The sequence below is a fragment of the Chromohalobacter nigrandesensis genome (assembly GCF_023061285.1).
In the GTDB taxonomy this organism is placed as follows: Bacteria; Pseudomonadota; Gammaproteobacteria; order Pseudomonadales; family Halomonadaceae; genus Chromohalobacter; species Chromohalobacter nigrandesensis.
Map to the genome: position 1 here is coordinate 111,551 of NZ_JAKGAM010000001.1, position 57,671 is coordinate 169,221.

The 57,671-nt window shown below is 59.4% G+C and carries 47 protein-coding genes (2 of these 47 running past the window's edge); 10 read left to right on the forward strand and 37 right to left on the reverse strand.

Annotation, left to right across the window (positions count from 1 at the left end):
- From xylB to L1073_RS00610, 3 genes are all read left to right on the forward strand, one after another.
- Positions 1–645 carry the 3' portion of a D-xylose 1-dehydrogenase gene (xylB, locus tag L1073_RS00600; RefSeq protein ID WP_246896255.1) on the forward strand. The gene continues 93 nt to the left of window position 1, outside the view, so the window shows 645 of its 738 coding nt (coding positions 94–738); the start codon falls outside the window, past its left edge; it ends in the stop codon at positions 643–645.
- A 44-nt stretch (positions 646–689) separates the two neighbouring features.
- Positions 690–2,096 carry a sugar porter family MFS transporter gene (locus L1073_RS00605; RefSeq protein ID WP_246896257.1) on the forward strand — a complete coding sequence of 469 codons (1,407 nt, stop codon included), beginning with the start codon at positions 690–692 and terminating at the stop codon, positions 2,094–2,096.
- Between the two features lie 79 nt (positions 2,097–2,175).
- Complete coding sequence (locus L1073_RS00610) at positions 2,176–3,066, forward strand: SMP-30/gluconolactonase/LRE family protein (protein ID WP_246896258.1); 891 nt, start codon at positions 2,176–2,178, stop codon at positions 3,064–3,066.
- A gap of 77 nt (positions 3,067–3,143) precedes the next feature.
- On the opposite strand, the gene L1073_RS00615 is transcribed toward L1073_RS00610, so the two are convergent.
- The 16 genes from L1073_RS00615 to L1073_RS00690 form a co-directional block, all read right to left on the reverse strand.
- Positions 3,144–5,258 carry a methyl-accepting chemotaxis protein gene (locus tag L1073_RS00615; protein WP_246896259.1) on the reverse strand — a complete coding sequence of 705 codons (2,115 nt, stop codon included), beginning with the start codon at positions 5,256–5,258 and terminating at the stop codon, positions 3,144–3,146.
- A gap of 4 nt (positions 5,259–5,262) precedes the next feature.
- A complete protein-coding gene (locus tag L1073_RS00620) occupies positions 5,263–6,453 on the reverse strand; it encodes an ABC transporter substrate-binding protein (RefSeq protein ID WP_246896260.1) in 1,191 nt (396 codons plus the stop codon).
- Between the two features lie 126 nt (positions 6,454–6,579).
- On the reverse strand, positions 6,580–7,824 hold the full coding sequence (locus L1073_RS00625) for an NAD(P)/FAD-dependent oxidoreductase (RefSeq protein ID WP_246896261.1): 1,245 nt from the start codon (positions 7,822–7,824) through the stop codon (positions 6,580–6,582).
- 36 nt (positions 7,825–7,860) lie between these two features.
- Positions 7,861–9,870 (reverse strand): sensor domain-containing diguanylate cyclase, encoded by a 2,010-nt coding sequence (locus L1073_RS00630; protein WP_246896263.1) that lies wholly within the window; start codon positions 9,868–9,870, stop codon positions 7,861–7,863.
- A gap of 269 nt (positions 9,871–10,139) precedes the next feature.
- Positions 10,140–11,261 (reverse strand): UDP-glucose 4-epimerase GalE, encoded by a 1,122-nt coding sequence (galE, locus tag L1073_RS00635; protein WP_246896264.1) that lies wholly within the window; start codon positions 11,259–11,261, stop codon positions 10,140–10,142.
- Complete coding sequence (locus L1073_RS00640) at positions 11,261–12,406, reverse strand: glycosyltransferase family 4 protein (protein ID WP_246896266.1); 1,146 nt, start codon at positions 12,404–12,406, stop codon at positions 11,261–11,263. The genes galE and L1073_RS00640 overlap by 1 nt, the downstream gene beginning before the upstream one ends.
- 188 nt (positions 12,407–12,594) lie before the next feature.
- A complete protein-coding gene (locus tag L1073_RS00645) occupies positions 12,595–13,629 on the reverse strand; it encodes a polysaccharide deacetylase family protein (protein ID WP_246896267.1) in 1,035 nt (344 codons plus the stop codon).
- The gene (locus tag L1073_RS00650) at positions 13,626–14,774 is read right to left on the reverse strand and encodes a glycosyltransferase family 4 protein (protein ID WP_246896269.1); all 1,149 of its coding nucleotides are present in this window, start codon (positions 14,772–14,774) and stop codon (positions 13,626–13,628) included. Before L1073_RS00650 ends, L1073_RS00645 begins: the two co-directional genes overlap by 4 nt.
- A 91-nt stretch (positions 14,775–14,865) precedes the next feature.
- Entirely contained in the window at positions 14,866–15,804 is a 939-nt protein-coding gene (locus L1073_RS00655; RefSeq protein ID WP_246896270.1) for an acyltransferase family protein, read from the reverse strand.
- Between the two features lie 100 nt (positions 15,805–15,904).
- Positions 15,905–16,894: a hypothetical protein gene (locus L1073_RS00660; protein WP_246896272.1), complete on the reverse strand. Its 990-nt coding sequence runs from the start codon at positions 16,892–16,894 to the stop codon at positions 15,905–15,907.
- Between the two features lie 40 nt (positions 16,895–16,934).
- Positions 16,935–18,098 carry a glycosyltransferase gene (locus tag L1073_RS00665; protein WP_246896273.1) on the reverse strand — a complete coding sequence of 388 codons (1,164 nt, stop codon included), beginning with the start codon at positions 18,096–18,098 and terminating at the stop codon, positions 16,935–16,937.
- Positions 18,091–19,212 carry a glycosyltransferase gene (locus tag L1073_RS00670; protein WP_246896274.1) on the reverse strand — a complete coding sequence of 374 codons (1,122 nt, stop codon included), beginning with the start codon at positions 19,210–19,212 and terminating at the stop codon, positions 18,091–18,093. Before L1073_RS00670 ends, L1073_RS00665 begins: the two co-directional genes overlap by 8 nt.
- Positions 19,209–20,678, reverse strand: coding sequence for an oligosaccharide flippase family protein (locus L1073_RS00675; protein WP_246896275.1), 1,470 nt, complete (start codon positions 20,676–20,678; stop codon positions 19,209–19,211). The genes L1073_RS00670 and L1073_RS00675 overlap by 4 nt, the downstream gene beginning before the upstream one ends.
- Positions 20,679–20,717: 39 nt before the next feature.
- A complete protein-coding gene (locus tag L1073_RS00680) occupies positions 20,718–22,913 on the reverse strand; it encodes a polysaccharide biosynthesis tyrosine autokinase (RefSeq protein WP_246896276.1) in 2,196 nt (731 codons plus the stop codon).
- Between the two features lie 100 nt (positions 22,914–23,013).
- Positions 23,014–24,165 (reverse strand): polysaccharide export protein, encoded by a 1,152-nt coding sequence (locus tag L1073_RS00685; protein ID WP_486187678.1) that lies wholly within the window; start codon positions 24,163–24,165, stop codon positions 23,014–23,016.
- A gap of 482 nt (positions 24,166–24,647) precedes the next feature.
- A complete protein-coding gene (locus L1073_RS00690) occupies positions 24,648–26,003 on the reverse strand; it encodes an exopolysaccharide biosynthesis polyprenyl glycosylphosphotransferase (RefSeq protein WP_246896278.1) in 1,356 nt (451 codons plus the stop codon).
- A gap of 497 nt (positions 26,004–26,500) precedes the next feature.
- Here L1073_RS00690 and L1073_RS00695 point away from each other — a divergent pair, with 497 nt between their 5' ends.
- The 5 genes from L1073_RS00695 (at position 26,501) to L1073_RS00715 (ending at position 33,883) form a co-directional block, all read left to right on the forward strand.
- Positions 26,501–28,537, forward strand: coding sequence for a glycoside hydrolase family 55 protein (locus L1073_RS00695; protein WP_246896279.1), 2,037 nt, complete (start codon positions 26,501–26,503; stop codon positions 28,535–28,537).
- A gap of 211 nt (positions 28,538–28,748) precedes the next feature.
- Positions 28,749–30,047, forward strand: coding sequence for a DUF3100 domain-containing protein (locus tag L1073_RS00700; protein WP_246896281.1), 1,299 nt, complete (start codon positions 28,749–28,751; stop codon positions 30,045–30,047).
- A 28-nt stretch (positions 30,048–30,075) separates the two neighbouring features.
- Complete coding sequence (locus L1073_RS00705; RefSeq protein WP_246896283.1) at positions 30,076–31,245, forward strand: M20 aminoacylase family protein; 1,170 nt, start codon at positions 30,076–30,078, stop codon at positions 31,243–31,245.
- Positions 31,246–31,421: 176 nt separating this feature from the next.
- A complete protein-coding gene (locus L1073_RS00710; RefSeq protein ID WP_246896284.1) occupies positions 31,422–32,324 on the forward strand; it encodes an NAD(P)-dependent oxidoreductase in 903 nt (300 codons plus the stop codon).
- Positions 32,321–33,883 (forward strand): aldehyde dehydrogenase family protein, encoded by a 1,563-nt coding sequence (locus L1073_RS00715; protein WP_246896285.1) that lies wholly within the window; start codon positions 32,321–32,323, stop codon positions 33,881–33,883. Before L1073_RS00710 ends, L1073_RS00715 begins: the two co-directional genes overlap by 4 nt.
- Positions 33,884–33,946: 63 nt before the next feature.
- On the opposite strand, the gene L1073_RS00720 is transcribed toward L1073_RS00715, so the two are convergent.
- The 3 genes from L1073_RS00720 to L1073_RS00730 all read right to left on the reverse strand — a co-directional run bounded on the left by L1073_RS00720 (position 33,947) and on the right by L1073_RS00730 (position 36,138).
- Positions 33,947–34,873 carry a LysR family transcriptional regulator gene (locus tag L1073_RS00720; protein ID WP_246896287.1) on the reverse strand — a complete coding sequence of 309 codons (927 nt, stop codon included), beginning with the start codon at positions 34,871–34,873 and terminating at the stop codon, positions 33,947–33,949.
- A 162-nt stretch (positions 34,874–35,035) separates the two neighbouring features.
- Entirely contained in the window at positions 35,036–35,476 is a 441-nt protein-coding gene (locus L1073_RS00725; protein ID WP_246896289.1) for a low molecular weight protein-tyrosine-phosphatase, read from the reverse strand.
- A gap of 254 nt (positions 35,477–35,730) precedes the next feature.
- Positions 35,731–36,138, reverse strand: a complete 408-nt coding sequence (locus tag L1073_RS00730; RefSeq protein WP_246896290.1) for a hypothetical protein — start codon at positions 36,136–36,138, stop codon at positions 35,731–35,733.
- A gap of 63 nt (positions 36,139–36,201) precedes the next feature.
- Between L1073_RS00730 and vapB the strand changes: the two genes are divergently transcribed.
- The gene (gene vapB, locus L1073_RS00735) at positions 36,202–36,432 is read left to right on the forward strand and encodes a type II toxin-antitoxin system VapB family antitoxin (protein ID WP_246896293.1); all 231 of its coding nucleotides are present in this window, start codon (positions 36,202–36,204) and stop codon (positions 36,430–36,432) included.
- On the forward strand, positions 36,432–36,842 hold the full coding sequence (gene vapC / locus L1073_RS00740; protein ID WP_246896294.1) for a type II toxin-antitoxin system tRNA(fMet)-specific endonuclease VapC: 411 nt from the start codon (positions 36,432–36,434) through the stop codon (positions 36,840–36,842). The genes vapB and vapC overlap by 1 nt, the downstream gene beginning before the upstream one ends.
- A gap of 159 nt (positions 36,843–37,001) precedes the next feature.
- Here vapC and L1073_RS00745 read toward each other — a convergent pair whose 3' ends face one another.
- The 18 genes from L1073_RS00745 to L1073_RS00830 all read right to left on the reverse strand — a co-directional run.
- Positions 37,002–37,994 (reverse strand): Rpn family recombination-promoting nuclease/putative transposase, encoded by a 993-nt coding sequence (locus L1073_RS00745; RefSeq protein WP_246896296.1) that lies wholly within the window; start codon positions 37,992–37,994, stop codon positions 37,002–37,004.
- 193 nt (positions 37,995–38,187) lie between these two features.
- Positions 38,188–39,063, reverse strand: coding sequence for a hypothetical protein (locus L1073_RS00750; RefSeq protein WP_246896298.1), 876 nt, complete (start codon positions 39,061–39,063; stop codon positions 38,188–38,190).
- Between the two features lie 225 nt (positions 39,064–39,288).
- Positions 39,289–40,443 carry a glycosyltransferase gene (locus tag L1073_RS00755; protein WP_246896300.1) on the reverse strand — a complete coding sequence of 385 codons (1,155 nt, stop codon included), beginning with the start codon at positions 40,441–40,443 and terminating at the stop codon, positions 39,289–39,291.
- A 106-nt stretch (positions 40,444–40,549) separates the two neighbouring features.
- Positions 40,550–41,452 (reverse strand): glycosyltransferase family 8 protein, encoded by a 903-nt coding sequence (locus tag L1073_RS00760; protein WP_246896302.1) that lies wholly within the window; start codon positions 41,450–41,452, stop codon positions 40,550–40,552.
- Positions 41,449–42,705, reverse strand: a complete 1,257-nt coding sequence (locus L1073_RS17285) for an O-antigen ligase family protein (RefSeq protein WP_246896304.1) — start codon at positions 42,703–42,705, stop codon at positions 41,449–41,451. Before L1073_RS17285 ends, L1073_RS00760 begins: the two co-directional genes overlap by 4 nt.
- A gap of 271 nt (positions 42,706–42,976) precedes the next feature.
- Complete coding sequence (locus L1073_RS00770; protein ID WP_246896306.1) at positions 42,977–44,947, reverse strand: polysaccharide biosynthesis protein; 1,971 nt, start codon at positions 44,945–44,947, stop codon at positions 42,977–42,979.
- Between the two features lie 56 nt (positions 44,948–45,003).
- Complete coding sequence (cysN, locus tag L1073_RS00775) at positions 45,004–46,935, reverse strand: sulfate adenylyltransferase subunit CysN (protein ID WP_246896307.1); 1,932 nt, start codon at positions 46,933–46,935, stop codon at positions 45,004–45,006.
- A 73-nt stretch (positions 46,936–47,008) separates the two neighbouring features.
- Positions 47,009–47,353 carry a four helix bundle protein gene (locus tag L1073_RS00780; protein ID WP_246896309.1) on the reverse strand — a complete coding sequence of 115 codons (345 nt, stop codon included), beginning with the start codon at positions 47,351–47,353 and terminating at the stop codon, positions 47,009–47,011.
- Positions 47,354–47,532: 179 nt separating this feature from the next.
- Positions 47,533–48,450 carry a sulfate adenylyltransferase subunit CysD gene (cysD, locus tag L1073_RS00785; RefSeq protein WP_246896310.1) on the reverse strand — a complete coding sequence of 306 codons (918 nt, stop codon included), beginning with the start codon at positions 48,448–48,450 and terminating at the stop codon, positions 47,533–47,535.
- A gap of 170 nt (positions 48,451–48,620) precedes the next feature.
- Complete coding sequence (locus L1073_RS00790; protein WP_246896312.1) at positions 48,621–50,387, reverse strand: SLC13 family permease; 1,767 nt, start codon at positions 50,385–50,387, stop codon at positions 48,621–48,623.
- 1 nt (position 50,388) lies between these two features.
- Positions 50,389–51,591, reverse strand: coding sequence for a DegT/DnrJ/EryC1/StrS family aminotransferase (locus L1073_RS00795; protein WP_246896314.1), 1,203 nt, complete (start codon positions 51,589–51,591; stop codon positions 50,389–50,391).
- A 157-nt stretch (positions 51,592–51,748) separates the two neighbouring features.
- Positions 51,749–52,432 carry a PIG-L deacetylase family protein gene (locus tag L1073_RS00800; protein WP_246896316.1) on the reverse strand — a complete coding sequence of 228 codons (684 nt, stop codon included), beginning with the start codon at positions 52,430–52,432 and terminating at the stop codon, positions 51,749–51,751.
- Entirely contained in the window at positions 52,429–53,433 is a 1,005-nt protein-coding gene (locus L1073_RS00805; RefSeq protein ID WP_246896317.1) for a methionyl-tRNA formyltransferase, read from the reverse strand. The genes L1073_RS00800 and L1073_RS00805 overlap by 4 nt, the downstream gene beginning before the upstream one ends.
- On the reverse strand, positions 53,430–54,011 hold the full coding sequence (locus L1073_RS00810; protein WP_246896318.1) for a sugar transferase: 582 nt from the start codon (positions 54,009–54,011) through the stop codon (positions 53,430–53,432). The genes L1073_RS00805 and L1073_RS00810 overlap by 4 nt, the downstream gene beginning before the upstream one ends.
- 186 nt (positions 54,012–54,197) lie before the next feature.
- Positions 54,198–55,058 (reverse strand): sulfotransferase family protein, encoded by an 861-nt coding sequence (locus L1073_RS00815; RefSeq protein ID WP_343322434.1) that lies wholly within the window; start codon positions 55,056–55,058, stop codon positions 54,198–54,200.
- On the reverse strand, positions 55,055–56,299 hold the full coding sequence (locus L1073_RS00820; RefSeq protein WP_246896320.1) for a glycosyltransferase family 4 protein: 1,245 nt from the start codon (positions 56,297–56,299) through the stop codon (positions 55,055–55,057). The genes L1073_RS00815 and L1073_RS00820 overlap by 4 nt, the downstream gene beginning before the upstream one ends.
- Positions 56,300–56,309: 10 nt before the next feature.
- A complete protein-coding gene (gene wecB / locus L1073_RS00825) occupies positions 56,310–57,458 on the reverse strand; it encodes a non-hydrolyzing UDP-N-acetylglucosamine 2-epimerase (protein ID WP_246896321.1) in 1,149 nt (382 codons plus the stop codon).
- A gap of 12 nt (positions 57,459–57,470) precedes the next feature.
- Positions 57,471–57,671 carry the 3' portion of a polysaccharide biosynthesis C-terminal domain-containing protein gene (locus L1073_RS00830; protein ID WP_246896323.1) on the reverse strand. The gene runs 912 nt beyond the window's last position, so only the last 201 of its 1,113 coding nucleotides appear in the window; its start codon lies beyond the right edge, outside the window; its stop codon occupies positions 57,471–57,473.

Below are 57,671 nucleotides of genomic sequence, written 5' to 3' on the forward strand. Positions count from 1 at the left end.
GTCAACCAGGGCGCAAACGTCCATTTCCTGGATATCGCCGAGACGCTCGCCAACGAGCTGGTCGAGAAATGCAATGGTGCGCCGCATTTCCACTACTGCGACCTGACCCAGCCCGACCAGCTCCGCGCCACGCTGAGCGCCATCGGTGACGTCGACGTGCTGATCAATAACGCCGCCAACGACGACCGCCACACGCTCGAAGACGTCACGCCCGAGTACTGGGAAGACCGCATGAACGTCAACCTGCGACACCTGGTGCTCGCCGCCCGTGAGGTGGCGCCCGCCATGCGTCGTCAAGGCCAGGGAGCGATCATCAACCTGGGGTCGATCAGTTGGCACCTGGGGCAGTCAGACATACTGCTCTACGAAACCGCCAAGGCCGGTATCGAAGGCCTGACCCGCGCCCTGGCGAGCGATCTGGGCGGCGACGGCATCCGCGTCAACTGCATCATCCCCGGCAACGTCAAGACGCCACGCCAATCGCGTTGGTATAGCCCCGAGGACGAAGCGCAGATCGTCGAAGAGCAAAAGCTCAAGGTACGCATTCACCCTCATCACGTGGCCGCGATGGCGCTGTTCCTGGCTTCGGATGACGCCGCTGCCTGCACCGCTCACAACTACTGGGTCGACGCCGGCTGGCTGTAAGTCCTAGTCGCTGGCCCTCGCCACCAACAACAACGGAGCACATCATGCCAACATACAGCGATTCGCAACGTTCCCTGATCGTTTTCCTCACCTGCTGCGTCGCCGCCATCGGCGGCTTCCTGTTCGGCTTCGATAGCGGGGTCATCAACGGTACCGTCGATGGCCTGCAATCCTCGTTCAATTCCGACAGCGTCGGCACCGGTTTCAATGTCGCCTCCATGCTGCTGGGTTGTGCGGTAGGGGCATTCTTTGCCGGTCGTCTGGCCGATAAGTACGGTCGTCGCACCCTGCTGCTCGTCGCCGCCGTCTTCTTCATCGTCAGCGCCTGGGGGTCGGGTGTCGCCGGTGGGTCGATGGAATTCGTCATCTACCGGATTCTCGGCGGTCTGGCCGTGGGCGCCGCGAGTGTCATGGCACCGGCTTACATCAGCGAAATCGCCCCTGCACACCTGCGTGGACGACTCGCCACCATCCAGCAGATCGCCATCATCTCGGGGCTGTTCTTCTCGTTTCTGAACAACTACCTGCTGGCCAATACCGCAGGCTCCTCCACCTCCGAGCTATGGTTTGGCTTTACCGCCTGGCGCTGGATGTTCTGGATGGAATTGATCCCCGCGACGATCTTCCTGGTCGCGCTGTTGTTCATTCCGGAAAGCCCGCGTTATCTGGTCGCCGCCCGTCGCGATGAGCGTGCCGAACGCGTCCTGCACATGATCTACAACGAAAGCGACGCCAAGGAGCGACTGGCCCAGATCCGCGATTCCCTCTCGGAGCAGCGCAAACCGCGCTTCAGCGACTTGATCAACCCCAAGACCGGGAAGGTAATCAGCCTGGTCTGGATCGGGATCGGCCTGGCCGTGTTCCAGCAGCTAGTGGGGATCAACGTCGTCTTCTACTACGGTGCCGTCCTCTGGCAAGCCGTGGGCTTCTCCGAAGGCGATGCCTTGCTGATCAACGTCATCAGTGGGGCGGTAAGTATTGCGGCCTGCCTCGGCGCCATCGCCTTGATCGACCGCATTGGGCGTAAACCGCTGCTGTGGGGCGGTTCCGTCGGCATGGCCATCACGCTCGCCATCCTCGTCTATGCCTTCTCCACCGCCGAGATGGTCGACGGAAGCCTGAATCTCTCTCCGGGCAATGGCGTGCTCGCGCTGATCGCCGCCAACGCTTATGTGTTTTTCTTCAACAGCTCCTGGGGCCCGGTCATGTGGGTTATGCTTGGCGAGATGTTCCCCAACCAGGTACGTGGTTCAGGGCTTGCCATCGCGGGTCTGTTCCAATGGGGTAGCAACTTCGCCATTACCATGACCTTCCCGATCATGCTCGCCTCCATCGGCCTGACCGGCGCTTATAGCTTCTACGCCATCTGCGCGGTCATCTCGATCTTCTTCGTCATCAAATTCGTCCGCGAAACGAAGGGTCGTGAGCTCGAGGACATGGCTTACGCATAATGGTGACCATCCGGTGTCGGAGGAAACTCCGACACCGGTTGTCGTTTTTGGCGCCATTTAGCTCCAAGGAGAGATCACGATGCCGACACTCATTACCCCACAGACAACACCGCGCGTCGTCCATCCGGCCCACAACATTCTGGGCGAAGGGCCACTATGGGACGCGACGGAACAAGCGCTTTACTGGGTGGATATCAAAGGCCACTGTCTGCAGCGTTTCGACGCTGCTGGCGTTCATCATTGGCAATTCGACGAGGAAATCACCAGTGTGCATCGTCACGCCGAAGGTGGATTCATCGTCACGCTGCGACACGCCATCGCCCGCCTGCACCTACCTGAAGGTAAGCTCGAAAAGTGGCTGACGCCCGAGCCCGAACTCCCCGGCAATCGCTTCAACGATGCCGTGGTCGATACCAGCGGCAATCTCTGGTGCGGCACCATGGACGACGCCGAGGGCCACACCAGCGGTTCGCTCTATCGCGTGCGTCCAGACGGTGACTGCCAACGCCAGGATAGCGGTTACATCGTCACCAACGGCCCGGTGCTCTCGCCTCAGGGCGATTGGCTCTACCACACCGACACACTGGAACGCCTCATCTATCGCTTCGCCGTGGATGAACATGGCAATCTCTCGAATCGCGAGCCCTTCATCCGTATCCCTCAGGATCAGGGCTGCCCCGATGGCATGACCACCGACCGCGACGGCAACCTCTGGGTCTGCCAATTCGGCGGCTGGCGTATCAGCATATTCGATAGCCAAGGCCAACTGCGCGAAGAAATCCCCATGCCCGTCGCCAACATCACCAGTTGCACCTTCGGCGGCCCCGACCTCTCCACGCTGTACATCACCACCGCACGCAAGGGTCTCGACGACGACGCTCTGGCCAGACAACCCGATGCCGGTGCGCTATTCGCTATCGATACTCAGGCACAAGGCTTGCCGGCCGTGGCTTTCGCAGCCCCGACGTAACACCTTCCTTCATCCCTGAAAGCAAAACGGCCCCGCTGCCAAGGTAGCGGGGCCGTCGTTTATCTATCAGCCCACGTTCAGGCGGTCGGCAACGCCTTGGGTGAGTTGTTAGCGTCAGTGTCGTCTTCCTGATAGGCCGCGTTGCTGACCTTGAAACGCCCCACCAGCACATGCATGTCGTTGGCTCGTTCATCCAGCGACAGGCTGGCCGAGGAGGCTTCCTGCACCAGCGAAGCGTTTTGCTGGGTCACCTGGTCGAGCTGGGCAATCGCCTGATTGATCTGGTCGATCCCCGTCGACTGCTCTTGCGTCGCCTCGGCGATTTCGGAGACGAACTGCGACACCTTGTCGACGCTATCGACGATCTCGCGTAGATGCCCACCGGTTTCTTCGACCAGCTCAGCGCCCTCGCCCACCTTGGTCACGCTGTCCTTGACCAAGTGGCGAATCTGCTCGGCCTCGTCGGCACTGCGGCTGGCAAGACGACGCACCTCTTCGGCGACGACGGCGAAACCACGCCCGTGCTCGCCAGCGCGGGCCGCTTCCACCGAGGCGTTCAAGGCCAGCAGATTGGTCTGGAAGGCAATGGAATCGATCGCCTCGACGATGGTGGAAATCTTGGCACTGGAGTCGCGAATTTCCTGCATCGCGCGATGCGTCCGATCCCCCACATCGCCGGCTTCACGGGCACGCTGGCCGACCCCATGGCTCATGTCCCGTGCCTGGTTAGCATAATCGGCGGTCTGCTTCACGGTCGCGGTGATTTCCTCGAGACTCGCTGCCGTCTCGGCCAACGACGAAGACTGCTCATCGGTGCGTTGTGCCAAGTCCTGATTGCCCGAGGCGATCTGACGGCTGCTGGAGGCCACCGACTCGGCCCCGTCGCGAATCTGCGCAATCAAGCGCTCGAAGGTCACCATCATCTGATTGAAGGCCTGCGCGGTATGGCCGATTTCGTCGCCATGGCGCACTTTCAAGCGCATCGACAAGTCACCGGTTTGCCCCGCCGCCCCGCTAATGCCTTCCATCTGACGGCGCATTTCACCGATAGGCTTGAGCACCCGGGTCATGACGCGCCAACCCACCGCCGCCAGAATCACGATCACGATCAGCAGTACCACCAGTTGCAATACGCGCCCGGCTTGCGCCGTCGCGGCAGCTTGTTGAGCGGCGTCATCGGCGCGCTCAGCGGCATAACCTTCGACACCCTCCAGGCTATCGCGCATGCCCTCCATCGCCTGGGAAACGCCAGCCAAGGCCTGCTGGGAACGCTCGCGCAAGCCAAGTTGTCGGTCACGCAACGCATAGACGGCGTTGTCCCCCGTGAGCATCAGTTCATTCAACTCAGTCACGACATCTTCCAACTGCGCGGCACTTTGCTGCTGCGCCGAGGTCGCACCGGCCGCGCCCTCGATACTCGCCAACGCCTGGTGGATCCGCGAAATTTGCTGAGCGATCTGGTTATAGCGCAGATCGACCAAAGCATCGTGGCTATCGACCTGCATCAATTGACGCCCCTGGTCGGCCAATTGGGCGACCAGCATCTGCACGTCGCCGCTGAGCCCTGCGATATTGGTACGTTGCTCCGTCAGCGTATCGAGCATCGACATCGGCACCATGGACCGCCCATCGCCCTCCATCGTCTGGATACGCTGCGTCAACGCGCGTTTTTCGCGCACATCGGAGAGCATCGCGCGCCCCGCCATCGACTCGGCGTCGGTCGACACCTCGGCGATCTTTTCCTGCATCTCGGCAATACGTGCGCGCATGGAAGCGGTCAGCGCAACGTCCTCGCGGCGTACCTCTTCCAATGCGGTATCGGCCTGACGCAAGTCGCTATAATCGCTATCCAGCCTCTCCAGCAACGTCTTATCGGCCATCATCAACGATCCCAACCGTTCGCGGACCGCCTTGAAGCGCTCATCGGCACTGGCTTGTGTGGGCGCCGCGTCGAGCGCCGCTTCGCTCTGGGCGGCGAGCAGGGCCGACTGCCGCTGGCGATAACGCGTCAACGCATCGCTCATATCGCGACTCGCCGCCTGCTGCGGTAATATCTCATCGGTAAATAGATGCTGCGCCTCTATCAACCGCTGGTTGGACAAGAACCCTGCCGCCGCGGGAATCACCGCGCCAAGTACCGCGGCCACGAACAACCCGATCAACATCGCCCGTAGGCTCAAACTCTTCTTCATGGGGTTACTCCTTGGCCGCGTCGTCATCGAGTAGGGTCAACCAATCGATCAGCTCGAATTGGCCATCGTGAATGCGCGTAGCCCACACGGAATCGCTCGCTTGATGATCCTTGGAGCCTAGCGTCAGTGACTTGCCAATACCGAGATCGATGTCGCCCAGACTTTCCAGGCCATCGACGAGCGCCTCGCGGTCGGCATCGGCGCCAGCCGCCTCGAGCCCTTTGATGAACAGCGAAGCCGCCAGATACCCTTCCAACGAGACGAAATCGCCGCCGGCGCTGTCATCCTCGGCTTTCAATGCCTCGCGGTACGCCTTCACGCCCGGCAAATCGGCTTCGTACGGCGGCACCACCTGAGTCACAATCACGCCCTCAGCCTCTTCGCCGAGCTCATCGAGCAGGGCCTGACTGCCCACGAAGGAGACATTGAGGAACAAGGCATCGGGCAGGTCCTTGCGGGCTTCGCGAATGAAATCCGCCGCCGGCCCGTAGGTGCCCACGATAATCACCGCACGCGGCGTGACGGGCGCCTGCAGAATGCTTGCCAGCCCACGATGAACGTTGCGCGTGCCGCGCGTATAGCGTCCATGCGCCAAGCGTTCGGGGTGGGAATAACCGTGATTGCCCAATGCGCGCAGCGCGCCCTGGTAACCGGCATCGCCGTAACCATCGGCCTGAGTGAAGAAGGCGATTTCCTCGGGGGCGATGCCCGCCATCAGCAAGCCTTCGATCATCGTCGCGGTTTCCTGGGCGTAACTCGCGCGATAGTTGAAGACATAACGATCCGGCGGGGACTGACGCAAGATGCCGCTACCGGTGAAAGCCCCGATCAGCGGCATCTCGTTATCGAGCAGAATGGGAAGATTGACGATGGCCGTCGGCGTGCCAACATTGCCCAGCATGGCTAATATCTCGTCGTCTTCCAGAAGCTCGCGTGTCGCCTTCGCCGAACGCAACGGCTCATAACCGTCATCGCGTGTTTCCAGCGTCAGCGTTTCGCCATGCACGCCGCCCGACTCATTGGCCTCGGCGAAACGCGCCTCGATACCCTGGCGCATTCCCTCACCGAGCGACGCCGCCGCCCCGCTGAAGGGTGCGACCAACCCCACCTTGACCTCCGCCACGGTCGGCGTCGCCGTCAACGCGAGCGAAAGCACGCCCGCGACAACCGCGAGCCACCTATATTGAACTTTCATGTATCCCTGCCTCTTTATAGTGATGCGTGTTATCGCAGGGGCCCCATCGGCTTGCCTACGACGTTATGCAGTCACTATCGGCAGTATATCAGAAAAGTTGAATCGAGAAACTTGGCCCGCTAGAGCTTACAAAAAACGTTCGGCGCGGAAAGGTCCCATCTCGATGGCCGGCACTTCGCCTTCCATCATCGACGCAAGAAGTTGCCCGGTCGCCGGTCCCAACGTAAACCCTTGATGGGCGTGGCCGAGGGCGAACCATAATCCCTTGTGGCGTGGCGCCGGGCCGATGATGGGTTTCATATCCGGCGTACACGGACGCGCGCCTCTCCAGGGGCGCGACTCGAGGCGCTTACCGAGCGGGAACAAGCCCCGCGCCGCCGTCTCCGCCGCCTCGAGCTGGGCATGCCCCGACGACGCATCGCGCGGTGCCAGCTCCGCGCCAGTGGTCAGACGAATGCCCGCGCGCATCGGCGACAGGAGATAACCGGTTTCGGCATCCAGCACCCAATGGTGCAATCTCGCCTCGCCCTGCGCAGCGTAATGCATGTGATAGCCACGTTTCACGAACAGCGGCAAGCGATACCCCAGCGTAGCCAGCCAGTCATCCGCCCAAGGTCCCAGTGCCAGCACGATATCGCGTGCCTCGAAGACACCGGCGTCCGTGGTCACGCGCCAGCCTTCTCCATGGCGTGCAATCGCCTGTATCTCGCCTTGCAAACATTCGCCGCCCTCGGCCTCGAAAGCCCGCGCGTAGGCCGCCACCAGAGCGCCGGGATCGGCCACGCTCCAAGGGTCACGCCAATGCACGGCGCCGATGGCCTGGGCATCCAGGTCAGGCTCACGCGCGCGCAATTCATGCGCATCCAGCGTGTCATGCGCCAGGCCGAAACGCTCGCCCAACGTCCGCGCTTCGCTGAATCGTGATTCCAATGCCCCCGGCGTACGAAAGACCTCCATCCAGCCATCGCGACGAATCAGGTCCTCGGCCCCTGCCGCCGCGATCATCTCCGCATGAGTCGTGATCGAGAGTTCGATCAGCGAAGCATATTCAGGGACGATCCGCGCATAGGCCTCGGGCGCGCTGTTCTGCCAGTACTGCCACAAGGCATGTCCCGCCTGCATCACGCCAAGCGGCGTGTAACGAATATCCACGCCCTGGTTGCCCAGCACACGCCAAAGAGTGCGCATATCGCGCGGAAAGGCATGCGGCGCCACCGCCTCGCGCTGGATGATCCCGGCATTACCGTAGGAGGTTTCACGGCCCGGGGCGCGACGATCCACCAGCGCCACTCGGCGTCCACGCCGCGCGAGATGATACGCCACGCCGACACCCACCATGCCCGCGCCCAACACCAAGGTATCGTGCTTCATCGTCGCTCCTCTTTCATGTTCGTACCGGGCGCGGCGTCATTCGCAACGCGCATCGTTCATCATACGGTTCTTGCCCATGGCCTTGGCGTCATAACTCGCGCCATCGGCACGTTTCACCATTGCTTGCGCATCGCTGTCATCGGCGCCCAGGCACGAAATACCCAGGCTCGCGGTGACATGGTAGCGCTTGCCCTTGCGCAGCACCGACAACTCGCTCACTGCGTGACGGATCTCCTCGGCAATGCGCATGGCTTGTGGGTTGGCGCAGCCGGGCAACAGGATGGCAAATTCATCACCGCCCAGGCGCGCCAGGTGATCGTCACGGCGCACACAACCTTCCAGACAACGGGCAATCGCACGCAGCATCTCATCCCCCAAGGCGTGGCCGCCCTCGTCGTTGATCGGTTTGAAGCTATCCAGGTCGAAGAGGATCAACGACGCCGTTTCGCCATGTTCGCGGAAACGCTGGAAGGTCTCTTCGAGACGCCGCTCGAAACCACGCCGGTTGAGCAGCCCGGTCAGCGGATCGTGCTCGGCTTCCCAAAGTTGACGCTTCTGCTGCGCACGTAGATGGGTAATGTCCTTGACGAAGCCCACCACGCCTTGCGGCTGCTCGCCGTTCATCACCTGGCTGGTATAAAGTTCCAGCCACATCATGCCCCTATCGCCACACTGGAAGCGCAACTGGCGATGCAGCTCGTGGCCGCCATCCACCGCGTCACGCCACAGCGCAAACAGCAACGGGCGATCCTCGGGATGCAGGCGGCGCAGCCATGCACGATGCTTGAACGACGTCGCCGACAGCCCTGTCAAGGTTTCCAGGGCCGGGTTGACGTAGCTGATGTGGCCCTCGATATCGGCCAGAAACATCGGCAGCGGCGACGAACTCAGCACCGCGTCGAGGTAAGCTTGGCGGCTGCGCCGCTCCGCACGCTCACGGCCACGCTCGAACTCCACCGTATTGAAGGTCGCAGCGATGCGCCGCAACTCCTCCAAGGAGGTATCCAGGGAAATACGCGGAATATCCCCCTGTCCCACCTGCGCGATCTGACGCGCCAGGCGCCGCAATGGTGAAAGCCCCAAGCGCAGCAGCCACCACAACAAGGGCAGCATCGACAGCACCACGACCATGGCTACCCACCACTGGCGACGCACGTAATCGATGATCGGTTGACGCGTTTGACTTTGCGGCAGGAAAACCCCCACGACCCAGTCCGGTTCCCAGACCTGGTGGTAACTCATCAACGCAGGTTCGCCGTTGATGAGACGACCGGTACCAGTGCCCTGCCAGCCATCCAGTGCCTGCGCCAGCACCGGGCTCTCCAGCGTGGAAGGGACATGATGCATGATCAGGGAACTATCGGGATGGCTGAGCACCGTACCATCACTGGTCATCAACACCGCATACCCCTCCTCGCCGATGCGCAGGCTGCGCAGATCGAGAAAGAAGCGCCCGTCACGCAGGTTGACCACGCCACCCAGCATGCCTGCGAAACGGCCCTGCGCATCCGTAAGTGGAACCCCCATCACCACCAGCGGGCGACTATCGTGGAGTTTGCTGATGATCGGGCGACCCACGAAGGGACGCCCCACTTGCTGAACGAAGCGAAAATACTCGCGATCGGCCACATTCAAGCCCACGGCGCCCGACAACGACGGCGTGAAGCCCATGACATCCCCCTCGGCATCAACAACGAATGCCGAATCAAAAAGCTCCAACAGTGCCGTATGGTCGCTCAAGCGCGCCTGCACGTCGTCGTCGCTGTCTTCGGTCAGCGGCACATCGCCCTGCAGCGACCCTGCTTGCAAGGAAGCAATGGTTTTAAGCGTATCGAGCCGCAACGAAATGGATTGCTGAATATCGCGCGCGATCAGCGAGGCTTCGTAATCCAGATGCGCCCGATTGATCTCCTCGGCAAGACCGCTACCGCCACGCAGCGACACCCACAGGATGGCGATGACCAACACGCTCCAGCCCACACCAGTGCCGAGGACCAAACGCCCCAGCAGTGTCTTGGGCAGCAGTGTCTTGAATAACCGTCTCATGCGATATGACCATATTCGCATTATGCCTCGCCGGACCCGTGTCATTGTTGAATGATAGGCGACAAGCGTATCCCAGCGACTCCCGCGCGCAAACCCCGCGCGCCCTCATAGCCCCTTTGCGCGACGCTGTTTTCCTCCTCTTTTTTTAGTACGCACCATTTTCAGCACGCACTATAAATAAAAGCGCCGGTGCACGAGGCACCGGCGTCAAGGCCAAACACGATCGAACTTTTTCACAAATCACAACACCACGCTTTCTGCTTGAATCATCACGAGGCCACTCGGTTGGTACGTGTGGTGTCGATGAGGTAGATCTTCGGCAAGGTGTTGGCCATGCTGCCAGGCGTGCCAAGGCCGTCGCGTCGCACCACGCGTTTGCTGGGATAGCCTTCGGGGTTCTGCGACTGCCAGCGCCAGGTATCGGCGATCATGTCGGTCAGATCGCGTTGGGCTTTCCAGCCCAACTCATGCGCAGCGAGTGATGCATCCGCCCAGCATTCGGCGATGTCCCCGTCGCGGCGCGGTACGATGCGATACGCCACGTCGCGCTGTGAGATCATCTCGAAGGCGCGCACCATCTCGAGCACCGAATACCCCTGACCGGTGCCCAGATTCCAGACATTCACCCCCGGACGATCCGCCAGCACACGCATCGCCGCCAGATGCCCCTCGACCAGATCCATGACATGGATATAGTCGCGTACACCGGTGCCGTCCGGCGTGGGATAATCGTCGCCGAAAATCGACAGCGCCGGCAGGCGTCCGATCGCCACCTGGGAGATAAACGGCAACAGGTTATTGGGCGTACCTGACGGATCTTCACCGATGAGCCCGCTGGGATGCGCGCCCACGGGATTGAAGTAGCGCAGCAGCGCGATCGACCAGCGCGGATCGGACCGCGAGAGCTTGCGCAGCACCTCCTCGACCATCAACTTGGAATGCCCGTAGGCGTTGGTCGGCTGACCGGTGGGTGCGCTCTCGCTCAACGGCATGCGCGTGGCATCGCCGTAGACCGTCGCCGAAGAACTGAACACCAGACGGAAGACCCCTGCCGCCATCATGGCCTGGCACAGCGTGATAGTTCCCGCGACGTTGTTCTCGAAATACGCCAACGGCTCGTTGACGCTCTCCCCCACGGATTTGAGCCCGGCGAAGTGCAACACGTCGCTGATCGCGAAGTCCGCAAAGATATAATCCAACAGCGAACGCTCACGTATATCGCCTTCGATAAAGGTCACTTCCTTGCCGGTCAACTGGGAGACGCGTTCCAGCGACTCGCGCGAGGCGTTGCAGAGGTTGTCGATCACGACCACGTCGTGGCCGGCCTCCATGAGCCGCAGCACCATATGCGAACCGATGTAACCCGCGCCGCCCGTCACTAATATCGTCATCATGCCTCCATTTTCACGCGTTGGTGATTCATCAAGCCCGCCTCCAGGCAGGCCAGATATCCCGTCACGACGATGTCCTGCGAGAATTCCTTTTCGGCGCGTCGACGTGCCGCCACGCCTACGCGAGAAAGTGCCCAGGGCGTCATTACCAGACACGCGCGCATGCGCGCCGCCAGCGACTCGACGTCCTTGACGCGACACAGCCAACCGGTTTCGCCATCGGCCACGGCATGGCGGCACCCCGGTACATCGGTAGCGATAGTCGGCCGCCCCATCGCGCCCGCTTCCAGCACCGTGCTCGGCATGCCCTCGCGATAGGACGGCAGCACCAGCACGTGGGACTGTGCGATCCAAGGACGCACATCGTCCTGAGCGCCGACGTATTCGACGACACCCCGCACATGCCAGGTCTCGACCTCGTCATCGTCGATGGCCGTGCGATTGCTGACGCCCTTAGGGCCGACGATCAAAAAGCGAGTGTCGGGATTTTCCGAATGAACCTTCTCGGCCGCCGCAACGTACTCGCGCACGCCCTTGTCGCCCAGCAGCCGCGCGATCAATACAAAGGTGAAGGGCCCTTCCTGAGGCAACGGCGTGAACGCAAAACGCGCCACATCGACACCCGCGCCCGGCAGCATCGCCCAGTCGACCTTTTGCAACATGCCTTGGCGTTCGAAGAGCGCCCGGTCATCGGGATTGAGGAAGAAAACCCGTGTCGCCCCGGCATTGGCGACGCCATAGAGACGTCTCACCTGACGAAACAAGTGGCTGTCATGCAGGAAGGCCGTCCCCAGGCCGGTGATGGTATTGGCATACGGGATTCTCAGGGCGCGACACGCCAGGCCCGCATAGAGATTGGCCTTGATCGTGAAGTTGAATACGAAGGCAGGACGCAACTCGCGCAACTGCCCGTACAACCAGAACAGGCACTTCCCCTCCCGCGCAGGCCCCGTGCTTTTGCCATCCATGGGCATGCTGCGCAGGGTGACGTCGAATTCATCGAGCAGACGTTGCGAATAATCGTCGTCGGGCACCAGGCACACCACGCGAAATCCACGTCGCTCGAGCGCCTTCAACAACCCCTGGCAGAAGTTGTAGAGAAACCAGGACGTGTTGGAGACCAGCACAATCGTTTTATCGTTCATGGAAACAACTCCTCTGCAGTGGAGATCGTCTGTGAGGCACGTCTTGAAGAAGCGTTCTTGAAGACACGTGTTTTTAGAGGCACGTTTTTTAGAGGCACAGAGCCCCTGCCCCCGCGCTAAAGCGCGTTGGCCATCGGTGATCGAGCGTCTTGAAGGTGCGGGCTGTATGTGCGGCCTGCGCCTCGGGGTTAGGTCGGTAAGAGGGCTGTCGTAGCCTGTTCGTGACGCGCCAAAACGTCACCCATCGATAGCGAGCGCATGCCGTATTCGATGGAAAGCGACTGGAAATAGCCGATGATGGCAGCGAGATCACGCAAGTTAGCATCGGTATCGCCGCCGAAATTGTGCGGATGCCACCACAGATGGAATATCTCGCCACGCCTGGCGGCACGACGCATGGCGTTCTTGATGCGCCGTAGCCGTAGCACATCCAGCTGCGGCACCCCACGGCGCGGACGCAAGAACATGCTGGCCGGAACATCCAGCGGATCGCCCTTGAGATCGCGCCACTTGATGCCGTGATGGCCGGTCAGATCGACATAGCTATCCAGCAGGCGCAGCGCGCGTCGAAAGGCGGCGTCGCGCTGGTGACGTGGGAACCCCGCGCGTTGGGGATTGCCGCGATAGCAACGAAAGCCCGCCTCACGTATTGCCGCCAGATAAGCCTCATCGACCTGATTGCGTGGCAAGACCAACGAATCAGGGCGATGCCCGGCATGCTCGGCAATAGCCATCGCCGCCGCGAGATCGGCCTTGAAGTCCTCCGGCGTCTGACCTTCTTCATGGCAGTAGTAATGCGAAAAGGTATGCGAGGCGACTTCCTGGCCCGGCGTCTGCGCAATCAGATCGATCAGCGAACGCGCGTAATGCAGCGGATCGCTGGCCTCGTCATCGCCGATGTCCAGACGGTAGTTATCGAGCGCCGGATTGGCATAATGCGGGCGCCGCGCAGGAGAGAAACGCGCCAGCGTCTCTCGGTCCTCAGCGAACAGATAGCCCACCGTGGCCCAGGTCGCACGGATATGACGCTCGCGGAAGAGATCGAGCATCGCCGGCACCGCGCGTCGTGCGCCGAGCAAATGGCGCATATACGGATGTTCGGGCGTGGTCACGATGTCCGACATCCCCCAGTGCAACTCGAAATCCAGGGAGATCACGAAAGCCGGCGGACGTAACGGCTCGCCTTCGGCACGTGCCAAACGGGTCATCCAGTTAGCACTCATGCGTGACACGCCTGATGCCAGGAAGCGCTGTAGCCGTCGATCATGCGCTGCACGCTGAAGGAATCGACGACACGTTGATGCGCGCGCTGCTTGCGCACCTGCCACGTTGCCGCATCCGCATGCTCACTCAGCACCATGGCCAGTTGGTCTGCCAGCAACCGCGAATCGTTTGGCGGCACGATCCAACCGGTATCGCCAACGATGAAGGCCGCATCCCCGACGTCGGTGGACACGCACGGCGTGCCGCAGGCCATCGCTTCAGACAATACATTGGGAAACGCCTCACCGAAGCGCGACGACAGCACATGCACATCGAGCGCGTTCATCACCGCCGGAATATCGCTACGCCGTCCGACCAGCAGCACCCGATCGCGCACGCCATGATCTTCCAGCAGCCGTATTAATTCGTCATTGTCGGCATCTAGTCCCGCACCGATCAGCGCGCAGCGGAAATCCCACCCCAGGCCCTTGAGCTGCGCCAGGCCGGCGATCAGATTGGCATGGTCCTTCTGCGGGTCGAAGCGCGCCACCATGCCGAATAGCGGCATATCGTCGTCTATACCCCACTCCGCCCGCACGCGCGCCCTGGCCTCGGTGTCGGGAGTCAATAGCGACAAGTTATAACCATTGGGCACGACCACGAACTTCATGGCCGCATAACGCAGCTTGCGATGCACATCCACCGCATGTTGCGAACAGCTCACGATGCGACTCGGTACCACGCGGGACAAAGCGCCGCACGCCTTGGCGACCCAGATCGTGCTGCGCTTGGTGGCGCCTGGCATCAAGTTACTGTTGTGAATCCCCCAGCAAATGGCCTTGACGCCTGCCAGACGCGCCACGACACCGCCCACCAGATTGGCGTGATACATCCAGGTCTGCACCACGTCCGGCTGGTAATCCCGGATGATGCGCCACAACCGCCACAGGCCGGCAGGCGTCACACGGCCGCGCGGCATATCCAGATACACGACCTCGATTCCTGCCGCATCGAAACGCGGACCGTATTGCCCGGCGTCCATCAAGCACACCACGCGGTGTACATTGTGATGATCGTTATGGCAAAGCTGGTAAAGCGAATCCTCGGCACCACCATCGGTCAAGCCGGTGATGACATGCAAGACCTTCAGCGGTTTGGCTAGCATAAGCGGTTATACCCTCGATTGGCCGACGACCAGATGGCACTAGACGCGGCGAACATGACCTTTAGCGTTTGTTAGGCATCGCCTGATGGCCTCAGCTACCGAACGCGAATCCCAAATGCTTGCGGCTCCCCTTGAGCAGCACCACGGCCGCCAGCGACGAGGCCAACGCCAACAGCGCCAGCATGTTGCCCGGCCGATACGAAAGCGCCTCGAACAGCGAGATAAAAAGCGGATGGATGAAGTACAGCGCCGTCGCGTAGTACGCCAGGGACGTGCTGTCGCCGGGCACCTGCATCGACGAAACCCAAAGGAACAAGCCCGGACAAAAGATCAATAAACTCAAGTACATATCGAACGCCGGCTGGCCTTCGAGCCCAATATAATTGAGATAGGATTCCCCCATCAGCAGCAGCGCACCGCCCAGGCTCCACAACATGTAATAACGCCGATCCCATTGGCTCAGCCTTTCCCAACAACGCAACAAATAGCCGGTACAAAAGAAGGGAAAGCCGAAAAATAGAAAGTTGCGGTAGAACCAGATCTCATTGAAGAGCACATCCAAAGGGGTGCCGGCGAATAGGTGATAATGACCGGCATAAATGAAGAACATCCCCATCGCGTAAAGCGTCAACGCCAGTACCAGCAGAGCCTTCAAGGGAAGGTTGCGCAGCATGTACAACATGATGGCAGCCCCGATCAGCGCGGAAAGAAACCACAGATGGTGATAACCCATGACAGCAACACGCAGCAGTTTCAAAATCTCATACGGTGTCACCGCCGGAATATCCAGCCAGAAATATACGTAAACCAGCATCCAGAAGAGATACATCGACACCACTTTCTTGAGCCATCTGAAGAGCGACTGGGAACGAATAACGCTAATAAAGAAATAACCGCTGGCCATCATAAAAATCGGCACCACGATGCGGAATAGCCCCTGCACCGTCAGTTGATAACCTAATTCGCTATACCCCATCAGCACTTGAGCATGTGAAATCACCACGATGACGGCCAGTGTCAGCTTGAGCACATCCAACGAAACATTACGCTGCATTATTCCCCTCCCCTTGAATTTCCCCGCTCCCCAGAATCGAAACGTCAACGCGTTATCGTATTTTATAAGGCGTTTTCTACATTCCGCCTTCGGCCGCCCAGCCGTATCCTGGAACGCCAAGCACCGGATACCACTGCATGAAGAAATAGAAAGCATAAAGCCCGTAGGCCGCGTAACGCCGCCAATCGGATAGCCCCAGCGAGGCCAATAAAACCACTAGCATGCCGCTTTCGAACACGCGTGCCGTGACTGGAAGAAGAAAATATGTAGACAGATAAAAGACCAGAATCGAAGCGGCAAAGAAATTGTTCCTAAGAAACGATTTACCCTCCATGAAGAAGATCACGGAGAACACGGTCCAGAAGACAAACGCCAGTCCCGATCCCCCCGATCCCATGGCACTATACTCGGCGCTCTCGCCTTGTCGTGCCCCGAGCGCACCGGCTAGCCAGATCCCCAGCGCTCCCAACACGACCCCCATCCCCAAGGTGTACACCACGCGCCATACGGTCGAAATACTAAACGTCGAGAAAAAGATATTGAGAAGAAACAAGATATTGATAAAGAAGAAGGACGCATGCACCAATGGCGCCAATGCAATAAAGAAAATACGCAGCGGCAAGTAACGACACCACCAGCCGAGAAAGAACAGCGTAATCCCTACGCCCTGCCGCAAGTGAATGATATTATTCTTCAACACCTGCGGCATGAGAATAAAAAGAATCAGGAAGAAGGCGTACTTCGGATAACTTCTCAACACTAGAAACGAAATCAAAAACGATGAGAAGAAAATGATTACACGAAGCGTATCTTCCGGGGAAAAATGCTTGGCGGCCCAAATATTGAATAGCAGCCAAACCGGTTCGTTGGTAAGAATCGACTTGAGGCTACTTGCGGCATACATCACGAATATCTCATCGGAATGCTGGGCATAAACGAGATAGTTGGCGCGGTCGATATAGCCGTCGATATCCAGCCCCATCAAAAACCAGGCATAAATACCGGCCAGGACCAAGCACATGGACTTGTAACCGAACGAGCCTTCGGTGGGTATCAGTAGTTTCATCGTTCGCCTCAAATTACGGGGGGCGCTGACGCGCCTTAACTTAAATGGGCTGGCGCTGCATGACACGTAAATACGCCTGAACGGCCTGACCGAGATCGAATGCTCGGGCCCTGCTCTCGACATCGGGATATCCCTCCCCTTGCAAAGCAGTCACCATCGCCTCGTACAACGCTTCTGGATTTCCCACCGGCACCAACTGCCCCCAGGTGCCGCCTTCCAGAATTTCCGCCGGTCCGCTGGGACAATCGGTACTGATGACCGGCGTGCCACAGGCCATCGCCTCGGCCAGCACATTGCCGAAACCTTCCCAGGCAGAAGACAGCACGAACAATTCGGCCTGGCGCATCCACGCATAGGGGTTATCGACGAAACCCAGAAAAGCGACGTCCTCGCTCACCCCCAACGACGCCACCATTGCTTCAAGACTCTCGCGTAGTTCTCCCTCGCCGAGAATGACCAGGCGCGCGGGTTGCCGAGTGCGCAACGTGGCAAAGGCCTTGATCAAGGTGGGATAGTCCTTCTGAGCGGTGAGCCGGCCGACGGCCAGGATCACCGGTGGCTCGCCGCTCGCCAGCCAGGGGTGCGTCAACGCCTGCGTGCTCAACTCGCGCAGACGCTCGGTGACCGCCGGGTTGTAGATCACGTCGATGCGTTCTCGCGGCAGCGCCAACGCACGCGAAAGGTCGTCCGCCACGCCGCCGGATACCGCCACGATGCCGCTCGCCCAGGGATAGCTATGCCGCATCAGCAAGGGAATGAGCCACGAACGCCCCGCCGGCTCTGAACGCATGTCGCGCGTCACGTTGTTATGCTCGGAAATCACCACCCGTGTGCCCACGCCCGCCAATCGGGTCGCCCACAGCGCCACCACGTTGGCGTAGTTGAGTGCCGACAGCATCACCGCCGGCCGTGTCTTACGCAGGTAACGCACCAGCGCCGGCAAGCTGTACAGCACCCGAGACGCACGCAGATCGACCACGCGCACCTCTCCCGCCACATTCTTGAGATAAGCGCCCGTGGCCCGCGCGAGAACAAGGTCCACCCGCCAGCCTTGCGCGGCGAGCCCGTTGGCCAAGGTCACCATCACCATTTCCGCGCCACCGCCTTCCAGCGAGGGCAAAAAAAGCGTCAGCGTCATATCACCCAAGGCACTGGCGTCGACGAGCGCCGATGACGATTCCAGCATGCGTTGGGTATCATCCACAGTGGCGCTCCTTCGGCAGCGTCACCCGTAGCGCATGTAGATAGCCACGCAGCGCCTGTTGCAAATCGAAACTACGTGCCCGGTGCTGAACATCGGGATGTGTCTCGTCACTGAGTGTCGCGGCTATCGCCCGCGCCAAGGCTGCGGCATCGCCTACCGGCACCAGCCGACCCCACTTGCCATCTTCGAGAATCTCCGCCGACCCGCTGGGACAATTCGTGCTCACCACGGGCGTCCCGCAGGCCATGGCCTCGGCAAGCACGTTGCAAAAGCCCTCCCACGCCGACGACAACACGAACAACGACGCCTTGCGCATCCATGGGTAGGGATTGTCGACGAAGCCTGGCAGCGCCACGTCGTCGCCGATCCCCAGCTCGTCGATACGCGCCTCCAGCTCAGGGCGCAGCTCGCCCTCGCCGAGAATCACCAGGCGCGCCGCATGCGTCTTGCGCACCTCGGCGAAGGCCTCGATCAAGGTCGCGAAATCCTTCTGTACGGTCAGCCGCCCCGCCGCGACGATCACCGGCGGCTGGCCACCTTTCAGCCAGGGATGCGCCAACGGTGCCTCGCACAACTCCGCGAGCTGGGTATTGATGGGGTTATAGACGACATCGATCCGCTCGCGCGGCAGGCGCACCGTCTGCGCCAGGTCATCCGCCACCCCACTCGAGACCGCGACGATGGCATCCGCCGAGGGGTAACTCAGGCGCATCAGCCACGGCACCAAACGCTCCAAACGATCGCTCGAGACATCCCGGGACAGCGTGTTGCGCTCCGAGACCACCAGCCGTGTCCCCGAACGGGCCAGCTTACGTGCCCAAAGCGCAATGATGTTGGCGTGATTGAGCGCCGAGAGTAAGGCATGCGGGCGCTCGCGGCGCAGATAGCGCACCAGTGCCGGCAAACTGAACAGCACCCGCGAGGCACCGAGCTCTACCAGGCGCACACGAGGCGAAACATCCGCCAGATACGCCCCTTCGGCGGCAACCACGACAAGATCCACCGGCACGCCACGATTCGCGAATCCATTGGCGAGGGTCACCATCACACGCTCCGCACCGCCGCCCGCCAGCGAAGGCAGGAACACCGCAATGCGTTTATCGTCGTTTCTCATTTCGCCGTCCGTCGCTTGGCAAGCACCATCCCGCGCACATTCGCCACGTTGAGAACAAACACGCTAACGGTATAAACCGCCGCGCCCCACAACACCTGCTCCACCAGCGCCCAGGTCCCGGTCGCCTCACGTAACGGCCATAGGCACGCCACCATCACCGCACCGCTGAGCACAACCTTGAGGTTGTCGCGCGTGATCAGCGAGATCGGGAACAAGCGCCGACCCAGCAGCACGCTCAATGCCAGCGCCACGCCGTAGGAGATCAGCGTGGCGTAGGCCGCGCCCACCAGGCCGAAGGCCGGAATGAACAGCAGATTGAGCGCCACGTTGACCACCGCCGCGCCGCCATTGATCCACACCTGATAGAGCGTCTTTTCACTCAACTGAAAAGCCAGATCGAAATGGAAAGCGCGGATACAACACATGAAGATGGCGAGAGCGACCCACGGCACTAGCTGCTCCGCCCCCGCGTGGAAAGATTCACCCAGCATCAACGCGACGATCTGCGGCGCCAGCACAATGAAGCCCAACGTCACCGGCACCGCCATCAGCAGCAGCAAGCCGCCATTGCGATCGAGCTGCTCGCGGGCCGCATCGCGCCCCTGCTGTTCGAGCGCGCGCACCACCAGCGGATACGCCGCTAGATTGACCGTCACCAACAGCAGATTGATCACCTGGGCGACCAAGTCGTAACCGGCGGTGTAGATCCCCACCGCTTCGTTGTTCAAAAGCCCCGCCAGCAGCAGTCGGTCGGAACTCGACACCACGAATTCCAGAGCGAAGGTCGCCGTCAACGGCAGCCCATAAATCAGCAAGGGCTTGAGCTCGGGCGCTAGCGACAGCGCCGGACATGCCCCACGCCACAGCGATCCACCAAGCACCACTACCGCCACCAGCATGCCCAGCAACATGGCCAGCAAGGGACCCAGCGCGCCGAACCCCCACGTAATCAACAGCACCCCGAGTCCCAGTGCAATGACCGCTCGGATACCCGCCATCAAGCCGTAACGCAACGGATTGAGCTGGCTGCGCATCAGCTCGAGGCTCAGTTCGAACCCCGCCTGCACCCAGATCAACGGCACGGCGATCAGCACCAGGGTTCTCAGCGACTCATCCGCCACCGCAAACCACACGGCCACGCCCGCTATCCCGGTCAGCGACGCCACGCTGGCGTACGCCAGCAATAGCGTGCTCAACAAACGCCGCGGGTCGTTCAGGTTGGCCGGGAAGAACCGCAGCAACGACAAACGAATCCATTGAAAGCACACCACATTGATCAGCCCCACCCAGACCACGACCAGGGCGTAGATCCCGTAATCGCTGGGTGACAAAAGGCGCGTATAGATCGCGATGGCGAGAAAGTTCAGCAAGCCCGGCACACCACGCGCCAAGCCGTAATAAGCGGTATAGCGAATCAGCAAAGTGCGGCCCTCGAAAACATTGGCGGCGCCCAACCCTGAGTGCATCGCCCCCCGACCAGCAGGGGCGGCACACAAAAGGTGCGATCAACGATAGGAATAGTTGTAATAGCCGTAGGTGTACGCCGTGGCCGCCTTGCGCTCGAGCCCATTGAGGATCGCGCCTTTCACGCGTACCCCGCCGGTATCCAGACGCCGCATGGCAAGCTCGACTTCCTTGGGCGGATTGAGCTGGAAGCGCGCCACCATCAGGGTCGTACCCACACGCTTACCGATCACCGTGGCATCGGTTACCGCCAGCACCGGCGGCGAATCGACGATCACCAGGTCGTAACGCTCGCTGGCCGTGGCCAGCAGCTCGGTGAAACGCGATGAAGCCAGCAGTTCCGAAGCGTTCGGCGGGACGACGCCACGCGCCAGATACTCGAGCCCCTCGACGCTTTCCACGGGGCGCACCATTTCCGCCAAGGTGTGACGCCCAGCCAGAATCTCGCTCAAGCCATCTTCGGAAGGCCCTTTGAAGATCTTGTGCATCTGGCCCTTGCGCATGTCACCGTCGATCACCAGCACGCGTTGCCCATTCTGGGCGCATACCGCGGCCAGATTGGCGGCAATGAAGCTCTTGCCCACGCCAGGGCTCGGCCCGGTGATCATCAAGCGGTTATCGGTACTATCGAGCATCGCGAAATGCAGGCTGGTACGCAGGCTACGCAATGCCTCGATGGAGACATCCAGCGGCCGATGCCAGGCCAATAACCCCGCCGGCACGCTTTGCGAAAGACCACCGCGACGAATGCGCCGATTGAGTTTGTTCTGATCATCCGACTTGGGCACGATGGCATAGACCGGTAACCCCAGTTGCTCGAGCTGGTCGGGACTTTCCAGGCCGCGATTGAACATCGCCCGCAACATCACTACTGCCACCGCGAAAGCCGCCCCGATCACGGTCGCCAGCGCGATGATCATCAGCTTGTTGGGCGACACCGGCCGCGGGAACGACTCCGAGTCGTCGAGCACCCGTACGTTACCCACCGTGCTCGCCTCGGCGATCTGCATCTCCTGCACCTTGTTGCGCAGTTGGACGTAAATCGCCTGATTGACCGTCACATCACGCTGCATGCGCAGTACTTCCTGCTGCGTTTCCGGCATGCCATCGATGCGGTCTTCCAAAGACGCCAGTTCTTTGTTGAGCTGCGCTTTTTTCTCCAGCAAGGCGGCATAAGTCGGGTGGCTGGGCGTGAAGCGCCGCGAGATTTCCGCTTCGGAGAATTCCAGCTCATTGAGCTGCGTTTCCAAACTGACGACCCGGTCGAGCACCGACTGGGTCTCCATGGAAATATCCACGCTGTTGTGATCGGAACGATAGGCATTGAGCTGGCCTTCGGCATCGGAAAGCTCGCCGCGCACCTCGGGCACCTGCTTGCTCAAGAACTCCAGGCTCTTGCGCGCTTCCTCGGACTGACGCTGGATGTTCTGGGTGACGTAGATATCGCCAATGGTCGAGAGAAGACGCTCCGCCCGCTCCGGCGAGGGATTGGTCAGACTCCAGGCGATAATCCCGGTGCCATTGCCCTGCTCCGCCACGCCAAAGTTGTCGCGCACCCTATCGACGGCTACCACACGCTGCTCGTGGGTGAGCTTGAAGGTCGCCCCCGGCGAGGCTGAGATCGACGCCACCTCGACGCCCACTGAACCGTCCAGGAACTCGGATTCCTCGCCGACGCGCCCCTCGCCCAGTCGCTCACCGCGATAGTGCAGCGCATAACGTTGGTCATCGAGCACCTCGAGGGTGAAGGTTCGGCCCAGATAGCTCTCGGCGACCGGCATTCCTGCTAGTCGGACGCTGTCATCCCCCCAGGCATATCCCCACTTCCTGGCAAAGGTCGGCGCGGGGATGCCCTGGCGATGGAGAAACCCGCCAATGACCGGCACGCGCACCGGTTCGACGCGCAGGTCTAGATTGAGAAGATCCACCGCTTTCCCGAGTACCATGCGCGATTGCATGATCTGCATTTCGGCACGCGACGGTGGCAATTGCGGCATCATGGCGGATGCTGTGGCATCCGCGAGCGGATTCTTGGGAGTCTTGGTTTCCACCTGGACCAGGGAATCCGCCCGGAAAATAGGTGTGGCGAAGAACGCATAGGCCGCGCCGGTCAGCGCAAACAACACGATCAAACTCACCACCAGCCCCTTGGCATCGAACAAAAGGCCCAGAATGCGGCCCAGTTCCATATCCTCGGAGGTCTTGCTCGCTTGCGGGGCAGGCACGTTCAGGTTCATAGAATTCCCACTCCATGAGAATGTGGGGCCGAGGCCCGGCGCCACTTCGAACCAACGGACGTTGGGCGACAGCGGCAGCAGGCCCCGAGGCAATTACGACTTACTGATTGTCATCGATGTCTTGAATGTCACGCGTGGCCTGCGTCAGCTGATAGATCGCTGTCACACTCGGCAGAATCTGGCTGATAACGCGGTTCCAACGCGCGATCGGTGCGGCGGTGACATACACCACATCGGTGGGCTGCAGAATGAATTCCGACCCCAGCACGAAGGAGACCGCATTCTTGGCGTTGAGCTGGTAGACGGTCGCGAAGGTATCGCTGTCGACATCGTGATTACGTCGAATCACGAAGATACCCGAGGCATCGGCGCTGTTTTCGTTGATACCGCCGGCCTGGGCCAAGGCATTGGTCAGCGAGAAGCGCGTATTGGGCATCGGTACGGCAGTCGGCTCGTTGACCTCGCCCATCACATAGACCTGCTGATTACCCACTTCAGGCACATGCAGAACATCGCCATCCTGCAGCAACAGGTTCTGATCGAGATCGCCATTGACCAACATGTCATAGACCGACAGACGCATTTCCTTGCCATCGCGAGTCAATACCACGTCGTGCCAATCCCCTCCTTGGGTCAAACCTCCCACGTTGCTGAGCGCATCCAACACTCGTAGCGGCACGTTGGTGATCGGCTGAGCACCGGCGTTCTCGACCTGCCCGGTCACGTAGGCTTTCTGGGCATTGAAGGCGGCAATCTTCACATCTACCTGGGGCTGCGCGATGTAGCCTTCCAGGCGTCGCTGAATCTCCCCGCGGACATCGCGTACGGTGCGTCCCGCGACGTCCACCTGGCCGATGTAGGGATAGAAGATAGTGCCGTCCGAATGCACGACGTTGCCCGACTCGACAGCGCTACGCTCGCTCCCGGCGGGAATCGTCAATTCAGGATGGTCGTACACCACCACGTTGAGCACATCGCCGCGACCGATCATATAGTCGTAGCCGACCTCGTTTTCGGGCGTCGCATCCTCGGCGTACTCGAACAGCGAATCGCGCAACTCGTCTTCCGTCGCCGCCAGCGTCTTGACCAGGCTCGGGGTAATCGCCTTGATCTCGATATTGTCGGAGATGTCTTCTCCCTGCGTATCAGCCTCATAATCGATGTTTCCACCCGGCGCAAACGCACAGCCCGATAGCGCCACCATGAAAGAAAGCCCCAGCAGCGGCTTTCTCCACCCCGAACGATATTCCATGCGGCTTACAGTCATGCCGATTCCCTCACTCGTCATTTTGTTAGGGTTTACAATTCTTTTACCCACGCTACCGCCCTGGAGCGACACCAAATCTCCCGGGCCATACCACTAATTTTTCAAACATCCTTATTTACCTGGATACTGCGACACGAAATCTCTTGCGCTACGTACTCTTTAAACACGCACCTTTAAAATTGAGCGCCTCTTTCTTGCTTGCATAATTCTCTTTTCGCGGACTTCATTCTATGCACTGTGTAACGTTTCATAGGCTGAATTTACACAATGCTTACATTGGATTTTACTCGTCGCTAATTCGCGCCTTTTAGTCAAAAAACTCATTCATCCAGGATGAGAACCTGACTACACAGCAGTACGAGATAACTCATTCTCTAGACCCAGGAATGAAACGCCCCCGCACGAGACGAGGGCACCAGAGCCTGTTTTCAGATATCGAAAAACCAACGAACGAGGACAGATACGCCTCAGCGTGCCCCGAACCCGGTCGTGACCGTCTTCAACGTGCGCAGCAGAATCAGCACGTCGAGCCATAGCGAGAAATGCTTGATGTAATAAAAGTCGTACTGCAGCTTGACGGTCATGCCATCGACTTCCGCCGCGTAACCCTGCTCGACCTGGGCCCAGCCCGAGATCCCCGGCTTGACGACATGGCGATAACTGAAAAACGGAACGTCCTGCTCGTACCACTGCGAGAGATCCATCGACTCCGGGCGCGGGCCAATAAAACTCATGTCGCCCTTGAGCACATTGAGAAGCTGCGGCAGCTCATCCAGGCGGTACTTGCGAATGATCTTGCCCACGGGCGTGATGCGCGGGTCGTCCTCTCCGGACGTAAATCCCTTGCCTTCGAGGTCGCTATACATGCTGCGGAACTTGTAGATACGAAACGGCACCCCGCGATGCCCCATACGCCATTGCACGAACAGTGCCGGCCCCGGGCTGTCATGGCGAATGGCCCAAGCCGTGCCCAGCATGATGGGGGCCAGCAGCGGCAACAGCAGCAAGGCACCGCACAAATCCAGGCCACGCTTGCAAGCGCTATACAGCGGCGACGGCAACAATGAAGTCAGCTCCGTATCCGCCAGATGCTCGAGCTTGACACGGCCGGTACGCGACTCGTCGATCTGCTTGATCTGGTACACCGGAATGCCATTCAGCGTGCACTTGGTCAGAAAGCGCATCCACTCATGATTGAGGGCGTCGCTGCGTAGATCCGCGACGATGCCATCGATACGCTGCGCTCCCAGGCGCGGCACTTCGAGACGATGCAGCCCGCTCTCTTCGGTCTCGACGAGGTGTCGCGCCTCGCCCAACGGCACCACGGCAAAGCGCGGACGCCGAAACCGCTGCACCCCCGCATAGCCCAGGAAAAACCACACCAGGCTCGCGGCGTAACCGCCCCACAGCACGCTTGCGTCAAAGCGCTCGGCACCGAGCAACAGCGCCCAGGTCGCCGCAAACAGCACACTGGCCAGCGGCACGACATACATCGACGCCTGCGTACCGGGGAAACGCGTCATGCGGTGCAAGACGAACAGCGTCACCAGAAACGCCGCCCCCACCGCCCACAGCGTCATGGCAAGCCCCGGCGCCATGTCACGCCAGACGTCTCCGCCATGCACTATCAGCGGCGGCACCATCACAACCGCCGGTAACCCCACTACGAAATGGAAAGGCATGCCCATCAGGCACTGTTCGTACCAACGTGAATGGCGACGCTCATAACGCGTGTCGAACGCCTTGCCACTCGACACTAACGACTCGCTCCCCGCCCACGCCGAACGATCCATCTGCTCGAACACTTTATGCTTATTGAACATGATTGGCGCCACCTTTTCAGTGTCCCGTGCCGCCCTTTTAAAGGCATAAAAAAATCGGGTTTTCGCCAAACAAGTTACAAAGTGTTTATCTACACAGCCAGACGGTTTTAATGGTTAATACACTCCCATATCATTCATGCCTCAAAACGCCAAAAGCGTATGTCAAAACCCAGTCGCACCTTATGCTTACAACGCTATAATCAATCAACACCAAGCCGACTCATTAAACATTATCAACATCCCTCATCACGCACTCACCACAAATAACGAAAAACAACCAAAATAAATAAAAATGAGAAAAACGAGCTATCGAGAAGGAAAGGTTTCAACATATCGCCCGACGAAATATCGCCTACGCTAGGCGATTATGTCAGGGAGATCACATGAACACTTCGAGAAGACGGCTCTTGGCTCGCCTACTCCAGGGCGGCGCCGTATTGACGGCCGCCGGTCTATTGCCGACTCACACAGTCGGCATGGAAAAAAACGCGGCAAACATGGAAAACAAAGACAAGAAGGAAAATACCAAGCAGGAAGGATCGGCGCAGGCGCGCCAAGTGGCCTCCATCGCCGAGATGCAGGCGCTGGACGTTGCCCGCCTGCCAAACGGGCAACGCATCGAGGTGGCTGGTTACTATGCGGGGGAAACACTCGGTGGTGGGAGCTTCATCTGGTACGCCAATGAACAACGCGAGGAAAACGGCGGCACCTGCTTTCGTGCCCACGACCAGGCCGGTGGGCGCTTTCTGCGGCGCCTCGACGACGCACTGACGCCCGGCATGTTCGGCGCACGCGGAGATGGCAGCGATCAGTACGCCGCCTTGAAGCGTCTCGCACAGGCCGCCAACAGCCAGCAGCGTGATGTCGTCTTTCCCGCCGGCGACTTCGCCCTTTCGGAAGCGGGCTTGCGCTTCGAAGGCATCCGCATAACCGGCGCCGGCGCTTCACGCACGCAACTACGCTACACCGGCGACGCCCTGGGCTCGCTGGTCGAAATTCACGATGGTGCACGTATTTCCGGCTTCACGCTGGACGGCAATGTCAGCGACGACCCCGAGCGCTGGAGTTCATCCAACTACGATGCCTTCACCGGCTGCCTGCCGCTGGATCTACGCGGCCGCGACGTCAGCGCCCTTGACATGGTCTGCCGTGGTTCGCCCGTTGCCTGCATACGCGTGGAGGCCCGCCATTTCACGCTGCGAGACGTGAGCACCGAACGCGCACGCGGCAACTTCGGCGACGGCATCTTCGTCGTCGACTCCCACGACGGCATTGTCGAACGCTGCCAGGCACGCGACTTCACGCGCATCGGCTTCGTTGCCGACACCTACGGCGAGAGCCCGGAACACATGCTCAGCGAGCGCATCGACTTCATCGACTGCCTCGCCGAAAACGGCCATCACGCCAGCGTCGATTACGGCGACGCCGAATACAATGCCGGCTACTGGGCCGAAAACAGCCACGCGGTGCGCTTTATAGACTGCCGCTCACGCCAGACGACGCATCACGGATTCGTCGCCACCACTGGACGCGCCCCGTCGCTCGGCACCGGACACTTCACCCTGCGCGGCTGTATCGCCGAGACCACAGCCGTAGGGTATTTGCTCAGCGACCTGCACGACGTCCCCGTGCGGCATGCCGTCGACGCCTGCCAAGCACGTGAGGTCGACAAGGGGTTTTGTATCGAAATGACGCTCCCCACCAGCCGCCTCACCGGTCAGCGCATTACCACGGAACTACGTGGCACGCGACGCAGTGGCAGCACCCTGGCGTTGGAAGGGGGCGGACACATCGATATCCGCCACCTCGACGAAACCTGGCACGTATTCAACGAAAAGCGCCATGACAGCGTACGCGCTAGTTACGCCTCGATTGTCTCGGCGGGTGGCTTCAAAGGCGAGCTGCATCTTGCCAATTTCCAGAGCCGACACAGCGACACCGATGCCCCCGTGGGCTGCAAACTCATCGGCCAATCGCACCTGCGCGACTTCACGCTGAGCGGCACACAGGCGCGGCTCTTTCATGTCCCGGCCGAACGCATCAGCCTCCAAGACTGCGAGATCCCCGCCGGCTGGATCAAAGCCTTCGACACGCTCGACGTGGACGCCTGCCGGCTCGGCGACGACGTGCCCCGCTTCGATATCTTCGATACCACGCAGCATCACCGTTACCGCCACTGCCGGTTCGACTTCACCCCCGGTGGCGGGCATCTCTACCTGCACAACAGCGACAAGCGCAATGCACGGCATGTAGTGCGCTTCGAACGTTGCCGCTTCAAGAAAGACCTCGCCCAGCACGGCCACATGATTACCCTCGACGCTGCGCCCGGCGTCTTCCTCGCCCCTGAAAGCAACTACCTCACCTTCCGCGACTGCACCTTCGAGAACACCGGCCACGCCACCGACACCCCCGCGATACGCACCCTGCAGCGCCCACCGCAAGCAGCGCTGACCGGGTACGGCAATCGCAAAAACGCCACCCTCAATACCCTCACCGCCTTCGAACACGATGACAGCCTCATGGCCGACGGCTGACACCGTGGTTAAATCTCGCTCCACAAACGCCCCACCCCACACACGAAAACGGCCCCAAAAAGGGGCCGCTATTAATTAGAACGCTTCTCTCCTTTTATTCGAACACTATCCACTTCGATACTCGAGTTGACGGGGATGGACAGGGTCCACCGGCGACTGCCCGCCATTTCCGCAATTACAAATCCGTTTATTACAAAAACAGGACAACACCATGAAACTCTCCCTCCTCCTCGACTGGCGCTTGCACGTCATGGTGGCGGTTGCCTCCTTGATCTCGGAAGCCATCGGCATCATCAAGATCCCCCTCGGGCCAGGCAGTTTGCTGCTGTTGCCGCTGTTTTACGCCTTCATCATCGGCCTGCTGGTCAATCCTCACCTCTTTTCGGCGACCTCGCGGCTGGTGCCGGTGAAGCTGAGTACGGCGGCGGCGCCCATCATCTTGCTGTCGATCATGCCCTTCATCGCTCGGTTCGGCTCCACGATCGGGCCTGCCATCGATCAGATACTCAGCGCAGGGCCTGCCCTGGTCCTGCAGGAGTTGGGGAACCTGGGCACCATGCTGATCGCCATGCCGTTTGCGGTACTCGTCCTGAAGATGGGCCGTGAAGCCATCGGCGCGACGTATTCCATCGCCCGCGAGCCCAACATCGCCATCATCTCCGACAAATACGGACTCAAGGGCCCCGAAGGCATCGGGGTCATGGGAGTCTATGTCGTGGGCACCATGTTCGGCACCCTGTGGTTCGCGCTCATGGCCGGTTACCTGACGACGCTCGATATCTTCGATCCCCGCGCATTGGCCATGGCCTGCGGCGTGGGCAGTGGCAGCATGGTCGCGGCCTGTTCAGGCGCCATTGCCGGGGCCCTGCCGGAAATGCGCGATGAGCTACTGGCCTTTGCCGGCGCCAGCAACCTGCTGACCTACGCCACCGGCCTGTATATTTCGCTGTTCATCGCTTTGCCGGTGGCAGAACGCATCTTCAAATGGTGTTCCGGCCGGCACGTGGCGACATCCACAGGCGCCAAGGCGACGGCCGAGCCTGACGTTGCCACGGCCCCGAGCGAGGAAGAGCGTCCCGAGCATCACCTCGGCCAGACCGCCATCGTGATGGCCGTGGTATGCGTGGTGGCCTGGGTCAGCAATACCATCAACGGCGGCTCCCTCCTGGAGGCCTTGCCGGGCATGGTGATCCTTTACGCCATGACCATGCTGGGGCTTCTCATCACGCGCTTCGCGCCCTTCTATCTGCCCGGCGTGGCCTGGGTGTCGCTGGTCAGCATCGCCGTGACCCTGCCCTGGTTCCCCGGCAACGCCTGGATCGTGGCGCAGCTTCAATCCGTGAGCTTTTTGGCCATCGTGACGCCGGTACTCGCCTATGCAGGTCTGGCGCTCTCGCCCCGCGAGTTCACCATGTTCCGCCAGGTCGGCTGGAAGCTGATCATCGTGTCGCTGCTGGTGTTCACGGGTACCTTCATCGGCTCGGCCATCGTGGCCCAGGCGCTTTTGTAACGCCATGAAAGGAGACAAGGAGACCCTGATGACGACCACCACCCCCGCGTTGTTGCGCGAATGGCGCCATGCCTTTCATCGCCAGCCGGAAACCGCGTTCGAGGAACATCGCACCAGCGCGCGCATCGTCGAGATTCTCGAGGACGCCGGTATCGACAAGGTCACCGGCCTCGGCGGCGGCACCGGTATCGTCGCCTGGGTGGACGGTCGCCATGGCGGCGAACGTGCCATCGGGCTGCGGGCCGATATCGACGCCCTGGACGTGCGCGAAGCCAACGATGTCGCCCATGCCTCGACGACGCCCGGCAAGATGCACGCCTGCGGCCACGATGGCCATACCACCATGCTGCTGGGCGCCGCTCGTACACTCGCCCAAGCGCCCGACTTTGCCGGCCGGGTGTATTTCATCTTCCAACCGGCGGAAGAAAACGAAGGCGGCGGGCGCGTCATGGTCGAGGAAGGCCTGTTCGAGCGTTTCCCGATGGAAGCCGTCTACGGCGTGCATAACTGGCCGGGCATGGCGGTCGGCGAAGCCGCCGTCCACGACACGGCGGTCATGGCGGCCTTCGATATCTTCCGCGTGACGCTCACGGGTCACGGCTGCCACGCCGCCATGCCGCACTTGGGCAAGGATGTGGTGCTGGCGGCCTGCCAACTGGTCAATCAACTGCAAGGCATCGTCAGCCGGGAAACCCCAGCGCACCAGACCGCCGTGATGAGCGTGACTCAGTTTCACGCCGGGGATGCCTACAACGTCATGCCCGAAACGGTGGAGCTGTGCGGCACCGTACGCTGCTTCGACCCCGAGCTGCGCGACCACCTCGAAACACGTTTTCGGCAGGCGATCGCGGCCATGGCCACCTTCCATGGTCTGGAGGCCGACATCGATTACCAATCGCGCTATCCGGCCACCTTCAACACTCCCGCACACGCCGCGCGCTGTGCCGAGGTGCTGGAAGCGCTGCCGGACATTCACCGGGTCCACCGCAACCTGCCCCCCTCAATGGCATCGGAAGATTTCGCCTTCATGCTCCAGCAGCGCCCAGGCGCCTATATCTGGCTGGGCAACGGCGAGGACAGCGCGGCGCTGCACAATCCGCATTACGACTTCAACGATGCCCTGGCGCCCATTGGGGTGGCGTACTGGACGGCGCTGGCGAGAACGCTTCTAGATCAGTGCGAACGGGACAAACGCTGACACGGCGGCCACACCCAACGACCGCACGCTTTTGCCATACGTTTTTCCATGCATTTTTGCCATACCTTGCGGGGCATGGCCCCGGGCCCCGATGCCCGTTTTCGGTACAAACGACTCGACGCAAACAACCAATACTCGAACGAACACTTCGCCACAACGACAAATCTGGAGTTGACATGAACATAGTCGTGATCGGTTTAGGACAGATGGGCGGCAACATGGCGATGACCCTGCATGGCGCCGGCTTCGCCGTCACGGGGACGGACGTCTCCGACGCGGCGCGGGACTCCCTGGCGGCCCGCGGGCTGAACGTCACGCCCCTGGACACCCTGCCCGAGGCCGACGTTTACCTGCTCTCGCTACCCACTTCGGCTCATGTCCGCGAGGTGATCGAATCCTCGCCCGGGCTCCTGCACCAGGTGCCAAAGAGCAGCGTCATCGTCGATACCACGACCAGCGATCCGGCCGTCACTCGCGAGCTAGCCCAGAAGGTAGTCGTGGCCGGCATCGAGTGGCTCGACGCGCCGGTGAGCGGCGGCCCAGCGGGCGCGGCGTCCGGCGCCCTCGGCATGCTGCTGGGCGGGGAGCCGGCCACCATCGAGCGGCTCGCCCCCATGCTCGAGGCGATGTCGGCGCGCTATACCCACGTCGGCCCGGCGGGCAGCGGTCATGTCGTCAAGCTGGCCAACAACTATCTCTGCGCAGCCCACCTGCTCACCACGGCCGAGGCGGTCACTCTGGCGGCCCGCGCCGGGGTGGACCCGGCGGCCTGCCTGGCCGGGCTGAACAGTAGCTCCGGGCGCAGTGCCGTCAGCGAGGTCAACTTCCCCAAGTGGATTCTTTCCGACGCCTTCGACTCGGGGTTCACGACCGGCCTGATGCGCAAGGACCTACGCCTGGCGCGCGACGCGGCCCACCACATGGAGCTCCCGCTGGAGCTGCTGGAGCAAGTCGTGGCGCGCTGGCATGACGATCCGGCCGGCCTGCCCGACAGTGCCGATTTCAATCGTATCACCGACACCATCCTGGCCCTGGCGCAAACGGATGCCCCCTTCTCCAATCAGGAGGAAACACGATGAACGCTCTCAATACCACAGCCGTCGAGCGCGTCACCGAGCTGTTGGCCACGCTGGACATGCAGGCCGACACGAATGCCGACACGCCCCTGAGCAACTGGGTCGCGGGGGAATTGGCACCCGGCCAGGGCGAGGGGATCGAGCTGCTCGACCCCGTGACCGGACTGCCGCTGATCGGTTATCTCGATGCCGGCGCCGAGCTAGTGGCCAGCGCCGTGGAAGCGGCCACCCTCGGCCAGCAGGAATGGATGTCGCTGACCGCCAGCGAGCGTGGGCGACGCATGACGGCGGCGGCCTGGGCGCTACGCGGCCATGAAGAGACCCTCGCTCAACTGGAAAGCGTGGTCGCAGGCAAGCCCATTCGCGACTGCCGGGGCGAGGTGAACAAGGTCCGCGAGATGTTCGAGTACTACGCCGGCTGGTGCGACAAGCAGCATGGCGAGGTGATTCCGGTACCCACCTCGCACCTCAACTATGTTCGCCATGTGCCGTATGGCGTGGTCGGTCAGATCACGCCGTGGAACGCGCCCATGTTCACCTGTGCCTGGCAACTGGCGCCGGCAATCGCCGCCGGCAACGGAGTCGTGCTAAAGCCGTCGGAAATGACGCCGTTCTCGTCGGTGGCAATCGCCATGTTGATGGAGCGCAGCAGCTTGCCCAAGGGACTGATCAACATCGTCAACGGCGTCGGCCCGACCACGGGCACGGCACTCACCGGCCATGACGACATCAGCAAGCTAGTGTTCGTCGGCTCCCCTGAAAGTGGCCGACGCATCGCCCAAGCAGGTGCCGCGCGTCTGGTGCCCAGCGTGCTGGAGTTGGGCGGCAAGTCGGCCAACATCGTGTTCGACGATGCCCGGCTCGACGATGCCGTGGCCGGGGCCCAGGCGGCGATCTTCGCCGCCGCGGGTCAGAGTTGCGTCGCGGGGTCTCGCCTACTGGTACAGCGCGAGGCGTTCGAGGAGGTCTGCGAGCGTCTGGCGCGCGCCGTAGAGGAAATCACCGTAGGGCTGCCCAGCAACGAAGCAACCCAGATGGGCCCGATACAGAACGCCAAGCAGTATCAGCACATCACCTCTATGATCGAGACGGCCTGCCAGCACGGCGCGCGTCTCTTGTGTGGCGGTCAACGCCCGACGAACTTGCCTACGGAAGCCGAGGGCTATTTCCTGGCACCCACGGTCCTGGCGGACGTCACGGAAGAAATGGCCATCGCCCGGGAGGAAGTGTTCGGCCCGGTGCTGGTCGTCATGCCGTTCGATACCGAAGAAGACGCCGTGCGGATGGCCAATGCCACGCGCTTCGGCCTGGCCGGCGCCGTCTGGACCCAGGACCCGGCTCGCGCCCATCGCGTCGCGGCTCGCCTGCGGGCGGGCACGGTATGGATCAACAGCTACAAGGCGATCAACGTCATGTCGCCATTCGGCGGTTTCGGCGACAGCGGCTTCGGGCGCTCCAGCGGCTTGGAAGGACTCAAGGAATACACCGTGGCACAGAGCGTATGGGTGGAAACCGCCCCCACCGCCAGCGTCGCCATGGGCTATGGCAGCGGCGTGGGCTGACAACGACAGACCGGCAGTCAGGCGCATCTGGCTGCCGGTCCTGAACCTGGCTAGCTGCCAGCCTCAATGGCCGGCCCCCTGCCGCGAGTTGAATGCCCGCATCCAGCGCTCGAGATGCCGCAATAACTGCAGGCCTGCCTTCGGCATGCGCCGACCGATCCGGGTGACGATATGCGCATGGGCCTGACGAAAGCGCTCACAATCGACGGCACGTGCCACGAGCGCACCGTCCTCCAGCTCCCGGGCGGCCGCGAAGGCCGGCAGCAGCGTAAGCGTGAGTTCAGACCTGGCGGCATGCAGCAAGACAGAAAGCGAGTTGGTCTGCATCGTGACGTGCTGCCCCAAGCCCGCCTCGCGAAAGCCCTCGTCGACCAACTGACGCACCCCGTGGCCGGTACGCCATAACGCCATGGGATGCTCGCTGAGCGCGGCGAGAGACACTTCATGCTCGGCAGCCGCCAAAGGATGCTCTGGCGACATCAGCGCCACCAGCGGCTGACGGCTGGAATGCCAGAAACGCAGTTGCGGATGCAGCCGCTCGTGATACATCAAGCCAATATGGGCCTCGTCCTCGACTACCGCCTCGATGATGTCGCTGGTACTGCCCGTATCCACATCCAGACGGACACCGCGATACCGCTCGGTAAACGTCCGCAACGGCGTATCGAGAAGATCCCCGACGAAACCCTCACCGACCGTCAGCGAGAGATGACCGGTTTCCAGCCGCTGGTAGGCATCCAGCGCCTCACTGAAGTTATCATCGAGTGCCGCGCGTTTGCGGCAGTAATCCAGCAGCATTTGACCGACTGGCGTCGGCACTACGCCTTGACGCGAACGCTCCAGCAGCGGCGCGCCAAGCGCCTCCTCGATCAATGAAAGCTGGCGACTGACCGCCGACGGCGCAATGTCCAGCCGCGCAGCCGCCTGACGTACCGACCCCGCCTCGATCGTTACCTGGAAGTACACTAACCGCTGGTGGGGAATATCCATTGCTCATAACCCGATCGATTGCCTGGCGGAACGCTAACCACAGTATCTCAGTGTCAGGCACCGCCGTCATCGCCACGCTGGTACCGACGCTCGCCCCACACACGAAAACGGCCCCAAAAAGGGGCCGTTATTCATTCATCACAACATTATTTGAAATCGGATCTACAACTTTCCCGCCCAGGCCTCGGCCGCGTTAACCAATTGCCGATGAATATGCGTGAACGCCTCGTCGCTCTTGCCGTAAGGGTCGGAGATCTCGGGGTTGGCCAGCCAGCGCCCGAACAGCATGGTCTTGCCAAACGCCGAGGGTAACAACTCGCCCACCGCGCGGCGTTGGCGTTCCGTCATCACCAGGACCAAATCCGACTCGCGCAGCATCGTCTCATCGATCTGGCGTGCCGAGTGCGCCTTGAGCGCCTTGGCAAGTTCCGGCTGATCGGCCTCCGCCAATGCGCGGGAATGCGCTTCGACGCCCTCGCCCACCCGCGCACCAAGGCCCGCCGTGGTGATCATTCTTTCGGGGTACTGCCGCTGCAACAGCGCCGCCGCCACCGGGCTGCGACAGATATTGCCCGTACATACCACCAGAATACGCTTGAACATCAACGCCGCACCCCATTTCGCTTTGCACAACGCCCTATCGTGACGCCAAGGCGCTCCAACAGGAAGATGAAAAACCTCGCCAGCCAAGCATGGTCGCGCTCATCCCCCAGCCACAAACAACAACGGCCCCAAAAGGAGCCGTCTAAAATGTCGTTCATTACCAATTCACTGCCACTAATATCTATTCACAACCTGGTGGGTGCTCTTGTAGGAGGGACTTCAGTCGCGATTGTGTTAACGCGAGCGTCACGCGATCAGTGCGTGCCTTCCTCGCGCAATTCTTCCACATCGGCTACTGTCAGTCCCGTGGCCTCGGCGATCTGTTCATCACTGAGTACACCCAGCTTGATCAGATTGCGGGCGATCTTCTCGATGCCCCGTTGTTCGCCTTTGTTTAGACCCAACTGCTCGCCTTCTTCACGACCTTCCCGTTTGGCGTCGTTGAGCAGCGACACTTCATCTCTAAGCGCCCGTTCCCGCACGAACGCCAGGCGGCGAGCTTCTTCATCGGCGCTGAGTTCGCGGATGCGGCTCATCGCTTTTTTGACCGGTTCATGGGCAATATTGGCCATGGTGAGTTCCTCCTGCCAGTGCTTGAAGAAGGTATCCAGGTTCTCCGCTGCAGCCACATTGCTGGGGTTGAGCCGTGCGGCCTGGACCATTGACAACCTTCTTGAGCCTCACTACATTGGGATATACCTATACGATATCCTAAGGTGACGGTCATGCCTCAAGGTTCCGTTTTCCAATCCAATCGCAATCAAGCCATACGTCTCCCCAAAGCAAGCGCCCTTCCTGAGGGGGTAAAGCGTGTCGAGATCATCTCCATCGGCAGGACGCGCATCATCGTCCCAGCGGGAGAATCATGGGATAGCTGGTTCGACGAACCTAGCGCCACGGCGGATTTCATGTCCACGCGTGAGCAACCGGAGGATCAGCGCCGGGAAGCGTTCTAATGCTGAAATACATGCTCGACACCAATATTTGCATTTATACGATCAAGAACAAGCCTCCCTCGATGCGGGAGATCTTCAAGCGCCACCACAGTCAGATGTGCATCAGCTCCATCACGCTGATGGAACTCGTCTATGGCGCGGAGAAATCCAGCAATCCCGAGCACAACATCGCCGTCGTCGAAAGCTTCGCAGCGCGCCTGGAAGTTCTGCCTTACGATAACGATGCCGCTGCCCATACTGGCCAACTAAGAGCCGAACTCGCAAAAGCCGGCACCCCCATCGGGCCTTACGATCAGATGATCGCGGGTCATGCACGCTCACAGGGCCTGATTGTCGTCACCAACAACCTACGTGAATTCGAGCGAGTTTCGGGTCTGCGCCTAGACGACTGGACGACTTATATCCCATGAGGCGGCTCGCCGCCCCAGAAACGAAAACGGCCCCGAAAAGGAGCCGTCTAAAACGCAGTTCATTACCAATTCGCTGCCACTAATATCTATTCACAACCTGGTGGGTGCTCTTGTAGGAGGGACTTCAGTCGCGATTGTGTTAACGCGAGCGTCACGCGATCAGTGCGCGTCTTTCTCGCGCAATTCTTCCACATCGGCTACTGTCAGTCCCGTGGCCTCAGCTATCTGTTCATCACTGAGTAAACCCAGTTTGATCAGGTTGCGGGCGGTCTTCTCGATACCCCGTTGCTCACCTTCCTGAAGGCCTTCTTGGAGACCTTCTTGGAGACCTTCTTGGAGACCTTCTTGGCGGCCTTTTTCTTCCCACCGCTCGGGCCATTGCTTGATGCGTTCTGCCAACATGTCGTGTACCTCGTGTAGATCCTGTAACTCGTTGAACTCGGGCAGTTCCATCCCCGGTGCCCGGTTGGGCAACAACACGCGGCGTATCCACACCACGAAGGCCCGGCGAAGTCCGGTTTGCTCGGGTGCCTTGAGCCACTCGACCAGCGTGCCCAGCACCTCCAGCATGTCTTGCTCGTCGCGGTTGTGCTCCAGTCGAAAGAGCGCAGCAGCCACGTTGCGCATGTGATCCGACCACTCAGGATCGCTGATGACTGCCCCTTCGTCGAGAAGCAGATAGGCCAAGTCCGGCCGGTAGCGTTCGAGCCCTCCGGGTACCTGTTCGACCAGGTCCGCCACGTTTTGTGCCGCCGTCCAGCGCCTCTCCCCATTGTAGAGCACAATCGGCAATACCGGCGGTAGCTTGCCGTTGGGGGTAAAGGCCTCCTGACGAATCAAGTCCTGATAGAGCAGTCCCAGGTAGGTCATGACTCGCACGGCCATGAATTTATCGACGCTCGACTGGAACTCGAGCAGCAAATAAACATAGAGCCAGTCGTCGCCCCAGCGCACTCGCCAGATGACATCGTCCTCGCGATCCCGCAGATCTTCGGTGATGTAGGAGCCGCTGACCTTCTCCAGTGTCGAGAAGTCGAGTTGTTCCACCCAGGCTTCCTTGACGAACCCGGTCAGCAGATCTCGCACCATCTCGGGGTGAGAGAACAACAGCTTATAGCTGTGGTCGTGAGGGTGGTGGGGGTGACTCGCCATACACGCTCCTGTCTCTATCCTAGAAGCCTACCGCGTTGCGGGCACCTGCGACAGAGAATATCGCGAATAAATTCGCTACCACTAATGTCTATTCACAACCTGGGTGGACACCCTATACGGCGTATCTTATGGGGGGCCTTCGTGAGAGGCACGCACTGACACCCTTCCTGGCGGTCCAAAGTGCTGCGGTGGTTCAAACGGGGTCCAGTGGCCCAGCCTGTATCTCGGGCGAACAGTCACGTAAAGCATGTCGTACACGATCCAACCTTACGTCTCCCGTACTCCCCTGAACCACCCGTTCCCACCATTCCCGATGCACGGCTTTTACCATCACCGGTACGGAAGGCAAGCCGAGATGCTGGGCCATGGCCAGACGATGCAGGCCGCGGTTGATCTTGAGGAGCCGCCCTTCGCGCGTAACAGCCACGCCCAGCATGTCCTTCCCGCGGGTGGAGTCGAAGCCGCGCGCGGCCATGTCATCCATGAAGCTCAAGTACACCCGCAAGAAGGTGAGAATGCGCGCTTCGCTATCCAACAAAATACCCTGCTGATGCGATGACCAGGGCTTGCCGGCCTTCAAGAGCGCCAAGTATTTATGGAAGGCTTGCGACTGGGTGAGATCCTCGCGATGGGAGGCGAGATCTTCGATGAAGCGGGTTCGGGAACTGCCACGTAAATCGCCACGGCGAAGATCCCATTCGCCCTCCCAGATGAACGCCGAGGAAGACGGTCGCAGCTTGTGGGACCACCCCTTCCAGTGAATACTCCGGATCAAAGACTTTGGATCAACGTGCAGTACCAGCGAGTCACCAAGTGATTTCTCCACCGCGCGGCGCGGCAGACCAATACGCTCAACCCAGGTGGCGCCCGGCAACGCATGCTGCCAAAGACAGAGCAAGCCGCGCTCCACGGGCACACCCACCGAGGACTGAAAGCCCTCCTTCACCGCTTTTTGCACACGAGCCCGCTGTACCGGCCAGTACATGCGCCGGTCTTCCAGTGGTGCGAAAGCGGGATCGCCCGCTGGCGGTGTCGGCAACCGGCGCTCACCAAACAGCAACGACTTCACGCCCCACCTCCCAGCCTCACCGAGAGAGGAAAAGCTACGTGTCGCTTGTGCCGTCTCGGCAAACGGCAGATAAGATACGGTTGCTCATGTTCCATGCGTCGTGCCTCATTATATGCTTCATGCTTTTAATAGTTAGCATGATAGCAATTTTAGAGCACGTTACGTAAGGCTAACGTCTTATAAAGCGACCTCTTTCACAGATTATCCCGGCCTGGCAACCAGCGCCTAGCCGACAAAACCGGGCGTTTGTAGAAACCGCGCCGCAACGGTCTCGGGCTTGAAGTCATCCAGCCATGCTTCTTGTATGACCGGTTGGGCATTGGCTGCGGCATCGCGTATCCCCGTGGCCAGGCTTTCCTCATCATGGGCGACGATACTGCTTTTTAGCTCCCCCTTGAGGATAGAGCGAATGCCGCCTGGGCAATCCACACTCAGCACCGGCGTGCCACACGCCAACGCCTCGAACAGCACGATGCCCATGCCCTCGTAGCGCGAACTCAACACAAACAGCCGTGCATGGTGCATCCAGGGGTACGGGTTCTGCCGCTGGCCGGCGAAGATCACACGCTCGGCGATGCCCAACTGCGTAACCAGTGTTTCAAGGTTGGCACGCTCTCGGCCATCGCCGACCAGCACCAGCGGCATTGCCACCTTTGAACGCGCATAAGCGCGCAGCAGTAGCGCCTGGTCTTTCGCCGGCACCATCCGCGCCACATTGACGATATAAGGCTCGGCGGGAATATCCGCCTCCGTCGCCAACATCGCCTGGCGTATGTCCCCCACGGGGCAAGGATTGAGAATGACACTCAAGCTCGCTGGCGAACAACGCCACACCGGCATCGCCTCGCGTACTGTCTCGGCAACGCCATCCGATACCGCCACCAAATGACGCCCCTGATAAAGGCAACGCGCAAACAACCACCGGCTAGGGCGTCGCTTTCTCGCCCGTAAGATATTTTCCAACACGTAGCGTGCGCGACCATCTCTAAACGTCCATACCTGCTCGAAGGTCCCCTGGCCGCGAAAGACGATCCGATCCACCCGCCCATGACGCCGCTCGAAGCGCCATAGCCATAAGCGAAACACCGCCCCACCCATGATCCCCGAGCCCAGAAACACGGCACGCTTGAGCAAAGGGTTGAGCACCCAGCGCGCGAAAAGCTCGAGAAAAAAACCGATCACTGACAAACGACATACGCGCATCAGCGGTAAATGATGCACATGCACGCTCGCGTGTGTCGGGCTTAGCGGCTTCTTGACCCGGCGAAAGCTGACCAAGTGACTTTCATGCCCCGCCTCGGCAAAGGCATCGGCCAAGTTGACGGCGACACGCTCCATGCCGCCCATCTTGAGGGAACGCACCACGACCAACGTGCGCATCAGGCCTCCATCAAGATAGTGTTTTTTGTACTACTGCTGATTGTCGAGACAGCGGATAACCGAAGGGGATCGCGCATCACTTGTAACTCCGTGATAAATACCAGGCTTAAGAGCGCGCCAACATGCGACGGCGGCGAATCTTCGGCTGTTTCAATATCAAGCGAATACGTTTTCCCCAAGGCAACGTAGCTCTCAAGGCGGCTTTTTCGATGGGCCACGGGGTCTGCTGCGAATAGGCAAGAAAGTCATCCTGAAACGGATGAACGCACCTTGCATGCCATGGCTTCACGGCCCCGATGAAATGCACGATTTGCGGCCCTCGGCTAGCGGCTTCCAGATAAGGCAGATGTTGGGTGAGATGTGCGTAGCGCTTTTCCATGGCCGCATAAGCAGTCGGCTGAAAATTCCACTCCGGCTCAAGCCGTCGCCACTTGCCATTCAATACCTGATTCAAGGCATCCTGGTCGGGATAACGAGCGGTTTCATCCGTTTGCAGACATTCCAGAGCCTTCTCGGCGACTCGCTCGCGACGCCATGCCATCAGATCCACCAGTATCACGCCAGAGTTGAAGTAGTTATCGGGGGCACCCCGGGTATGCTTGCTAGAGGAATTGCACAGGTCCATGGCTGCCGCCGCGACGTAACCTTCCAATGGCATGGACCACAACCCCGCAAGATCACCCAGCACCAGAACGTCACAATCCAGATAAATGACACGCTCGCAATCGCCCGGCAAATAGCGATGCATCAACAATGGAAGCAAAGCCGCGATACCGAAACGGCCGGTCTTCAGGCCCTGCAACTCGCGCACATCGACTTGGCTGATATGAATCGCCGCGTCGGCTTCTTCCACCAAGTCACGCAAGCGTTCCTGGGTATCTGCTTCCAGCCCTGTGGTCAGTACGAAGAAACACAGCCGCTCAGGGTTGGAGGCATTGGCAATGGCTGACGCCATCACGACGGCAGCGTAGCGCGCATAGCCTTCGTCCGCACACAGCACTATGTTCATCTTGCCGCCACCTCCGCCCCATCACGCTCATTGAACAGGTAAAAAGACATGCCCACCCCACCGACGATGATGTAGAAATACATGCCGGAGTTGAAAATCAGATACGACTCAAACATGTTGATGATGAAAAAGAACGCCCAAGTCGCTAATAGCCCCACGCCCCAGTAACGGCGACCGGAGCGGAGCAGCAAGAAGGTCCCTTTGAGGATCATCCACGTGAGGATCACCAACGCCAACATCCCCAGAGCGCCATAGGCCAGCAAAATTTCCAGATAGGAATTATGGAAATGCCCGAAGCGATTTTTCATCCAGTCCGGGAAGGGGCCTTCATCGATCAATGGTTTGCGACTCTCTGCCCCCCACCCCGTCAAGGGACGCTCGGAGATCCTCTCCAAGGCATACATCCAGGTATGGAGACGCACGCCGGTGCCATTTTTTAATGGAATCTCGTCAAAGCTGCCCGTCTCGAGCGCTTGGATAGTCGCTTGCGAGGCGTGCAACCGTTTCTCGAAGGACGGCGCCAGCGAGTACCCAAGCATCGCTAGCATACTCGCCACAGCGATAAACACCACTACACTCTTGGCGCTTAACGCCTGACGGTGACGCTGCCTGCATAGAAACACCAAGCCCACGAGCAGCAAGCCAACCAGTACGATCACCAACGCCAACCAGACCGCCCGCGTCTGTGTCACGGCAACCCCCACCAGTCCCAGTATCGTCAGGCCCAGCGCTAGGCACCACTCGGCCACTCGGGGAGGCTGCCGTAGGCAGCGGGCGAGTAAACTCCCGCCCATGATCAATACAAGGCCCAGGTAAAAAGCGGTGTGTTGAGCGTTGGTATAGCCGAAATCCACCCGATGGCCCGAAATGGCCGCCAGCCACTCTCGGGTCGTGGAGTGAATCGCCAGCGACACGAGGAACCCCACCAGAAAAATCATCAAAAGATACTTGGCCGCACGCATGGAGCCTCGCAACCACCAGGCCACCGCGATACAGAGGAATAGCTTGGAGAAATGCCTGGCGGCCTTAACCTGCTCATCGGCAAAATCAGGGAAGCGCTCTACGGCAAAGAAATACACGCCCGTTTGCAGCACGACGAACGCCAGCAGTAGAAGGAACACCCTATGCCACTTGACCGACGGCTCCGGTTCCATGCACCAGGCGATGACGAAACACAGGACGAAAACGGACTCCGCCGAGCGTGAAAGGTCAAAACTGATCAACCACGAGAAGGCGTAAATGGATAACGCCACCCAACCAACCGCTTGATTCGTCTTCTTCCATCCGGCCCGCGGCATCCACCTGCTGCTACTTTCCATCTAACGATCTACCCCTATGTCCGCGCCCCAGCCGGTTGTTACGCACGTCGAGACGAAGAAGTAGACATCCCGCATCTCACCGGCGATGTTAAAAGCGCAACAGGGTACCAGACCCCGCATACCGGGGAAATTTATAAAACGGAAACCAGACACAAAGACGCCCAGCCCCATAAGGAGGAGCCGGGCGTCTTAAGCAGGCACATTGCTAATGCTTTGACGTGCCCGCCGGCACAGAGAGCCGCCCCTCCTTTTCCATCGTTGCTGGCAGCAAATCCACCATATTGCCGTTATGGGCAAATCCCTTCACGCCTTGCTTCAAGATGGCGCAGGAACGCTGGCTATCGAGATTTCGCTCAGCGGCTTGCAGCTCGCCCAGCAGCGTTATCAGCTCTTGATGCGTCAAGGCTTCTTCCTGGGCCCGCATGATCTTGGGGTGCTTGGTCCCCACGACGTTGTCCCCGATCAGCAGCTCTTCATAAAGCTTCTCGCCGGAGCGCAGGCCACTATAGACGATCTCGATATCACCGTCAGGGTTTTCCTCGTCTCTCACTTCGAGGCCGGTGAGCTGGATCATGCGCCGCGCCAGGTCGACGATCTTCACCGACTCGCCCATATCCAGCACGAACACATCCCCACCCTCGGCCATGGAGCCGGCTTGAATGACGAGCAACGCCGCTTCGGGGATGGTCATGAAGAAACGGGTGATATCGGGATGCGTCACCGTGATCGGGCCGCCTTCCGCAATCTGACGCCGAAACAACGGCACTACCGAGCCACTAGAACCCAGTACGTTACCAAAGCGCACCATAGAGAAGGTCGTGCGATGGCCGTCTTTCAAGGCATAACGCGTGGCCAAATCCTGAAGCACCAACTCCGCCATGCGCTTGGTGGCCCCCATCACATTGGTGGGGCGCACCGCCTTATCGGTGGAGATCAACACGCAGCGTTCGACGCCCAGGCTCGCGGAGCTTTCCGCCACCACGCGAGTGCCGTGTACGTTGTTGCGCACCCCTTCCAGCACGTTGTTCTCGACGATGGGCACATGCTTATAAGCGGCGGCATGGTAAAGCGTTTGTACGCCGTAGTGGCGAATCGCCGCCTCCACCCGGTTACGGTCACACACATTGCCGAGCAGCGGCACGATGGGGAAGCTCTCCCCCATCTCGATACGCGCCGCTTCCAACTCTTGATTGATGGCGTAGAGGCCGAACTCGCTCACCTCAAACAGAATCAGGGCCTTAGGCTTACCGCGAACCACCTGACGACACATCTCGCTGCCGATAGAGCCACCCGCCCCGGTGACCATGACCACCTTATCGCGGATGCTGGCGTTGACCAGGTCATACTGTGGCGGCACAGGGTCACGCCCCAGCAGGTCCTCAAGCTCCACCTCGCGCAATTGATCGACGCTCGCAATGCCCGAGACGATCTCCGGCATGGAAGGCACGGTTTGCACACGCACCGGCACATCGACGAGGTTGTCCAACGCCTGCTTGCGTTGCGCCTTGGTGGCGCTGGGCATGGCCAACAGCACACGCTTGATGCCCAGGTCCTCCGCCACCGACTTGAAGCAGCCAGGGTTATGGACCTTTATCCCTTTGATAGTGAAGCCCCACAACGCGGGGTCATCGTCCATGAAGGCCGCCGTGTAGAACTCACGGCTATTGGCCAGCGCAAGCGTCAATTGCGCCCCCGCACCGCCGGCCCCATAGATGGCCACCGGCTCCTTCTGGGTATAGTGCTTGAGCAGCCACTGATAGTAACTGCGTACCACCAGCCGAGTACCGCCCACATACACCAAGGTCACCAAGGCAAAGTTCACCGGTACCGAACGGGGGAACGTCTCCCATCGATAAAAGAACGCCGCCGCCCACATGAGAAGCGCCAGAAGCAGCGCCCCTTTGACCACCGCCCACAGCGCCTGAGGGCCCATGAAGCGCACCACGGCGCGGTAAAGCCCCAATCGGGCAAAAATGAACACGCCGACAGGCGGCACGACCAGAAACAGCCACCAAAAAGGCTCGAGATAGCGTGCCGGCCACCACTCGGCGAGACGCAGCGCATAAGCAGACCACAGCGCCAATGGCAACGCGACAAGATCCGACGCGACCATCACCAAACGCTTCTTGGCGCGACTGAGCCCAGCAATTGACTGATGCATCCGTGTTTGGGCCATTATTCGATCCTTCTCTTGTCACGCATTCAGATGGCTCTTTTTCAAGTAACCCTTTTTCAAATAACGCTCTTGAGCAACTGAGTGACCAACGCCTGCTGACTGCAGTCGGCGCTGTGCACGACTACTTCTGCTTTATCGGGCGCTTCATAAGGGCTATTGATCCCCGTGAAGTCCTTTATTTTGCCTTGGCGGGCCTTTTCATAAAGCCCCTTGGGATCGCGCTGTTCGCAGACATCCAGCGGTGTGTCGACGTGCACTTCGATGAACTCGCCCTCATCGAACAGCTCGCGAGCGGCGTCGCGGTCCGAGCGGAACGGCGAGATAAAGGCGGTGATCACGATAATGCCGGCATCGGCAAACAGCTTGGCGATTTCCCCCACGCGGCGGATGTTCTCAGTGCGAGCGGCATCCGTCATGCCCAGGTCCTTGCAGAGGCCGTGGCGGATGTTATCACCGTCGAGCAGCATGGTGTGGTAGCCGCGCCGGTTGAGCTCCACTTCCAGGTTATTGGCAAGGGTGGATTTCCCCGACCCCGAGAGCCCCGTGAACCAGATGCATTTGCCGGTGTGGCCCTTGATCTGGGCGCGCATCGTCGGCGTGACGCTGCTGCGGTTCCAGACGACCTCCGCCTGACTGTCATTCGCGCGGTATTCATAGGGAAGCTCGGTATCCAGCATGCGGTGCACCATCCCCGCGCCCACGGTGACGTTGGTCAGCCGGTCGATGACGATGAAGCTGCCGGTGCCCGGGCTGACGCGGTAATCGTCTACCGGCAGCGTGCCGGCTACTTCGATGCGGCAGCGGCCGATGGCATTAAGGCCCAGTGTGTCGGCAGCGTGATGCTCGAGCGTGTTGACGTCGACCTGATAGTCGATCTGGCTCACCTTGCCGGCGAGACCCCGGGTGGCAAGCTTGAGATCGTAGAGCTTGCCGGGCTCCAGAGCGGTGTCGTGCATCCACACGATGTCCGCCTCGAAGGCGTCGGCCAGCGGCACCTCGGCGTCGGCGGCCACCAGCCAGTCGCCCCGCGAGATGTCGATCTCGTCGTCGAGCGTGACGGTGATCGCCTGCCCCGGATAAGCTACCTCGAGATCGCCGTCGAAGGTGACGATGCGCGCGACCGTGGAACGCTTGCCCGAGGGCAGCACCTTGACCGCCTGGCCGGGCCGCAGGATGCCGGCCTCGAGCGTGCCGCAGTAGCCGCGGAAGTCGAGGTGCGGGCGATTGACGTACTGCACCGGCAGGCGCAGGTCCGTCAGGTTCTGGTCGTGAGCGACCTCGATGGTCTCGAGCAGCTCGAGCAGCGGCGTCCCGGGTTGGCCATCGACGCGGTACCAGGGCGTATTCTCGCTGCGATTGACGACGTTGTCGCCTTCCAGCGCGGAGAGCGGCACGAAGTGGATGTCGGGCGCATAGAGCTTGGCGGCGAAGTCCCGATACTCAGCGACGATCTCGTCGAAGCGCGCCTGGGAATAGTCGACCAGGTCCATCTTGTTGACCGCGATCACCAGGTGCTGGATGCCCAGCAAATCGGCGATGAAACTGTGCCGCCGGGTCTGGGTCTGCACGCCGTGACGCGCATCGATGAGAATCACCGCGAGGCTGGCGGTGGAGGCCCCGGTGGCCATGTTGCGGGTGTACTGCTCGTGGCCCGGCGTATCGGCGATGATGAACTTGCGCTTATCGGTGGAGAAGTACCGATAGGCGACATCGATGGTAATGCCCTGCTCGCGCTCGGACTGCAAGCCATCCACCAGCAGCGCCAGATCGACCTTATCGCCGGTGGTGCCGCTGGTCTTGGAGGCCTGGGTGATGGCGGCGAGCTGGTCCTCGTAGATCATCTTGGAATCGTGCAGCAGCCGCCCGATCAGGGTCGACTTGCCGTCATCGACGCTCCCGCAGGTGATGAAACGGAGCAGGTCTTTGCGCTCGTGTTCTCTCAAATACGCTTCGATGTTTTCCGAGATCATCGGTGAGGCGTGTGACATGGTCTTATCCCTTAGCCTTAAGCTGGAAGCTTGAAGCTGGAAGAAACCCCAACCCCTTCAGCCTACAGCTTATTCATTCGTTGGTGAGCCTGCCGATCAATGCCGAAAGCATGGCGGCAACCTCACGTGTTTCCTGTAACCACCGGTTTCCACAGGCTTTATCGATGTAGCCAATGTCGATACCGATGTAGATCTGTGTTCTGAGTTCAGCGCAAGATCCCTTGGCAATCAGCAGGAAGTGGCGCTTGTCTTTGGGCGTCCCTCGCGTCATGCCTTCTGCAATGTTGCTGGGTACCGAAAGCCCGGATCGCGTAATCTGATCCTTGAAGCCGAAGTCACGCAGATCGCGCATCGCTTTATAAAGCTCTGCCGACAATCTGGCGGAGCGCTTCCAAACCTGAAGTTTTTCGAAGTCCATAAGATGTCTGTTTTGCTTTTTCTTCCAGCTTCCCGGACAAGCTTGAAGAGCGCCGCTGCGCGGCTGGAAGCTTGAAGCTGGAAGAGACCCCAAGGTCAAAACCACGCCCCAATGGCAGGCGGTAGTGGTTTTTCTTCCGGCTTCTAGCTTCCAGCTTCCGGCTCTTCTGAGCCTTCGGCTCAGAAGTACCCCTCCCGCTTCTTGCGCTCCATGGACCCCGCTTGGTCTTTGTCGATCGTACGGCCGGAGCGTTCGCTGGTCTTGGTCAGCAGCATTTCTTGGATGATCTCGGGCAGCGTGTCGGCGTGGGATTCCACCGCGCCGGTGAGCGGGTAGCAGCCCAGCGTGCGGAAGCGCACCCATTTTTCTTCGGGGACTTCGCCTTCTTCCAGCGGCATGCGCTCATCGTCAACCATGATGTCGACGCCGTCGCGCTCGACTACCGGGCGCGGGGCGGCGTAGTACAACGGGACGATGGGAATCGATTCGAGGTAGATGTACTGCCAGATATCCAGCTCGGTCCAGTTGGAGAGCGGGAACACGCGAATCGACTCGCCCTTGTCGATCTTGCCGTTGTAGATGTTCCAAAGCTCCGGGCGCTGGTTCTTGGGGTCCCAGCGGTGGTGCTTGTCGCGGAAGGAGTAGACACGCTCCTTGGCGCGCGAGGCTTCTTCGTCGCGGCGCGCACCGCCGAAGGCGGCATCGAAACCATGCTTGTCCAGCGCCTGCTTGAGGGCCTGGGTCTTCATGATGTCGGTGTGCTTGGCACTGCCGTGATCGAACGGGTTGATACCGGCCTCTACCCCTTCCTGATTGATGTGCTCGATCAATTCCATGCCCACCTCGTCCGCCATGCGATCGCGGAACTCGATCATCTCGCGGAACTTCCAGGTGGTGTTGACATGCATCAACGGGAACGGCGGCGTGCCGGGATAAAACGCCTTGCGCGCCAGGTGCAGCATCACCGACGAATCCTTACCGATGGAGTACAGCATCACCGGATTGGCGAACTCGGCGGCCACCTCGCGGATGATACGGATCGACTCCGCCTCGAGTTGCTTGAGGTGGGTTTGGCGTTCGGGGGTGAGTTCGGTCATAGAGTATCCGGAAATTCAGGTTCAGTGGCGATAGAGAGTACTTTAGCTGGAAGCTGAAAGCTTGAAGCTGGAAGTAACCCCAACACCGGCTTCGAGTGGTTTTCCTTCCAGCTTAAGCCCGCGTAGCGGGCGTTCTTCCAGCCGCGAAGCGGCGCTCTTCAAGCTTGAGTTTAAAACCCCCACACCAGGGGTATGAGGCCGATGACGATAATACCGGTCAGCAGGCTCATCGGCGCACCGAGGCGTAGGTAGTCGACGAAGCGGTAGCCGCCGGGGCCGAGGACCATGAGGTTGGTCTGGTAGCCCAGCGGGGTCATGAAGCTGGCGGAGGCGGCGAACATGATGGCGATGACGAAGGGCATGAAGTTCACGCCTAGTTGATCGGCGACGGCGCTGGCGACGGGGAACATCAATACGGCGGCGGCGTTGTTGGTGATCAGTTCCGTGAAGATCACCGTCAGCACGTACACCATGGCAAGCGCTACCCAGGGCGGTAAGCCGTCCCCCAGCAGTAGCCATTGGGCGATTTGCTGTGCCGCGCCGGTTTTATCCATCGCGTTGCCCAGGGCGAACGAGGCGGCGATGACGATCAATACCGAGAGTTCCAGATAACGGCGTGCCTTGCTCGCGGTGACGCAGCGCAACGCCAGCATGGCGCCCCCGGCGAGCAACGCGGCTTCGAGAATGCTCAACAGCCCCGTAGCGCTGACCAGCACCATGGCGCCGAGAATGCCCAGCGCCCAGGGCGCCTTGCGGAAGTCCGGCGGCGTGGAGTCGTTGAGCGCGCTGACCAGCAGGAAGTCCTTACGGTACTGGTATTGCGAGACGAATTCCTGGGCGGTTTCCAGCAGCAGCGTATCGCCCACCTGGAGGCGGATATCCCCCAGCTTGCCGGGCAAACGGCGCCCGTGGCGGGAGATCGAGATGATCACGGCTTGGTAACGCGAGCGAAAGCGGGACTCGCGCACGGTTTGCTCGATGCCGGTGAAGTCCGGCCCGATCACGGCTTCGACCAGGCAGCGCCGGTGATGGGCGATATCCAGCTTGCGCACGTCGCCGTTGGCAGGCCGCAGGCCATGAATGCGGCGCAGCTCGCGTGCGCTCTCCGGCGCGCCGACGAAGACGAGAATGTCGTCGGCTTGCAGCTTGGTTTCCGGCGGCACGGCGGTCATCAGCTCACCCGCGCGCTCGATATCCGCCAGGTAACCATGCGCCAGGCTACGCAAGCCGGCGTCGGCGATGGTCTTGCCTTCCAGCGGCCCCTTGGGGATCACGCGAACTTCGACGGAATACTCACGCGCCTGCTCGAGCTGTTCCAACGCACCCTGGCGATTGGGGAGCAAACGGTCCGCCATCAGGTACAGAAAGCCCCCGGCGATGAACACCAGCGGCACGCCGACCCAGGCCAGTTCGAACATATGCAGCGAAACGCCCCGCTCGCTCTGCAACAAGCCATCGACGACCAGGTTGGTGCTGGTGCCGATCAAGGTGCAGGTGCCGCCGAGTATCGAGGCGTAGCTGAGCGGCAGCAGCAATTTAGAGGTCGGCAACCGCAGGCGCGCCGCCCATTCCTGAATGGCGGGGATGAACATCGCCACCACGGTGGTGTTGTTCATGAAGGCGCTCAGCCCCGAGGCCGGGAGCAACACCCGCAACTGCGCCTGGCGGAGGCGCTTGGGCTGCCCCAGCAGGCGATGGGCGATCCACTGAATGGCCCCGGTTTCCTTCAGCCCCGCCGCGACCACATACAACGTCGCGATGGTCATCACGCCCGGGTTGGCAAACCCCGCCAGCGCCTCGCCGGGGGTCAGAATGCCGCTGATGACCAGAAAGGCCAACGCCCCCATGAGGACGACATCCGGAGCGATACGGGTCGCCACGAGCGTGGCGAGCACCGACAGAACGGTGGCTAATGTAAGATAAGCTTCCAGTGGCATGTCAGGCGCTGGCCAGGCCCATTACCTCACGCAGTACATCACAGGTCTTGTCGATCTCTTCTGACGTTAGCGTTGGATGACAAAGAAACATCAAGCTGGTCTCGCCCAACTCACGCGCAACGGGCAGCGGCTTGCCGGGGCGCCCGCCCTGATCGCCTGAATAGCCATCGAACGCCTTCTCACGGTAGACCTCCGAACAGGAGCCGGAAAAGCATGGCACGCCACGAGCGACGATTTCCTGTTGGATGCGATCACGATCCCAGCCGGCCGCCAGGCGTTCAGGCTCGATGAATACGTAGCACTTGTAGGCGGCGTGTTCGAGGTGCTTGGGTAACTCAGGCACTCGCAGCCCTGGGCATTCGGTAGCGGTTTGCCAGATTCGCTGGGCGTTGGCTTGGCGGGCCGCTTTCCACGCTGGCATACGTTGGAGCTGAATGCGCCCGATAGCCGCCTGCATTTCCGTCATACGCCAGTTGGTACCGAAACTCTCATGCAACCAGCGAAAGCCGGGGGGATGCTCACGCTCGTAGACCGCCTCCCAACTCTTGCCATGATCCTTATAGGCCCACATGCGACGCCATAGGGCTTCATCATCGGTCGTGACCATACCGCCCTCACCGCCTGTGGTCATGATCTTGTCCTGACAGAACGACCAGCAGCCGATGTGGCCAATAGAGCCGACACTTCTACCCTTGTAGGTAGCGCCATGGGCCTGAGCACAATCTTCGATTACATAAAGCCCATGCCGCTCTGCCAGCGCCATCAATTCATCCATCTCGCAAGGCCAGCCTGCCAGATGCACAGCAATAATCGCCCGCGTATTGGGCGTGATTTTCTCGGCAACGGTCTCGGCCGTGATGTTCTGCGAATCGCGATCTACATCGGCAAACACCGGCACGGCACCAGCAGTCACGATACTGGAGGCCGACGCGAGAAAGGTACGCGAAGTGACAATGACTTCATCACGCCCTCTCCCCTCGTTTTCGCCAATACCCAGTCCTTTCAAGGCCAGGTCAAGCGCCGTCGTGCCATTAGTCAAAGCGACCGCGTACTCAGTACCGGCGAAGGCCGCAAACTCGCGCTCGAATTCACGACCTTCAGTCCCTGTCCAATAATTCACTTTGTTGGAAAGCAACACACGCTGCACCGCCTCGGCTTCTTCTTGAGTAAAGGAAGGCCAAGGCGAGAAAGGTCCATTCAGCATTTCAACATCCATTCAAAGTATTCAAGATGCTAAGCGTAGCCCATGGCAATCATTTCATCACCGACCGCTTTGCCAAGCCAGATCACTACGAAGATTTAAGTATTAGGGTTAAATATCAAAATAAGCACCTACCACCAAAACTTCTCAATGCTAATCTTTATCGCCAATAAATGACACCAAATGCTTCTGCGGCCTCATAACCCACTTCTGAACCAAAGACGCGAGCGCGGTCTCTTACAGCTTTAATGCTTCTCGGATGTGGGTATTCGCGAATTTCATCTTTGTAAACACTCAAGGCATTCAACTTTCTATCGAGCCAATTACTAATATCTAAAAAAGCATTGGGGATAAATCGGTCCGTATGGCACGCCATTCCCCACTCCGTTGATGAATTTACATGATAGGTAAATAACCCTTTAACACAACAGCTCGGAGTGGGTCGTACGGCCACCAAGACGGATTGGAAAACAACCTTATGATCTAAATTCACATCATAAGGATGATGCGTGAAAACAAATTCATACCCGCCACCTGAAATCAGGTTTTGCAAGTGTGAATTCAACTCGATATGCGGAACCTCATCTAAGCGCATATCAGGGTAATCCCAATGAAATATTTGGCTCACTCCCAGAGATTCACCTGCACCAACAAGCTGTGAGTGCCTTAGCTTACTGGCCTCTTCGTTCTGGCCATACTGTGCTGCATTGCCTTCAGATACGATCAGCACATGGCTTTCACCACCAGCATCAGCATTGGCGGCGAGCAAACCTCCACATCCCAAGACCTCATCATCCGGGTGAGCCCCAATTACAAGGATACGCTTCCCTAGAAGTTCTTTCACCTCGTTTCCCCTTCCCTATACGCTAGCATGGCTTCCAATTTCGCCACTCGCTGCTTAAGCTCGTGAAGCTCATCTTCCACACGATAATTAAAAACATCGCCTAAATCAAAATAAGATAGTGGCAGCGATTTTCCTTCTATCTCAAAAGAACGCAAAAGCAAGCAGTTATCAGCAGCACGAACAACTAGAGCACTATCCTGCTTTGCGAGAATCTGTCCTGAACGCCCCACTCTCTCAGGCCCATCATAGATATCACAATCCCAGACGACGACCTTGTTTCCCTTGTAAAAAAAGTAAGCGCCTGGATATGGTGCTGAAGCAGCTCTAATCAAGCAATCAACATCTTTAGCAGGTAAACAAAAATCTATAAAACCATCTTGTGGCGTTCTTTTTCCACGATAGCTTGCCTCTTCACAATACTGAGTAGTTTCTACAACTTCCCCAGCGACTATCTGTTCATGCAGATCAATAAAAGCATTGCTTAATGCTTTAGCAGCCAACTGGTAAACATCCATAGCTTTAGGCCGCTCGGGAATATCGAAACGCTTTTGTACCAAAATCGGCCCATCATCGACTTTAGAAGACATTTTAAACAAGGTAACAGCACTGCTATCAGCCCCATCAAGTATAGTCCATGGAATCGGCGCCCTGCCACGACGCTGCGGCAAAGGCGTAGGATGGCTCCCTACAACAAAGCCAGAAACCACTGAAAGCGCTTGACTTTTAAGTATCTGACTCCAACCTAAAACAAAGAGATAGTCGGGATTAAAATTTCTCAGCTCATCCAATGTCTGATGTGAGTTGATATCATTCGTTTCAATAACTGGGATACCTGCCTCATACGCTAAGCCATGAAGATCACGGTAATCAGAAACAGTCTCACTAAACGAAGTAGGCAATGTCACTAGGCCAGTGATATTGACACCATTCCTAATCAAACATTTTAACGAAACTTCACTTTCTAAGTTTGCACCAACACAGACAATTCTCGGCCTCATCATTTCCCCCACTCATCATCACTAGGTGGGTGTGTATCAGCACGGCCAGACACTACCAAAAGAACAGTTTTTATCAAAATGATCAGATCCCACCAAACTGAAAAATTATCAATATATTCCAAATCGTATCGGATACGCTCTCCCCAAGGAATGGATGTGTTCCCCGAAATCTGAGCCAAACCAGTTATTCCCGGGCGCACGCTAAATCGACGCTTTTGCTCATAAGTCATTTTATCTACATCATCGCGCACGGTCGGCCTTGGACCAACCAGCGACATAGACCCACCAATTACATTAAGAATCTGTGGCATTTCATCAATTTTGAATTTCCGAAGAAAATGACCACCTCTAAAGACACGTGAATCTTTTTCCATGGTAGTAGCGCTCGACGACCTCTGACTTATATACATTGTTCGAAATTTGACAATATAAAACTCTTTCTCATTCATCCCCACCCTGCGTTGACGAAAGAACACCGGACCAGGGTCATGTAATAATATTATTATGAAAGACAAGACCCATACAGGTGAGGTGACAAAACAAATAGCCAGTCCAGCGAAAACATCAAAAAACCTTTTCATAAACACCTAACAGGAAATATATAATCCAAATATTAGCAACGCACACCCTCAGGGTTAGTGCACACCCTTATCACCTATCGACAAGCTAAGCTAATCGGCCAACGACTCAGCAAAAGCCCGATGGCCGACATCATCAAATCAAAGGTCCGTTTGATAGTCGCCTGGCCGCGATTAAGGGCCTCATATTCAATCACGGTAGCCATAGCGATCCAGCGTCTCTCCTACCAGTGATTCCAACCGTGTCACTTCCGATGCCTCCAACGATGCACGCCCTTTGCCGACGCTCTTGCTGGAGACATTCGAAACGGCCTCTTGGATAGCCTCGGCAGGCACGTCTAGCCCCAGGAACTCCACCACCCTGGCCAGCTCCGCTTGCGGGTCATGCACAAAGTCCTCATAGCGAACGCGAACCACTTTGTTCTGAGGCATGCCGGCGAAAGCGGTTTCCGCGTTCTCGACGCAACGCTGCCACTGCAAGGCACAGACCTCGTTCAGGTTATATTGCTCCAATATCTCCGGCATGCCATCGAGAGCCGGCCCCCAGAACGCTAGGCGCTGCTCACGTGAGAACAGCCGATACACACGGCTCCACAGATAGCGTGTGCCATAATAAGGGAGATCCGTCAGGGGGACGAAGCGTACCTTCTCCATCAGATAGGGAATATCCAGCTTGGCTTGCCAACGCAGCTTCGCCGACCCAGTGGTATCGATGCCATCACGGTAGATATAGACATACTTGGCATCTGGCACAGCACGGTCGACAAAAGGCACTCTTAAACTGTTCGCACAGGTCTTCTCAACAATCGTATGCGCCTTATAACGGTTTGCTACCCAGTCAAACTGCTTCTTTATATAAGCCTGTACCGCAGACGTGGCTCGCTCAGCGGGGATCTCATCAGAAGGATAACGCACGTTGCCGTGCCGCCATAGATAGTTGATCTCGTCACACGGCCAAGTCGCTACACCGTCAAACTCACACAGAACATCTCGGAGCATGTTAGTCCCGCTACGGGGAGCCCCAATGATAATTACATTATTGACTGTCACGCCTTGCCTCTCTCCTCTTGCTTCACTAGGCTAGCCCACTCGGATAACACGACTTCTTCTGAGAAAGCCTGCTGAGACTTCGCCTTAGCTTTCGCTTTCATTTGTGAAGTGGTTTCCTCGCTAGATTTAGAAAGCTTTTCGAGTATCGCCGCTAATGCAGCGCTATCTCCCGGTGGAATGGCATAGCCGTATGCCCCCGACACCACCTCTGAAGCAAGCTCGCTTTCCGGTTCCACGGCAACGATAAGAGGACATCCCTGCTCCAGATAGGTCATGGTTTTGCTTGGATAAGCGTAGCGGTAAATACCTGCTGTAAGACTAACGAAGCCTGCATCGGCGCGCTGCATTGCCGACTTGGCAACTTCCACCGACTGATGACCAACAAAGTGGATACGAGCACCAAGCTCAGCGGCCCTTTCTTGCAGAGCACTCTTGGCCACCCCCTCCCCCATGATCACAAACGCAAGGTCCTTACGATCCTTCAGCATACCCATGGCCTCAACAACGGTCTCTAGCCCCTGGAAGCGGCCGATATTGCCGGCGAAGAGTACTGTAAAGGTATCGGCTGGCCAGTCGAAGGGTAATTCAGTAGGGATTGGCTGCTCAGTAGGAAGGCTGAAGTTGTTCAGTACACGAATCGCTAGCTGTTCCCCTGAGTGGCGTTCACGCAACGTATTTGCCATATCCTGTGACAGCACGACTATGGGATTAGCCTGACGACATGCCCACTGATCAAGTTTCCTCAGTAAGCGGAATACCAGCGGGTTGGAAAACTCACCTGAGACTCTCCCAACCTCAGGGTGAATATCCATGCAGTGATAAATAAAGCGTGCCCCGGTGAGCTTGGAGGCGAGTGCTGCTGCGGCCCCTCCAAGCACCGGGGGCGCAGTAGAAATCATGATGATGTCATAACGCTGCGTGAAAGCCTTCCAAAGCAGCTTGCTTCCCAAACGCAGGGCATTGACGATCCGCACTAACGGCCGCGCCGTCTCGTTAGGAAGCGTCATGCGGTCTACGGCGATCCCATCGACGCTATCATCTGCCGGTCGACGCTCATTCTTGAGTCCCTTTTTGTAGGAGGGATGCGACGACAATACTTCTACTTGGTTCCCAGCGTCGTGCCAAGTAGCCACAATTCGACGTAACATGGCCGCATATGGCGGCGTGTCAGGCCAGTAATAACGGTGCACCGCTAAAATTTTTTGTGGTCGCCCTCTCATGGAATCATAGGGCTTATCCATGCCCTGGCCCTTAATTCCAGTCATAGCGGCTGAACTCATCCATATTGCGCCAGCGATTGGTTAGCTTGGCTGTACCAGTGATCAGCCTGACCACTCGCTCTGAGGTGTTACGCACCTGATACTCTTCGGGAATCTCGCGCTCGGCGCCAGAGAATACAGTCCGCGATGCCGTGGCGATACGCACCCCATCCACGAGTACTTCCTGATTGAGTCCGGTGAGCGCGATAGCACCAGTGTCCAATGCTTCAGGACGTTCAATGGAACGCCGCAGCGTCACCGCTGGAAACCCAAGAATCGAAGCTTCCTCGCTGATAGTGCCACTATCAGAGATGGCACAGTAGGCGTGCATCTGCAGATGGTTGTAATCCAAGAAACCGAAAGGCTTGAGAAAGCGGATCGCCTCGCTGTCCTCAGCCAATCCCAATTTTTCGAGTCGGTTGCGTGTGCGCGGATGCGTCGAGACGACCACCGGGTAACCATAGCGTTCATGTAACGCTTGCAGCGCTTCTACAACCTCTCGCAAATTGTCGCGGCTATCCACGTTTTCTTCGCGGTGAACACTAACGATGAAATACGCTCCGGCTTCTAGCCCCAAGGTCTCCAGCACCTTGGATTGCTCGATCTGAGGCAGCATGTGCTCCAGCACCTCACGCATTGGCGAGCCCGTCAGGTAAATGAAGCGATGAGAGAGTCCTTCGCTGATCAGGTGCCGGCGCGCATGCTCGGTGTAGACCAAGTTGAAGTCAGCCAAGTGGTCAACCATCTTGCGGTTGATCTCTTCCGGAACGTTAGCATCGAAGCAGCGGTTCCCAGCCTCCATGTGGTAAGTAGGAATCTTCATCCTCTTGGCCATCAGCGTGGCGATAGCACTATTGGTATCGCCCAGCACCAGTACGGCGTCGGGCCTTTCCTCCAGTAGCACCTGCTCAGTCCTGATCAGGATTTCGCCCAGGCTTCGACCGAGCGATGAAGTATCCACGTTGAGAAAGTGATCCGGGCGCCGGACGCCCAACTCGTCGAAGAAAACATCGTTCAGTTCATAGTCGTAGTTCTGCCCGGTATGCACGATCTTGTGTTCCACCACCTGATCCAGGGCAGCCATCACACGTGAGAGACGGATGATTTCCGGGCGGGTGCCCAGAATGGTCATGACTTTCATTGACTAGCTCGCTTATTGGCCAAGTACCGGCTCGAAGTAAGTATCCGGATTCTCGGGATCGAAGAGTTCGTGACTCCAGAACATCGTCAGCAGATCCTCATCCCCAGTATTGGTAATACTATGAGTGTGCAGCGTCGGCATATCGACATAGCATGGAGCCTCGCCACTGACGTGAAACTCCTCGACCCTGTCATCTAGGAGCCGGCGAATGCG

Excerpts from the sequence above, each read along its gene's own strand:
- L1073_RS00605 (WP_246896257.1), top strand. The coding sequence starts at position 690 with ATGCCAACATACAGCGATTCGCAACGTTCCCTGATCGTTTTCCTCACC.
- L1073_RS00610 (WP_246896258.1), top strand. The coding sequence starts at position 2,176 with ATGCCGACACTCATTACCCCACAGACAACACCGCGCGTCGTCCATCCG.
- L1073_RS00615 (WP_246896259.1), bottom strand. The coding sequence starts at position 5,258 with ATGAAGAAGAGTTTGAGCCTACGGGCGATGTTGATCGGGTTGTTCGTG.
- L1073_RS00620 (WP_246896260.1), bottom strand. The coding sequence starts at position 6,453 with ATGAAAGTTCAATATAGGTGGCTCGCGGTTGTCGCGGGCGTGCTTTCG.
- L1073_RS00625 (WP_246896261.1), bottom strand. The coding sequence starts at position 7,824 with ATGAAGCACGATACCTTGGTGTTGGGCGCGGGCATGGTGGGTGTCGGC.
- L1073_RS00630 (WP_246896263.1), bottom strand. The coding sequence starts at position 9,870 with ATGAGACGGTTATTCAAGACACTGCTGCCCAAGACACTGCTGGGGCGT.
- galE (WP_246896264.1), bottom strand. The coding sequence starts at position 11,261 with ATGACGATATTAGTGACGGGCGGCGCGGGTTACATCGGTTCGCATATG.
- L1073_RS00640 (WP_246896266.1), bottom strand. The coding sequence starts at position 12,406 with ATGAACGATAAAACGATTGTGCTGGTCTCCAACACGTCCTGGTTTCTC.
- L1073_RS00645 (WP_246896267.1), bottom strand. The coding sequence starts at position 13,629 with ATGAGTGCTAACTGGATGACCCGTTTGGCACGTGCCGAAGGCGAGCCG.
- L1073_RS00650 (WP_246896269.1), bottom strand. The coding sequence starts at position 14,774 with ATGCTAGCCAAACCGCTGAAGGTCTTGCATGTCATCACCGGCTTGACC.
- L1073_RS00660 (WP_246896272.1), bottom strand. The coding sequence starts at position 16,894 with ATGAAACTACTGATACCCACCGAAGGCTCGTTCGGTTACAAGTCCATG.
- L1073_RS00670 (WP_246896274.1), bottom strand. The coding sequence starts at position 19,212 with ATGAGAAACGACGATAAACGCATTGCGGTGTTCCTGCCTTCGCTGGCG.
- L1073_RS00675 (WP_246896275.1), bottom strand. The coding sequence starts at position 20,678 with ATGCACTCAGGGTTGGGCGCCGCCAATGTTTTCGAGGGCCGCACTTTG.
- L1073_RS00680 (WP_246896276.1), bottom strand. The coding sequence starts at position 22,913 with ATGAACCTGAACGTGCCTGCCCCGCAAGCGAGCAAGACCTCCGAGGAT.
- L1073_RS00685 (WP_486187678.1), bottom strand. The coding sequence starts at position 24,165 with ATGGAATATCGTTCGGGGTGGAGAAAGCCGCTGCTGGGGCTTTCTTTC.
- L1073_RS00690 (WP_246896278.1), bottom strand. The coding sequence starts at position 26,003 with ATGTTCAATAAGCATAAAGTGTTCGAGCAGATGGATCGTTCGGCGTGG.
- L1073_RS00695 (WP_246896279.1), top strand. The coding sequence starts at position 26,501 with ATGGAAAACAAAGACAAGAAGGAAAATACCAAGCAGGAAGGATCGGCG.
- L1073_RS00700 (WP_246896281.1), top strand. The coding sequence starts at position 28,749 with ATGAAACTCTCCCTCCTCCTCGACTGGCGCTTGCACGTCATGGTGGCG.
- L1073_RS00705 (WP_246896283.1), top strand. The coding sequence starts at position 30,076 with ATGACGACCACCACCCCCGCGTTGTTGCGCGAATGGCGCCATGCCTTT.
- L1073_RS00710 (WP_246896284.1), top strand. The coding sequence starts at position 31,422 with ATGAACATAGTCGTGATCGGTTTAGGACAGATGGGCGGCAACATGGCG.
- L1073_RS00715 (WP_246896285.1), top strand. The coding sequence starts at position 32,321 with ATGAACGCTCTCAATACCACAGCCGTCGAGCGCGTCACCGAGCTGTTG.
- L1073_RS00720 (WP_246896287.1), bottom strand. The coding sequence starts at position 34,873 with ATGGATATTCCCCACCAGCGGTTAGTGTACTTCCAGGTAACGATCGAG.
- L1073_RS00725 (WP_246896289.1), bottom strand. The coding sequence starts at position 35,476 with ATGTTCAAGCGTATTCTGGTGGTATGTACGGGCAATATCTGTCGCAGC.
- L1073_RS00730 (WP_246896290.1), bottom strand. The coding sequence starts at position 36,138 with ATGGTCCAGGCCGCACGGCTCAACCCCAGCAATGTGGCTGCAGCGGAG.
- vapB (WP_246896293.1), top strand. The coding sequence starts at position 36,202 with ATGCCTCAAGGTTCCGTTTTCCAATCCAATCGCAATCAAGCCATACGT.
- vapC (WP_246896294.1), top strand. The coding sequence starts at position 36,432 with ATGCTGAAATACATGCTCGACACCAATATTTGCATTTATACGATCAAG.
- L1073_RS00745 (WP_246896296.1), bottom strand. The coding sequence starts at position 37,994 with ATGGCGAGTCACCCCCACCACCCTCACGACCACAGCTATAAGCTGTTG.
- L1073_RS00755 (WP_246896300.1), bottom strand. The coding sequence starts at position 40,443 with ATGCGCACGTTGGTCGTGGTGCGTTCCCTCAAGATGGGCGGCATGGAG.
- L1073_RS00760 (WP_246896302.1), bottom strand. The coding sequence starts at position 41,452 with ATGAACATAGTGCTGTGTGCGGACGAAGGCTATGCGCGCTACGCTGCC.
- L1073_RS00770 (WP_246896306.1), bottom strand. The coding sequence starts at position 44,947 with ATGGCCCAAACACGGATGCATCAGTCAATTGCTGGGCTCAGTCGCGCC.
- cysN (WP_246896307.1), bottom strand. The coding sequence starts at position 46,935 with ATGTCACACGCCTCACCGATGATCTCGGAAAACATCGAAGCGTATTTG.
- L1073_RS00780 (WP_246896309.1), bottom strand. The coding sequence starts at position 47,353 with ATGGACTTCGAAAAACTTCAGGTTTGGAAGCGCTCCGCCAGATTGTCG.
- cysD (WP_246896310.1), bottom strand. The coding sequence starts at position 48,450 with ATGACCGAACTCACCCCCGAACGCCAAACCCACCTCAAGCAACTCGAG.
- L1073_RS00790 (WP_246896312.1), bottom strand. The coding sequence starts at position 50,387 with ATGCCACTGGAAGCTTATCTTACATTAGCCACCGTTCTGTCGGTGCTC.
- L1073_RS00795 (WP_246896314.1), bottom strand. The coding sequence starts at position 51,591 with ATGCTGAATGGACCTTTCTCGCCTTGGCCTTCCTTTACTCAAGAAGAA.
- L1073_RS00805 (WP_246896317.1), bottom strand. The coding sequence starts at position 53,433 with ATGATGAGGCCGAGAATTGTCTGTGTTGGTGCAAACTTAGAAAGTGAA.
- L1073_RS00810 (WP_246896318.1), bottom strand. The coding sequence starts at position 54,011 with ATGAAAAGGTTTTTTGATGTTTTCGCTGGACTGGCTATTTGTTTTGTC.
- L1073_RS00820 (WP_246896320.1), bottom strand. The coding sequence starts at position 56,299 with ATGGATAAGCCCTATGATTCCATGAGAGGGCGACCACAAAAAATTTTA.
- wecB (WP_246896321.1), bottom strand. The coding sequence starts at position 57,458 with ATGAAAGTCATGACCATTCTGGGCACCCGCCCGGAAATCATCCGTCTC.